This is a genomic window from Arthrobacter sp. FW306-05-C (genome assembly GCF_021801725.1).
Lineage (GTDB): Bacteria > Actinomycetota > Actinomycetes > Actinomycetales > Micrococcaceae > Arthrobacter.
This window is the reverse complement of the sequence record NZ_CP084556.1, coordinates 791,971-847,535: the sequence shown is the minus strand read 5'-3', so window position 1 is coordinate 847,535 and position 55,565 is coordinate 791,971. Positions and strand designations below refer to the sequence as shown.

Annotated in this window: 54 protein-coding genes, 1 tRNA gene and 2 riboswitches (2 of these 57 only partly in view); of the genes, 17 read left to right on the top strand and 38 right to left on the bottom strand. The window is 66.2% G+C overall.

The features are described 5' to 3' along the window. The 3 genes in view from iolD to iolC are tightly spaced (at most 32 nt apart) and all read right to left on the bottom strand, a layout consistent with a single transcriptional unit that may run on beyond the window. Positions 1-749 carry the 5' portion of a 3D-(3,5/4)-trihydroxycyclohexane-1,2-dione acylhydrolase (decyclizing) gene (iolD, locus tag LFT44_RS03995; RefSeq protein WP_236801216.1) on the bottom strand. 1,201 nt of this gene lie to the left of the window's left edge, so 749 of the gene's 1,950 nt are visible here — the first part of the coding sequence; it begins with the start codon at positions 747-749; the stop codon falls past the left edge of the window. 32 nt (positions 750-781) lie between these two features. Next, positions 782-1,717, bottom strand: coding sequence for a Cgl0159 family (beta/alpha)8-fold protein (locus LFT44_RS03990; RefSeq protein WP_236801215.1), 936 nt, complete (start codon positions 1,715-1,717; stop codon positions 782-784). Next, positions 1,714-2,739 carry a 5-dehydro-2-deoxygluconokinase gene (gene iolC / locus LFT44_RS03985; RefSeq protein ID WP_236801214.1) on the bottom strand — a complete coding sequence of 342 codons (1,026 nt, stop codon included), beginning with the start codon at positions 2,737-2,739 and terminating at the stop codon, positions 1,714-1,716. Before iolC ends, LFT44_RS03990 begins: the two co-directional genes overlap by 4 nt. A gap of 253 nt (positions 2,740-2,992) precedes the next feature. On the opposite strand from iolC, the gene LFT44_RS03980 reads away from it, so the two are divergent. Together LFT44_RS03980 and LFT44_RS03975 are read left to right on the top strand one after the other, a co-directional pair. Next, the gene (locus LFT44_RS03980) at positions 2,993-3,352 is read left to right on the top strand and encodes an ArsR/SmtB family transcription factor (RefSeq protein WP_236801213.1); all 360 of its coding nucleotides are present in this window, start codon (positions 2,993-2,995) and stop codon (positions 3,350-3,352) included. Beyond that, positions 3,352-3,834, top strand: a complete 483-nt coding sequence (locus LFT44_RS03975) for an SRPBCC family protein (RefSeq protein ID WP_236802793.1) — start codon at positions 3,352-3,354, stop codon at positions 3,832-3,834. Before LFT44_RS03980 ends, LFT44_RS03975 begins: the two co-directional genes overlap by 1 nt. A 22-nt stretch (positions 3,835-3,856) precedes the next feature. Here the strand turns inward: LFT44_RS03975 and LFT44_RS03970 are convergent, their stop codons facing one another. The 16 genes from LFT44_RS03970 to LFT44_RS03895 form a co-directional block, all read right to left on the bottom strand. Then, positions 3,857-4,633, bottom strand: coding sequence for a triose-phosphate isomerase family protein (locus LFT44_RS03970; RefSeq protein WP_236801212.1), 777 nt, complete (start codon positions 4,631-4,633; stop codon positions 3,857-3,859). Positions 4,634-4,661: 28 nt separating this feature from the next. Continuing rightward, positions 4,662-6,008, bottom strand: a complete 1,347-nt coding sequence (locus LFT44_RS03965) for an MFS transporter (protein WP_236801211.1) — start codon at positions 6,006-6,008, stop codon at positions 4,662-4,664. Between the two features lie 104 nt (positions 6,009-6,112). Next, positions 6,113-6,880, bottom strand: a complete 768-nt coding sequence (locus tag LFT44_RS03960; protein ID WP_236801210.1) for an SDR family NAD(P)-dependent oxidoreductase — start codon at positions 6,878-6,880, stop codon at positions 6,113-6,115. Positions 6,881-6,936: 56 nt separating this feature from the next. Beyond that, positions 6,937-7,890: a 3-hydroxyacyl-CoA dehydrogenase family protein gene (locus LFT44_RS03955; RefSeq protein WP_236801209.1), complete on the bottom strand. Its 954-nt coding sequence runs from the start codon at positions 7,888-7,890 to the stop codon at positions 6,937-6,939. Then, entirely contained in the window at positions 7,887-8,381 is a 495-nt protein-coding gene (locus tag LFT44_RS03950) for a ribose-5-phosphate isomerase (RefSeq protein ID WP_236801208.1), read from the bottom strand. The genes LFT44_RS03955 and LFT44_RS03950 overlap by 4 nt, the downstream gene beginning before the upstream one ends. A 10-nt stretch (positions 8,382-8,391) precedes the next feature. After that, positions 8,392-10,113 (bottom strand): dihydroxyacetone kinase subunit DhaL, encoded by a 1,722-nt coding sequence (gene dhaL / locus LFT44_RS03945; protein WP_236801207.1) that lies wholly within the window; start codon positions 10,111-10,113, stop codon positions 8,392-8,394. 44 nt (positions 10,114-10,157) lie between these two features. After that, positions 10,158-11,156, bottom strand: coding sequence for a sugar phosphate isomerase/epimerase family protein (locus LFT44_RS03940; protein WP_236801206.1), 999 nt, complete (start codon positions 11,154-11,156; stop codon positions 10,158-10,160). 132 nt (positions 11,157-11,288) lie between these two features. Next, positions 11,289-11,978: a GntR family transcriptional regulator gene (locus LFT44_RS03935; protein WP_236801205.1), complete on the bottom strand. Its 690-nt coding sequence runs from the start codon at positions 11,976-11,978 to the stop codon at positions 11,289-11,291. A 118-nt stretch (positions 11,979-12,096) separates the two neighbouring features. Then, the gene (locus tag LFT44_RS03930) at positions 12,097-12,873 is read right to left on the bottom strand and encodes an SDR family NAD(P)-dependent oxidoreductase (RefSeq protein WP_236801203.1); all 777 of its coding nucleotides are present in this window, start codon (positions 12,871-12,873) and stop codon (positions 12,097-12,099) included. A 9-nt stretch (positions 12,874-12,882) separates the two neighbouring features. Next, on the bottom strand, positions 12,883-14,232 hold the full coding sequence (locus tag LFT44_RS03925; protein WP_236801201.1) for an MFS transporter: 1,350 nt from the start codon (positions 14,230-14,232) through the stop codon (positions 12,883-12,885). A gap of 226 nt (positions 14,233-14,458) precedes the next feature. Beyond that, the gene (locus LFT44_RS03920; RefSeq protein ID WP_236801199.1) at positions 14,459-15,190 is read right to left on the bottom strand and encodes a FadR/GntR family transcriptional regulator; all 732 of its coding nucleotides are present in this window, start codon (positions 15,188-15,190) and stop codon (positions 14,459-14,461) included. A 192-nt stretch (positions 15,191-15,382) separates the two neighbouring features. Then, positions 15,383-16,285 (bottom strand): succinate--CoA ligase subunit alpha, encoded by a 903-nt coding sequence (gene sucD / locus LFT44_RS03915; RefSeq protein WP_236801197.1) that lies wholly within the window; start codon positions 16,283-16,285, stop codon positions 15,383-15,385. 11 nt (positions 16,286-16,296) lie between these two features. Continuing rightward, positions 16,297-17,466, bottom strand: a complete 1,170-nt coding sequence (sucC, locus tag LFT44_RS03910) for an ADP-forming succinate--CoA ligase subunit beta (protein WP_236801196.1) — start codon at positions 17,464-17,466, stop codon at positions 16,297-16,299. A gap of 224 nt (positions 17,467-17,690) precedes the next feature. Next, a complete protein-coding gene (locus LFT44_RS03905; RefSeq protein ID WP_236802792.1) occupies positions 17,691-18,368 on the bottom strand; it encodes a hypothetical protein in 678 nt (225 codons plus the stop codon). A gap of 115 nt (positions 18,369-18,483) precedes the next feature. Beyond that, on the bottom strand, positions 18,484-18,951 hold the full coding sequence (locus tag LFT44_RS03900; protein WP_236801195.1) for an NAD(P)H-dependent oxidoreductase: 468 nt from the start codon (positions 18,949-18,951) through the stop codon (positions 18,484-18,486). A gap of 29 nt (positions 18,952-18,980) precedes the next feature. After that, complete coding sequence (locus LFT44_RS03895; RefSeq protein WP_236802791.1) at positions 18,981-19,658, bottom strand: NADPH-dependent F420 reductase; 678 nt, start codon at positions 19,656-19,658, stop codon at positions 18,981-18,983. A 129-nt stretch (positions 19,659-19,787) separates the two neighbouring features. On the opposite strand from LFT44_RS03895, the gene LFT44_RS03890 reads away from it, so the two are divergent. Continuing rightward, positions 19,788-20,366: a TetR/AcrR family transcriptional regulator gene (locus tag LFT44_RS03890; protein ID WP_236801194.1), complete on the top strand. Its 579-nt coding sequence runs from the start codon at positions 19,788-19,790 to the stop codon at positions 20,364-20,366. Positions 20,367-20,415: 49 nt separating this feature from the next. Here LFT44_RS03890 and pcrA read toward each other — a convergent pair whose 3' ends face one another. After that, complete coding sequence (gene pcrA / locus LFT44_RS03885; RefSeq protein ID WP_442863781.1) at positions 20,416-22,962, bottom strand: DNA helicase PcrA; 2,547 nt, start codon at positions 22,960-22,962, stop codon at positions 20,416-20,418. 318 nt (positions 22,963-23,280) lie between these two features. Here pcrA and LFT44_RS03880 point away from each other — a divergent pair, with 318 nt between their 5' ends. Beyond that, complete coding sequence (locus LFT44_RS03880; RefSeq protein WP_442863780.1) at positions 23,281-24,573, top strand: HNH endonuclease; 1,293 nt, start codon at positions 23,281-23,283, stop codon at positions 24,571-24,573. Here LFT44_RS03880 and LFT44_RS03875 read toward each other — a convergent pair. Further along, a complete protein-coding gene (locus tag LFT44_RS03875; protein ID WP_236801192.1) occupies positions 24,506-25,336 on the bottom strand; it encodes an inositol monophosphatase family protein in 831 nt (276 codons plus the stop codon). The genes LFT44_RS03880 and LFT44_RS03875 overlap by 68 nt on opposite strands. A 32-nt stretch (positions 25,337-25,368) precedes the next feature. Here LFT44_RS03875 and LFT44_RS03870 point away from each other — a divergent pair, with 32 nt between their 5' ends. After that, the gene (locus tag LFT44_RS03870; protein ID WP_236801191.1) at positions 25,369-25,995 is read left to right on the top strand and encodes a hypothetical protein; all 627 of its coding nucleotides are present in this window, start codon (positions 25,369-25,371) and stop codon (positions 25,993-25,995) included. Here LFT44_RS03870 and LFT44_RS03865 read toward each other — a convergent pair. Next, a complete protein-coding gene (locus tag LFT44_RS03865; RefSeq protein WP_236801190.1) occupies positions 25,992-26,762 on the bottom strand; it encodes a DUF998 domain-containing protein in 771 nt (256 codons plus the stop codon). The two genes, LFT44_RS03870 and LFT44_RS03865, sit on opposite strands and share 4 nt — an antisense overlap. Positions 26,763-26,845: 83 nt before the next feature. Between LFT44_RS03865 and LFT44_RS03860 the strand changes: the two genes are divergently transcribed. The 3 genes from LFT44_RS03860 to LFT44_RS03850 all read left to right on the top strand — a co-directional run bounded on the left by LFT44_RS03860 (position 26,846) and on the right by LFT44_RS03850 (position 27,812). Continuing rightward, a tRNA-Arg gene (locus LFT44_RS03860) sits at positions 26,846-26,918 on the top strand. Position 26,919: 1 nt separating this feature from the next. Next, positions 26,920-27,396, top strand: coding sequence for a DUF6314 family protein (locus tag LFT44_RS03855; protein ID WP_442863765.1), 477 nt, complete (start codon positions 26,920-26,922; stop codon positions 27,394-27,396). Then, entirely contained in the window at positions 27,393-27,812 is a 420-nt protein-coding gene (locus LFT44_RS03850; RefSeq protein ID WP_236801189.1) for an NUDIX hydrolase, read from the top strand. The genes LFT44_RS03855 and LFT44_RS03850 overlap by 4 nt, the downstream gene beginning before the upstream one ends. Before the next feature lie 16 nt (positions 27,813-27,828). On the opposite strand, the gene LFT44_RS03845 is transcribed toward LFT44_RS03850, so the two are convergent. After that, the gene (locus LFT44_RS03845) at positions 27,829-29,742 is read right to left on the bottom strand and encodes an ABC transporter ATP-binding protein (RefSeq protein WP_236801188.1); all 1,914 of its coding nucleotides are present in this window, start codon (positions 29,740-29,742) and stop codon (positions 27,829-27,831) included. A 2-nt stretch (positions 29,743-29,744) separates the two neighbouring features. Continuing rightward, positions 29,745-31,406, bottom strand: coding sequence for an ABC-F family ATP-binding cassette domain-containing protein (locus LFT44_RS03840; protein WP_236801187.1), 1,662 nt, complete (start codon positions 31,404-31,406; stop codon positions 29,745-29,747). Between the two features lie 272 nt (positions 31,407-31,678). Here LFT44_RS03840 and LFT44_RS03835 point away from each other — a divergent pair, with 272 nt between their 5' ends. Together LFT44_RS03835 and LFT44_RS03830 are read left to right on the top strand one after the other, a co-directional pair. Beyond that, the gene (locus LFT44_RS03835; protein ID WP_236801186.1) at positions 31,679-32,410 is read left to right on the top strand and encodes a hypothetical protein; all 732 of its coding nucleotides are present in this window, start codon (positions 31,679-31,681) and stop codon (positions 32,408-32,410) included. Beyond that, entirely contained in the window at positions 32,407-33,144 is a 738-nt protein-coding gene (locus LFT44_RS03830) for a hypothetical protein (RefSeq protein ID WP_236801185.1), read from the top strand. The genes LFT44_RS03835 and LFT44_RS03830 overlap by 4 nt, the downstream gene beginning before the upstream one ends. A 295-nt stretch (positions 33,145-33,439) precedes the next feature. On the opposite strand, the gene LFT44_RS03825 is transcribed toward LFT44_RS03830, so the two are convergent. The 10 genes from LFT44_RS03825 to LFT44_RS03780 form a co-directional block, all read right to left on the bottom strand. Continuing rightward, positions 33,440-36,472, bottom strand: a complete 3,033-nt coding sequence (locus LFT44_RS03825; RefSeq protein WP_236801184.1) for an alpha-mannosidase — start codon at positions 36,470-36,472, stop codon at positions 33,440-33,442. Positions 36,473-36,581: 109 nt separating this feature from the next. Beyond that, positions 36,582-37,475, bottom strand: coding sequence for a formate dehydrogenase accessory sulfurtransferase FdhD (fdhD, locus tag LFT44_RS03820; protein WP_236801183.1), 894 nt, complete (start codon positions 37,473-37,475; stop codon positions 36,582-36,584). A gap of 163 nt (positions 37,476-37,638) precedes the next feature. Then, positions 37,639-39,117, bottom strand: coding sequence for a molybdopterin molybdotransferase MoeA (locus LFT44_RS03815; RefSeq protein ID WP_236801182.1), 1,479 nt, complete (start codon positions 39,115-39,117; stop codon positions 37,639-37,641). After that, positions 39,114-39,407: a DUF6457 domain-containing protein gene (locus tag LFT44_RS03810; protein ID WP_236801181.1), complete on the bottom strand. Its 294-nt coding sequence runs from the start codon at positions 39,405-39,407 to the stop codon at positions 39,114-39,116. Before LFT44_RS03810 ends, LFT44_RS03815 begins: the two co-directional genes overlap by 4 nt. After that, a complete protein-coding gene (mobA, locus tag LFT44_RS03805; protein WP_236801180.1) occupies positions 39,404-40,129 on the bottom strand; it encodes a molybdenum cofactor guanylyltransferase in 726 nt (241 codons plus the stop codon). Before mobA ends, LFT44_RS03810 begins: the two co-directional genes overlap by 4 nt. Positions 40,130-40,183: 54 nt before the next feature. Further along, the gene (locus LFT44_RS03800) at positions 40,184-40,684 is read right to left on the bottom strand and encodes an HNH endonuclease (RefSeq protein WP_236801179.1); all 501 of its coding nucleotides are present in this window, start codon (positions 40,682-40,684) and stop codon (positions 40,184-40,186) included. 264 nt (positions 40,685-40,948) lie between these two features. Next, positions 40,949-41,722: an NlpC/P60 family protein gene (locus LFT44_RS03795; protein WP_236801178.1), complete on the bottom strand. Its 774-nt coding sequence runs from the start codon at positions 41,720-41,722 to the stop codon at positions 40,949-40,951. A gap of 162 nt (positions 41,723-41,884) precedes the next feature. Next, positions 41,885-42,508 (bottom strand): C40 family peptidase, encoded by a 624-nt coding sequence (locus LFT44_RS03790; RefSeq protein WP_442863764.1) that lies wholly within the window; start codon positions 42,506-42,508, stop codon positions 41,885-41,887. A 124-nt stretch (positions 42,509-42,632) separates the two neighbouring features. Beyond that, positions 42,633-42,810: riboswitch (cyclic di-AMP (ydaO/yuaA leader) on the bottom strand. Between the two features lie 128 nt (positions 42,811-42,938). Next, positions 42,939-43,760, bottom strand: coding sequence for a M23 family metallopeptidase (locus LFT44_RS03785; RefSeq protein ID WP_236802787.1), 822 nt, complete (start codon positions 43,758-43,760; stop codon positions 42,939-42,941). 12 nt (positions 43,761-43,772) lie between these two features. Further along, positions 43,773-44,003, bottom strand: a riboswitch (cyclic di-AMP (ydaO/yuaA leader). A 119-nt stretch (positions 44,004-44,122) separates the two neighbouring features. Then, positions 44,123-44,824 (bottom strand): metal-dependent transcriptional regulator, encoded by a 702-nt coding sequence (locus LFT44_RS03780; RefSeq protein WP_236801176.1) that lies wholly within the window; start codon positions 44,822-44,824, stop codon positions 44,123-44,125. A 341-nt stretch (positions 44,825-45,165) separates the two neighbouring features. Here LFT44_RS03780 and serC point away from each other — a divergent pair, with 341 nt between their 5' ends. Next, entirely contained in the window at positions 45,166-46,296 is a 1,131-nt protein-coding gene (serC, locus tag LFT44_RS03775; RefSeq protein ID WP_236801175.1) for a phosphoserine transaminase, read from the top strand. Between the two features lie 135 nt (positions 46,297-46,431). Here the strand turns inward: serC and LFT44_RS03770 are convergent, their stop codons facing one another. Beyond that, positions 46,432-47,010 (bottom strand): DUF3027 domain-containing protein, encoded by a 579-nt coding sequence (locus tag LFT44_RS03770; RefSeq protein WP_236801174.1) that lies wholly within the window; start codon positions 47,008-47,010, stop codon positions 46,432-46,434. A gap of 6 nt (positions 47,011-47,016) precedes the next feature. Beyond that, complete coding sequence (locus LFT44_RS03765; protein ID WP_018762148.1) at positions 47,017-47,400, bottom strand: cold-shock protein; 384 nt, start codon at positions 47,398-47,400, stop codon at positions 47,017-47,019. A gap of 228 nt (positions 47,401-47,628) precedes the next feature. Here LFT44_RS03765 and LFT44_RS03760 point away from each other — a divergent pair, with 228 nt between their 5' ends. The 3 genes from LFT44_RS03760 to LFT44_RS03750 are packed head-to-tail and all read left to right on the top strand — an operon-like array spanning position 47,629 to position 52,007. Beyond that, positions 47,629-47,862 carry a hypothetical protein gene (locus LFT44_RS03760; RefSeq protein WP_236801173.1) on the top strand — a complete coding sequence of 78 codons (234 nt, stop codon included), beginning with the start codon at positions 47,629-47,631 and terminating at the stop codon, positions 47,860-47,862. Between the two features lie 10 nt (positions 47,863-47,872). Next, positions 47,873-50,347 carry a helicase-associated domain-containing protein gene (locus LFT44_RS03755; protein ID WP_236801172.1) on the top strand — a complete coding sequence of 825 codons (2,475 nt, stop codon included), beginning with the start codon at positions 47,873-47,875 and terminating at the stop codon, positions 50,345-50,347. A 13-nt stretch (positions 50,348-50,360) separates the two neighbouring features. Further along, positions 50,361-52,007, top strand: coding sequence for a DNA repair helicase XPB (locus LFT44_RS03750; RefSeq protein ID WP_236801171.1), 1,647 nt, complete (start codon positions 50,361-50,363; stop codon positions 52,005-52,007). Positions 52,008-52,025: 18 nt separating this feature from the next. Here the strand turns inward: LFT44_RS03750 and LFT44_RS03745 are convergent, their stop codons facing one another. Continuing rightward, on the bottom strand, positions 52,026-52,895 hold the full coding sequence (locus LFT44_RS03745; protein ID WP_236801170.1) for an FHA domain-containing protein: 870 nt from the start codon (positions 52,893-52,895) through the stop codon (positions 52,026-52,028). Positions 52,896-52,900: 5 nt separating this feature from the next. Next, entirely contained in the window at positions 52,901-53,158 is a 258-nt protein-coding gene (locus LFT44_RS03740; protein WP_236801167.1) for a hypothetical protein, read from the bottom strand. Positions 53,159-53,402: 244 nt separating this feature from the next. On the opposite strand from LFT44_RS03740, the gene LFT44_RS03735 reads away from it, so the two are divergent. The 3 genes from LFT44_RS03735 to LFT44_RS03725 all read left to right on the top strand — a co-directional run. Continuing rightward, a complete protein-coding gene (locus tag LFT44_RS03735) occupies positions 53,403-53,903 on the top strand; it encodes a DUF427 domain-containing protein (protein WP_236801166.1) in 501 nt (166 codons plus the stop codon). Between the two features lie 67 nt (positions 53,904-53,970). Next, positions 53,971-54,681, top strand: a complete 711-nt coding sequence (locus LFT44_RS03730; protein ID WP_142131055.1) for a response regulator transcription factor — start codon at positions 53,971-53,973, stop codon at positions 54,679-54,681. Positions 54,682-54,683: 2 nt separating this feature from the next. Beyond that, positions 54,684-55,565, top strand: partial view of a sensor histidine kinase gene (locus LFT44_RS03725; protein ID WP_236801165.1) — the 5' portion only. Its footprint extends 630 nt past the window's final position; the window shows 882 of its 1,512 coding nt (coding positions 1-882); the start codon lies at positions 54,684-54,686; the stop codon falls past the right edge of the window.

Sequence of the window (55,565 nt, the reverse complement as noted above, 5' to 3'; positions counted from 1 at the left end):
TCGTTTGCGTAGGCGTAGAGGACACCGCCGCCGGCAATGATCAGCGGGCGCTTGGCGGCCCGTATCGCCGCGGCGGCGCGGGCGATGTCGTCGTCCTCGGCGTCGGGGCGGCGGATCCGCCACTCCCGCTCGGCCAGGAACTCCTCGGGAACATCGAAGGCCTCGGCCTGGACGTCCTGCGGCAACGAAATCGTCACCGCTCCCGTCTCGGCCGGGTCGGTGAGGACACGCAGGCCGTGGTGGAACGCGGAGAACAACTGCTCCGGCCGGTTGACGCGGTCGAAGAACTTGGACAGCGGCCGGAACGCGTCATTGACCGTCAGGTCGTAAGCGTAGGGCTGTTCGAGCTGCTGCAGCACCGGGTCCGCGGCGCGGGTGGCAAAGGTGTCACTGGGCAGCAGCAGCACCGGCAGGCGGTTGGTGGTGGCCAGCGCGGCGCCGGTCAGCAGGTTGGAGGAGCCCGGGCCGATGGAGGTGCTGATCGCGTAGGTCTGGCGGCGGCGGGTGTGCCGGGCATACCCCACGGCCTGGTGGACCTGGGCCTGCTCGTTCCGGCCCTGGTAGTACGGCATGATGGCCGGATCCAGCTGCTGGTACTGCTTCAGCGCCTGGCCCACTCCGGCCACGTTGCCGTGCCCGAAAATCCCGAACGTCCCAGGAATGAGACGCTCACGGAACTCAACACCGCCCACCGAGTCAACGGTGTACTGCTTGGAAAGGTATTCGACGACGGCTTGCGCAACGGTCATCCTGCGCGTTCCTGCTGTGGATCCCATGGGAGTTACTCCGATGCTTCTGCGGTGTGGTGAAGGAGGGAAGCGGCCGTGGCGACGGCGCCCGCGACGTCCCCGTCGGCGGGGTAGAGCAGGGTCCGGCCAACCGTGAGGCCCTGCACGCCGGGCAGGGCAAGGGCTGCCTGCCAGGACGCAAAGACCTCGTCTTGGGACCCGTCCGGGTCTCCACCCAGCAGGACGGTGGGCATGGTGGTGGCGGCCATGACGCGTTCCATCTCAGCCACCACCGGAAGCTTCATCCAGGTATACGCGCTGGTGGAACCCAGGCCCTCTGCGATCGCGATGGACTTGATCACCGCATTGGTCGACAGGTCGTTGCGAACCCGGCCGTTCTCCCGGACGGACAGGAACGGTTCCACCATGGCAATCAGCTTCCGCTCGGCCAGGGAATCGATGGCCTTGGCGGTCGCCTCCAGGGTCACCACGGTGTCGGGGTCGCCCAGGCAGATGCGGGTGAGCATCTTCCCGCCGTCCGCGCCCAGGGCCTCAAGGGCGGCGGCGGTGTGCCCGGTGAACCGGTCATCGAACTCGTTGACCAGCCCGGCCAGGCCACCGCGGTTCATCGAACCGAACACCAGCTTGCCGTCCAGGGCACCCAGGAGCAGCAGGTCATCCATAATGTCCGGGGAGGCCAGGACACCATCGACGGCGGGGTTGGCCAGCGCCATCTGCAAACGGTCCAGCAACTGGCGGCGGTCAGCCATGGCCACCGGGTCGTTGCCGACCGCCAAGGCGCCGCGGGCAGGGTGGTCTGCGGCAACGATGAAGTTCTGCCGACCGGCCTTGAGGCCGGGGTGGCGGCGGCGGGACTTGGCAGCCCGGGCCACAGCATCCGGATCTTCCAGGCGGATGGTGCTTAGGTGCTCGTAGCGGCGCGGATCGTCGTTCAGGGCACTGTCAGGGGTTAGGGGCGTGAGCGTCACAGTGCTGCTCCTTCGGTGGCAAGCTGGGTAACAGTGCCCGGAGCAGTAGCAGGGACATCGCGGCCGCGTTCGGCCAGCAGCGAGGTGACTTCCTCCGGCGTCGGCATCGCATCAGCGCAGGACAACCGCGAGGCAACGATCGCCCCAGCGGCATTTGCGTAGTCCAGGACCTGGGCCAGCGGCCAGCCGGACAGCAGCCCGTGGACAAAGGCGCCGCCGAAGGAGTCGCCGGCACCCAGGCCGTTCAGCGTCTCCACCGGGACGGGGGCGGAGACCGCACGTTCGGTGCGGGTCTTGGCCATCACGCCTTCGGGGCCGAGCTTGACGACGGCGATCTCCACGCCGGCGGCCAGCAAACGGTCCGCCTGCTCATCAGGGGTTCCCTCACCCACGGCCACGGCGCATTCCTTGTCATTGCCGATGGCAACAGTCACGTGCGGCAGGACCTTAGCCACCTCGGCACGGGCCTCTTCCTCCGAGGCCCAGAACATCGGCCGGTAGTCCAGGTCCAGGATAGTGAACTGCCCCTCGGCCAGGCCGGTACGGGGACGGGCCTCATGGGCGGCAAGGTGCGCGCTGCGGCTGGGCTCCTGGCACAGACCCGTGACCGTGGACCAGAAAATCCCCGCCTGGCGGATGGCATCAAGGTCCAGCTCCTCGGCCCTGATCTGCAGGTCCGGAGCCGTGGGGAACCGGCCGTAGAAGTACAGCGGGAACTCGTCCGTTGCCGGTTTGATCGCGCAGAACGTCACGGCCGTGGGCCAGTCCTTGACGGGTGTGACAAAGGTGTCGTCGACGTTGAACTTGCGCAGCTCGCGGTGCAGGTATTCACCGAACGGGTCATCCCCGGTCCGGGTGATCACACCGGTCCGGCGGCCGTGGCGGGCGGCGGCAACAGCGACGTTCGACGGTGAACCGCCCAGGTACTTGCCGAAGGAATTGACATCCTCCAGGCCAACCCCGATGTCGTTCGGGTAGATATCAACGCTGATGCGCCCGATCGTAAGAAGCTCGTGGGTCACGGGAATCGTTGACCTTTCTGGTGTGGAACGTCGGCCCCTTGCGGGCGGGACTTCCGGGCTTGCCGGCGTGGTGTGGGCCACAGCCATTACTTTGCCCCAGATCTAATGTCCTGTCAAAGGTTTGTACTGACATACTTACGCGGCAGGCTCGCAAGGCTTTCCCCTCGACTCTTGCGCGGCTACTGCAGCGGACGTATCGTTAATCAACCGATAGGTTGATAAACAACCAGGTTGATTACTCGAAAGGCTGGACATGATCTCCGACGACGCGGCTTTGGACACGGCTTTCCTGGCCCTGGCCGATCCCGTCCGGCGCAGCATCATTGCCCGGCTGAGCAGGGGTCCCGCCACCGTCAACGAACTGGCGGAACCGTTCGAGATTTCCAAACAGGCAGTCTCGAAGCACATCCAGGTACTCGAGCAGGCGCAGCTGGTGACCCGAAGCAGGGATGCCCAGCGCCGGCCCGTGCACCTGAACCCCGCGCGGCTTGAGGCGCTTACCGCGTGGATTGACCAGTACCGGTTGGTCCGCGAAGGGCAGTTCCGCAACCTCGACGCGGTGCTGAAAGAACACGCTGCGGCAAGCGGCGGCCAATCCTCCAAGGAGTCATGATGAGCAATTCCCTGAAACTCAGCGTTCCTGAGGGCGTCCCCTTTATCGATTACGAGCGCGAGTTCGATTTCCCGGTGGCGGATGTGTTCCGCGCGCACAAAGAGCCGGACCTGATTGTCCAGTGGCTGGGCCCGCGGGGCATGAAAATGGAGATCGACCATTACGATTTCCGCACCGGCGGGAGTTACCGATACATCCACACCGGCCCTGACGGGGTGTCCTACGAGTTCCGCGGCATCTTCCACACGGTCCGCGAAAACGAGTTTGCCCTGCAGACCTTCGAGTTCGGCGGGTACCCGGACGTGGTGAGCCTGGAGTTCATGACCTTCGAGGACCTGGGCAACGGACGCACGCGGTTGCGGGGGCACTCGGTGTACCCCAGCCAGGAGGCGCGCGACGGCATGGCCCAATCGGGCATGGAAGGCGGCCTCAGCGAGGGCTATGAGCGGCTTGAGGAATTACTGGCGGGGGCGCGGGTCTGAGCCGCGGACTTAGTTGCGGGTCTTAGCGGGTCTTGGCAAGGGCGATGGCTTCGTCCAGGACACGGCCCAGGTTGGCGGCATCGTGGGCGAACCGGCCCAGGAAGAGTCCATCCGCGGCCGGCAGTTGGGGCAGCAGCCCGGGGCCGGCGCTGCCGCCGTAAATGAGGGGGCAGTCTGCGCCCAGCTCAGCACGGATCTGGGCCAGGACTGAGTTGACGTGCTGCGGCGGGGCGGGTTCCTGCGCGCCGATGGCCCACACCGGCTCGTAGGCCAGGACCAGCCGGCTGAGCAGGGCCGCATCCCCCGCGGTGGCGGAGCGGACCTGCGCCACGCAAAAGGCGGCGGCAGCTCCGGCGTCGAGCCTGTCCGGCTCACCGATGCAGAGCAGCGGGGTGAGGGAATGGCCGGCGGCGGCACGCACCTTGCGTGCCACCACGGCGTCATCCTCGGCAAAGAGTTTGCGGCGTTCCGCGTGGCCAATTTCCACGAGCGAGACGCCGAGTTCGGCGAGCATCCCCGGGCTGACTTCCCCGGTCAACGGCCCGTCCCCCCAGGCGCAGTTCTGCGCCCCAAGCAGCACGGGCGAGCCGGCCAGGACCCGGCCTGCGGGTTCCAGGACCGGAAAGGACGGGATGACGAAGACCCGGACGGGCTGATTCCCAGCCAGTCCTGGTCTCTCGTCCACAATGGAGCGCACCTCCGACAGCCAGCGCAGGCTTGCCTGGTAGCCCAGGTACATTTTGGTGCTGACACCGATGTAGAGGGTGCCGCTGCCTGCGTTGCTGCCGGAGGTGCTCATGGATTCCTTGCGTGGATGGTGGGCCCGCTCAGTCGAGCAGGTCGTCGGCCTTGTTCTTGAAGCGCCGGGTGGCGAACATCATCGCCGCCGCGACGAATGGCAGGACACCCAGGGCATAGACGCCCATGGAGCCGGTGGGCGATTGGGTCGCCTCGTTGACGGCAGTCCGGAGGATCGGCGCCACGAAGCCGCCCAGGTTGCCCAGGGAGTTGATCAGGCCGATGCCGGCGGCAGCAGCTGAACCCGCGAGGAACGCGGTGGGATAGGACCAGACCACGGGACCCACGGCCAGGAAGCTGCAGACAGCCAGGGTTATGAAGATCATGCCCAGCACCGGCTGGTGGTTGGTCCCCGCCCAGGCCGACCCGAAGATGCACAGGCCGGTGGAGATGAAAAGGATGGTGCCGAACTTCCGGCGCTTGGCTACGGTATCCGCGGCCTTGCCGATGAAGTAGCAGGAGAAGATGCCGAAGAACCACGGAACGGCAATCAACAGGCCGACGGCGAGCCCCACCTTCTGCCCGGTGAGGGAAGACACCTGCTGGGGCAGGAAGAACGTCACGCCATACACGGCGACCTGCAGGCAGAAGTAGATCACGGTGAAGTACCAGACGCGGCCGTTGCGCATGGCAGCGAGGATGCCGCGCGGACCGTGCTCATCCTTGATGTTGTCCTCAAGGGCCATGACTTCCTTCAGCGCGTACTTCTCATCGCTGCTGAGGAACTTCGCCTTTTCCGGACCATTGATCAGGAAGAAGAAGGCTGCGATGCCTGCCAGGACGGCCAGCATGCCTTCAACGAAGAACATGACCTGCCAGCCGCGCAGGCCGGGCACCTGGTCACCGATGTTGATCAGCCAGCCCGACAGCGGGTTGCCGATCATCTGCGAGAACGGCTGGGCCAGGTAGAAGATGGCGAACATCTGGACGCGCACCTTGTTGGGGAACCATTCGGCAAGGTACATGATCACGCCGGGGAACAGCCCGGCTTCGGTCACGCCCAGGAGGAAACGCAGGATCACGAAGGACGTCTCGCCCTGTACAAAGGCGAAGCAGGCGGAGACGATGCCCCAGGTGATGGCGATGCGGGCCAGCCAGATCTTGGCGCCGACCCTCTTGAGCAGCAGGTTGCTGGGAATCTCGAAGATCGCATAGCCAATGAAGAAGATGCCGGCGCCCAGGGCGAAGGCCGCGGCGGACACTCCCTTGTCAGCTCCCAGCGCCGCCTCGGCAAAGCCGACGTTGGTGCGGTCCAGGAACGAAACGACGTACAGGATGACCAGCATCGGCATGAGCCGGCGGGCTGCCTTGAAGATCGCGGACTTCAGGACCGGACGGGCCAGAAGCTCCTTGGATGTTGCGGTGGTTTCGGACACAACACTCTCCTTCGAGTGGTGATGTTGGTGGTACCAGGGGGCCGGCGGCCCGCTGGCTTAGTGGGTGGCGCCCGGCCTTTCAATTTGGCCGGGAAGGCGCGCCGTTAGTGCATGTAGAGTCCGCCGTCGACGTTCAGTGTCTGGCCGGAGATGTAGCCTGAGTCTTCGCCGATCAGGAAGGAGATGGCTGCCGCCACGTCGCGGGGGCTGCCCACCCGGTTCACCACCAGGTCCTTGACCAACTCATCCTTGCGTTCCTCACTGAGAGTGCCGCCCATGATGTCGGTGTCAATCGGGCCCGGTGAAATGGCGTTGACCGTGATGTCGTACTCCCCCAGTTCCCGGGCGGTGGCACGGGTCAGGCCGATGACGCCGGCCTTCGCCACCGAGTACGGGGTCTTGCTGAAGGTTCCGCCGCCGCGCTGGGCGGAGACCGAGGAGATGTTGACAATCCGTCCCAGCCGGTTCTTGACCATCGACTCGGCGGCCCGGCGGGTGGCGTAGTGGACACCGTTCAGGTTGATGTTGATGACGCGGTCCCACTCGGCGCCGTCGAGTTCGAGGTAGGGCACCGGGGAGCTGACGCCTGCGATGTTGGCCAGCGCCACCAGCTGCGGCAGTTCCGCTTCGATCTCGTCGATCGCGGCCCGGACCGATGCTTCGTCGGCAATGTTTGCGCCGGCGCCATGGGATTTGACGCCGTGCTTTTCCGCCAGTTCCTTGGCCACCGCTTTGCAGGCCGCGTCATCGAGGTCGATCACGCCGATGTTCCAGCCGCGCTCGGCCAGGTAGTCGGCGGTGGCACGGCCGATGCCGCGCTCGGAGACGGCGCCGGTGACGATCACCGTGCGGTCTGCGGGAAATGCTGTCATGAAGTGTTCCTTCTAAAGGGGTGGTTTTGGTCCCGGAAAGCGCTAGTCCGCAAAACTCAGGACAGCGGGGCCGGGCCCAGTTCCTCGATGAGCTTCTGCATGGCGACGTACGCCTTGTTCCGGTAGGCAACCAGGGCTGCGGTGCGGTCTGCGGGGACGTCAAGGAAGCCGGAGCCGGTCTTGGTGCCGAGCTGGCCGGCGTCGACCTTTTCCTGCAGGATCTTCGGGGTGGCGAACCGCTCCGGGAAGCCGGTCTGCAGCGACTTGTAGCAGAAGGCGTAGACATCCAGCCCTGCCATGTCGGCGATGGCGAAGGGGCCGAAGAAGGGCAGCCGGAAACCGAAGGTGGTACGAACCAGGGTGTCCACGTCCTCCGCGCTGGCGATGCCTTCCTCCACCACCTGCGCGGCCTCGTGGAAGAGGGCGTACTGGAGCCGGTTCAGCACGAAGCCGGTGACGTCCTTGACGGTGGCGGTTTCCTTGCCGGTCTCCCCCACGATGGTGCGCGCGGCCTGGACGGTGGCCTCGGAGGTTCCTTCGTGCGGGATGACTTCCACGCCGGGGATGAACGGTGCCGGGTTGGAGAAGTGGACGCCCAGGAACCGCTCCGGGTTTTCCACTACCTCGGCCAGTTTGGCGATGGAGATGGTGGAGGTGTTGGAACCGATGATGGCGTCGGGGCGCGCTGCGGCGCTGATCCGGCTCAGGGTGGCGTGCTTGATTTCGAGGACTTCGGGCACGGCCTCCTCGATGTACTCAGCGCCGGCCACTGCTTCCTCGATGTCCTTGGCGGCCCAGAGGTTTTCCTTGAGCAGGTCCGTGGCGTTGGCCGGGAAGAGGCCTGCGGCGACGAACTCGTCGGATTCCTTCAGCAGCCGCTCGTAGTTGCTCTGGGCGATCTCGGCGGAGACGTCGGCCAGCGCGACGCGGGCTCCTGCGAGTGCCAGGACCTGGGCGATACCGCCGCCCATGTAGCCTGAGCCAACGACGGCGATGTTACGGGTGCTCATTTGTCCTCAAGTCCTTCCGACGCGTCCTCGTAGGAGGAGATGGCGTCTACTTTTGCCGCGGATGCGGAGTTTTCGTCGAAGCGGTAGTCCAGCCACTCGCCCACAAGTTTCTTGGCGAGCTCCAAGCCGATGACGCGCTGGCCCATGGTCAGAACCTGGGCGTTGTTGGACAGTACGGAGCGTTCCACCGAGTAGCTGTCGTGGGCGGTGACCGCGCGGATGCCCGGTACTTTGTTGGCAGAAATAGCGACGCCCAGGCCGGTGCCGCAGATCAGGAGGGCGCGGTCCGCTTCGCCGGCGGCCACCTTGCGGGCGGCGGCGACGGCCAGGTGGGGGTACGCGGTGGCATCGTTGGATGCCACTCCCACATCCTCTACCGAGGCAACGCGGGGGTCCGCCTCCAGCAGTTCGCGCAGGGCGTTCTTGTATTCCACGCCGGCTTCGTCGTTGCCGACGACGATGCGCCAGCCTGGCTGGGTGTTCTCGGTCATGATGTTCTCCTTAGGAGCTTTCGATGGTGGCGGCGTAGTCGGCCACCCTGCGGGCGATGAGTCCGAAGGACACGGCTCCTGGGTCCGGGTGGCCCAGGCTCTTTTCCGCCAGCGGCCGGGCCCGGCCCTTTTTCGGGCTGAGCTCTGCAGTTGCGTCAGCGGCCTTTGCCGCCGCCTCCGCTGCTGTGCGAAGGCTGGCAGCCAGGCTGCCGCCGTCGTCAATTGCCTTGCTGAACGTTTCGGCGAACGGAAGCAGCGCGTCCACCATGGTCTTGTCCCCCGCTTCCGCCTTGCCCAGGGTGATGATGGCGTCGCGGAGGGCGTTGACGGCCGCCGCTGCGTCGGCGGCAGTGTAGGAGTCCTTGCTGCCAAGGGTCTTTCCGACGGCGGTGACGGCGGCGCCCCAGAGGGCCCCGGAGGTGCCTCCCGCGCGTTCTGCCCACTGCTCCCCCGCCGCCGCGAGGAGTTCCTCGAGCCCTGCGCCGGCAGCGTGGGACTTTTCGGCCGCGGCAACGGCGGCATCAACACCGCGGCGCATGCCAATGCCGTGGTCACCGTCCCCGGCGATGGCGTCCAGCTTGCCCAACGCCTCTTCGTGTTCGACGACGACGGCCTGGGCTTCCTTCAGCGCGTCCAGTGCCGTGGCGGCCAGGGCAGTTGACGCGGGGGTGGCAGCCAGCGTCGGCTCGGTTCCGGCCTCCTCAAGGGACTCCACGGACCGTGCACGCCGGGGAGCCAGGTTGCCCTTGCGGAAGGCGGGGGTGTCAGCCGGCGCGGACCAGAACTTTTCCAGTTCCCCGTCCAGCCAGAACAGCGTCAGGGACAGGCCGGACATGTCCAGGCTGGTCACCAGTTCACCGCATTCGGGCTCCACGATCTCCAGCCCGGCCTCGGTGAGCAGTGCCTCGATCTTGCCGAACAGCAGGAACAGTTCGTCGTACTTCACCGTGCCCAGGCCGTTGAGGATGGGCACCACACGCCGGCCCGCGGTTTCCGGCTTGTCCTTCAGCAGCCCGTCCACCAGCAGCTGCGCAAGCTCGCTGGCGCTGGGCAGGGGCTGCTCGGAGATCCCGGGTTCGCCGTGGATACCGAGCCCCACGGACATCATGCCCTCCGGCACCGTGAACAGGGGCTCACCTGCGCCGGGGAGGGTGCAGCCGGCGAAGGCAACTCCCAACGAGCGGGTGTGGTGGTTGGCCTTGATGGCGAGCCGCTCCACCTCGTCCAGGTCCAGGCCGGCCTCCGCTGCCGCCCCGGCCACCTTGAAGACCGTGAGGTCGCCGGCGATGCCTCGGCGCTTGCCGATCTCTTCCAGCGGAGCGCTGGCAATATCATCGGTGACCAGGACGGTCCGGGTTTCGATGCCCTCGGCGTTCAGCTTGTCCTGCGCCTGCCCGAAGTGGAGCACATCGCCGGCGTAGTTGCCGTAGCTGAGCAGGACGCCGCCGCCAGTCTGGGATGCCTTGGCAACGCGGTACACCTGCCCCGCTGAGGGGGAAGCGAACATGTTGCCGCAGGCACTCCCGGCAGCGAGCCCGGCGCCCACCAGACCGGCGAAGGCCGGGTAGTGGCCCGATCCGCCGCCGATGACCAGTGCCACCTGGCCATCGGGTGATTCGGTGGAGCGGACCACGCCGCCGTCAACGCGGGCCACGTACTGGCGGTTGGCGGCGACGAAACCGTCGAGGGCCTCGTCTGCGAACTGCGCTGGATCGTCAAATATCTTTGTCATGATTCCTCGTTGAACCGGTCGTCTCGGTTGGGATGCCTGCAGGCCTAGCGGGCAGGAACTGCCGCCGGGGTCTGGCGGCCCTGGGCCACCAGGCTGGTGCCCAGCTTGTAGCCCTCGCGCTTGGGCAGGACCTGGCGGCGCAGGTAGTCCTGGTTGGCCGCGGTGACGCTCAGGCCGTCGCCACCGTAGTGTTCGGTGCAAATGATGCCCTGGAAGCCGACGGAGATGGCGAACTGGAAGGCCTCGCGGTAGCTGATGAGGCCGGATTCCATGGGGGCAGGCATGGCCACGTACTGGTCCCGGGCCCGGTCCTCATCGCGGATGTAATTCTTGACGTGCCAGTAGTTGGAGTACGGCAGGGTCTTGTGCACCACTTCACGCCAGTCCTCGATGGGACGGTGAAGGCGGATCAGGTTGCCGAGGTCCGGGTTCAGGCCAACATTGGGCAGGTCGACGTCCTGAACCAACTGCACGGAGGAATCGGCCGTTCCCAGGTAGGTGTCCTCGTACATCTCCAGCGATACCAGGAGGCCGAGTTCTGCGGCGTGCTTGCCGACTTCGCGGATGCGGGTAACGGCGTTGTTCCACGTTTCCTTGTCCCCCACGGGGTCCTTGTGGCCTTCAACCGTCCAGAACCACAGCTGCTTCTGCTGTTCAGGGGTGATGGCCTGGTGCAGCCCGATCGAGACCACCTCGCAGCCGAGCTGCGCTGCGGCCTCCAGGGTGCGGTGGGTGTAGGCCAGGTTGTCTTCCCAGTTGGCCTCTTCGATCACGCTGCGGCGGATGGCGGAAATGGAAGGCAGTCCCAGGCCGGCTGCGGTGGCGGCGGACTTCAGCTCATCGAGGCGGGCGCTGGACAGGTCACCGGGGCGTACCCAGCTATCGGTGAGGTCGGCGTTGGTGAAGCCTGCGTCAGCGACTTCCTCGAAGACCTTCTGCCAGTCGCTGGCGGGCGCGTCCTGGACGGAGCTTCCATCGGGCTTGGTGCCCGGGAACTGCAGCAGGGCTGCGGCGATGGGCCAGTTTTCGGCGGTGTACGGCATTGTTCACTCCATATTTAGAATCGCATTTCCTATAGGATCTACGTTACTTGTCCGCCCTGTCAAGGGGCGCTTTGTTATGCCTGCTCAAGCGCAGGTTTAGGGAAAAGGGGGCAGCGCGGCGGCTGGATACTGCTAGCTGCGCACTTCACTGTCATGCTGTGAGCGCTGTTTGACGCCCTCGATGTGTTCGATCATTTTCTGCCGCGCAAGTTCCGCGTCACCGGCCACAAAGGCTTTGAGGATCTCGGTGTGCTCCGCAATTGCGTAATCGGCGTCGGTCACGCCCAGGCCCCCGAAGAAGCGGAAACGCTGCACCTGACCACCCAATGCGTTATAGGCGGACAGCAGGAACTGATTGTCAGCGAACTCGGCTATCAGGCGGTGGAAACGTTCGTCGGCTTCCCAGTAGGCCCGGAACTCGTTGAAGGACGGTCCCCGCGGGGCTGCCTTCAGGTCCTCGATGGCCTGTTCCAGCTGCTTGGTCAGTTGCGGATCCCCGTGCTTGCAGGCCATGAAGGCGTTCGCCGGCTCGATGACCAGCCGGGCGTCCATCAGGTCTGCCAGCTCTTCGGGGGAGAACAGCGGCGCCACGCGGTAACCGCGCAGGGCCATCCTCCGGACCATTCCCGTAGCTTCCAGGCGGGCCAGGGCTTCACGGACCGGCGTCGGGGAAACGTCCAGTTCCCTGGCCATCCCGTCAATGCTGACGGGAGTGCCGGCCTCCAGCCGCCCGTCCATCAGGGCAACGAGAAGCGCCTCATAAACGTGGTCGGCGAGGACCTGCCTGCTGACGCCGCCGGAGGCCTGGTGCTTGGTTGCCATGTAGAAATCCTATAGCCGCAGAACGCGCGGTAGCGCGAGTGTGAAGGGCGCTGCCGGACCCGCCATGGTGCCGTGCGGACGGTTGCCGCACGGCACCATGCTGGACAGAAGCGTGGTGTCAGGAAACCTGCAGGCCGCCGTTGATGTCGTAGGTGGCGGCCGTGATGTAGCCGGCGTCCTCGCCAAGCAGGAACGCGATCAGTGCGGCCACTTCCTCGCGTGTTCCCACACGGCCCATCATGATTCCCTCGGACATCTGGGCCTTGCGCTCGTCGGTCAGCGTGCCGCCCATGATGTCGGTGTCGATCGGACCCGGCGCGATGGCGTTCACGGTGATGTTGTGCTCGCCCATTTCACGGGCCAGTGCGCGGGTGAACCCGAGGATGCCGGCCTTGGAGGCGCTGTACGCCACCTTGGAGTAGGTGCCGCCGCCGCGCTGGGCGGAAATCGAGGAGATGCTGACGATCCTGCCCAGTTCCCGCTCGATCATGCCCTTGAGCACCCGCTGCGACACCACGAAGGTGCCGCGCATGTTGATGGCGAAGACCTTGTCCCATTCCGCCACCGTGGTTTCCATGAACGGAGTGGGTGAGCTGATGCCGGCGAGGTTGACCAGTCCAACGATCGGCGGAAGCGCCTGCTCAATCTCGGTGATGGCGCGGTCCACCGATGCTTCGTCCGAGACGTCCGCGCCCACGCCGATGGCCTTGACGGCCCGGTTGGCACCGATTTCCGCGGCGGCGGCCTGGGCGTCTTCGGCGTTGATGTCGAGGATTGCGATGGACCAGCCCTCGCTGGCCAGGCGGTCGGCGGTTGCACGGCCAATGCCGCGGGCGGATGCGGCGCCGGTGAGGACTGCGGTGCGTTCTGCGGGGAATGCGTGCTGAGTTGTCATTGGTATTTCCTAGTGGGTTTCGGCGGCAGGAAGGGTGGCACCGGGGGCGGAGACGCCTTCGGGCCGCTTGCGTGCGTAAAGGTAGGTGGCGGCTGCGGTTATGGCGAGGCAGGCGGCCAGGAAGACCAGGCCTGACTGGCTGTTCCCGGTGGCATCCTTGAGGATGCCCACAATGTAGGGCGCCACGAAGCCGCCCAGGTTGCCGAGCGAGTTGACCATGGCCAACCCTGCAGCAGCAGCGGCGCCGGTGAGGGCCCCGGACGGCATGGCCAGGAACGGGGCGATTGCCGAGTAGATGCCCATGGCCGCAAGGGTCAGGAACACCATGGCGAGCACCGCGTTGACCGGCAGCAGGAAGCCGGCACCCAGGAGGCCGACGGCGGCGAGCACCATGCTGATGCTGGCGTGCCAGACGCGGTTGCCGGTACGGTCCGAGCGCTTGCTCCAGAAGTAGACGAACACGGCTGCGATGGCATACGGGATGAAGACGATGAACCCGACCTGGGTTGAGTCGAAGGTTCCGAGGGCCTTGACGATAGTGGGCAGCCAGAGGCCCAGCCCGTAGATCCCGCAGACCAGACCGAAGTACAGCGCGGAGTAGGCGATGGTGCGGGGGTCTTTCAGGCCTGCAAGGAAGTTGTGGTTTCCTGCCTTCTGCTTGTGCGCCAGTTCCTCAGACATGGTGGTGGAAAGCCATTCGCGTTCCTCCGGCTTGAGCCACTTGGCGTGTTCGGGCCGGTCCGTCATGACGAAGGGCGTGATGATGCCCAGGATGATGGCGGGGATGCCTTCAAGGATGTAGAGCCACTGCCAGCCGTGGAGTCCGGCGACGCCTTCAAGGTTCAGGAGCATGCCGGACACGGGAGCGCCCAGGGCGTTGGAGATGGGCTGGGCCAGGATGAAGATGCCCAGCACGGTGACGCGCTGTGCTGCCGGGAACCAGAGGGTCAGGTAGAAGAGGATGGCGGGGAAGAAGCCGGCTTCGGCGGCGCCAAGCAGGAAGCGGATGATGTAGAAGGTGGCTTCGCCGTTCACCAGGAACATGGCCGTGGCGAAGATGCCCCAGCTGATCAGGATGCGGGCAATCCATTTGCGGGCGCCGAAGCGGTACATGCCGCCGTTGCTCGGAATTTCCAGCAGGGCGTAGCCCAGGAAGAAGATGCCTGCACCCAGACCGTAGGCGGCCTCGGTCAAGCCGATGTCCCCTTGCATGCCGAGCTTGGCAAAGCCCACGTTGTTCCGGTCGAGGTAGGCAATGAAGTAGAGCAGGACGATCAGGGGCATGAGCCTCCGGCGAACCTTGCGGAGGGTGGTCTCGCCCAGTTCGCTGAGCGCGGGGGCGGCGGCACGGGAGGTCATCGCGTACCTCCCGCTTTTGTTTGGGGGCCCTTGAAAAGGGAATGCGCGCGCATGAAGACTCCTTTGGCTGGCGGCATTTTGTGGGGGATGGTGATATCAGATGTCTGATGTCTGACTGAGATTGTAGTCACACGGGAACGCGACCGTCAACACAGGGTCTTTCCGGAGCGCCATCGGGCGGCTCATGCAACGCCGCTGCCCCTGGGCAGGTGCGGCCAGGGGGCTTTCAGCCGGCGGTGGCTCCAGTGCGGCTGGACATGGCAAGGAACTGCTCGTAGTCCTCGAAGGTCTGGGTGATGTGGGCGTCCATGGTGGAACGGGCAGTGGCAGGATCGCCGGCGGCAATGGCAGCCAGAACCATCTTGTGGTGGTGGATGGCGTGGCGCTGCACATCCGGGAACGCCGAGGTCTCCCGCCGCATGGCATACAGCAGTGTGGACAACTGGCCCAGCAGGGCCGGCACGAAGGGGTTGCCGGAAGCGCGCAGGACTGTGTCGTGGAAGGCGATGTCCGCCACGGTGAGGGCATCCACGTCCCCAGTTTGGTGCGCCGCTTCCATCCGGTCCACGCTTTCCTGCAGCGCGGCGAGGTCGGCGGGCCTGTGCCGGGAGGCGGCCAGTTCAGCAGCTCCGGTCTCCACCATGCGGCGGACTTCCAGCAGCCGCAGTGCTACCTGGTCGGAGGTCACTCCCCTGGAGGCCGCCTGCATAATGGCGTCCATGCCGGTCCATCGTTCCGGAGGATTGACGAATGTGCCGAGCCCGCGTTTTACGTAGACCACGTTTTGGGCCTTCAGGACGTTCATGGCTTCACGCGCCGTCAGCCTGCTGACCCCGGAATCCTTGGCGATATCTGCCTCGGGCGGCAGGGCGTCTCCAGCCTTAATCTCTCCGCTGAGGATGTGCTCAAGGACTTTGTCCACGACGGCGTCGACCAGGGTGCGTCGCTTTTCTGCCATCGTCTTTCCCCTGCCTGGGCACGCATGGCGCCCCTGAATTTGCCTTCCTCAACATTACTCGACGCGCCCGTTCACCCGCCGCCCGCCGTCGTCGTTCCATGCGGACGCTTGTTAAACAGCAAACGCGGGGCCTCCCCGTGCCGGTCCCCGGGGAGGGACCGGGCCTGGGGTGGCCCCGCGCCGTGCGTACTGCTAGAGGGCTGAGTAGACCTCGCGGAGCAGCTTGGCGGTCTCGGAAGGCGTCTTGCCAACCTTCACGCCGGCAGCTTCGAGGGCTTCCTTCTTGGCCTGGGCGGTACCGGCCGAGCCGGAGACGATGGCGCCTGCGTGGCCCATGGTCTTGCCTTCGGGAGCGGTGAAGCCGGCCACGTAGCCGACGACCGGCTTGGTGACGTTGGCCTTGATGAAGTCGGCCGCGCGCTCTTCAGCGTCGCCGCCGATCTCGCCGATCATGACGATGGCCTTGGTCTCGGGGTCAGCCTCGAACGCGGCCAGGGCGTCGATGTGGGTGGTGCCGATGATGGGGTCGCCGCCGATGCCGATGGCGGTGGAGAAGCCCAGGTCGCGCAGTTCGTACATCATCTGGTAGGTCAGGGTGCCGGACTTGGAGACCAGGCCGATGGGGCCCTTGCCGGTGATGTTGGCGGGGGTGATGCCAACCAGCGCTTCGCCGGGAGTGATGATGCCGGGGCAGTTCGGGCCGATGATGCGGGTGACCTGGTTGCCATCGGCGTCCACCTTGGACTGGGCCAGGGCCCAGAATTCGGCGGAGTCCTGGACGGGCACGCCTTCGGTGATGACCACGACCAGGCCGATGCCGGCCTCGATGGCTTCGACGACGGCGTTCTTGGTGAATGCCGGCGGCACGAAGACGATGGAGACGTCGGCGCCGGTTTCAGCCATGGCTTCCTTGACGGTGCCGTAGACGTTGATTTCCTTGTCACCGTGCAGGACCGTGGTACCGGCCTTGCGGGCGTTGACGCCGCCAACGATGTTGGTGCCGGCCTTGAGCATCAGGGCGGTGTGCTTGGTGCCTTCGCCGCCGGTGATGCCCTGGACGATGACCTTGGAGTCCTTGTTCAGATAAATAGACATGGTGCGTCCCTTTACTTCGCTGCGTTGGCGAGCTCGGCGGCCTTGTCGGCGCCCTCGTCCATGGTGGCGGCCAGGGTAACCAGCGGGTGGTTGGCCTCGGTGAGGATGCGGCGGCCTTCCTCGACGTTGTTGCCGTCGAGGCGGACTACCAGCGGCTTGTTGGCGGAGCTGCCCAGCTCGGCCAGTGCGCCGACGATGCCCTTGGCGACGGCGTCACAGGCGGTGATGCCGCCGAAGACGTTGACGAACACGGACTTGACCTGCTCGTCACCCAGGATGACGTCCAGGCCTGCGGCCATGACCTCTGCCGAGGCTCCGCCGCCGATGTCCAGGAAGTTGGCGGGCTTGACGTTGCCGTGGTTCTCGCCGGCGTAGGCGACGACGTCGAGGGTGGACATGACCAGGCCGGCGCCGTTGCCGATGATGCCTACTTCGCCGTCCAGCTTGACGTAGTTGAGGTCCTGCGCCTTTGCCTTGGCCTCAAGCGGGTCAGCTGCGTCCTTGTCCTCAAGCTGTGCGTGCTTGGGGTGGCGGAAGTCAGCGTTCTCGTCCAGGGAGACCTTGCCGTCAAGGGCCAGGATGTCGCCGTTGCCGGTCTTGACCAGCGGGTTGACCTCTACCAGGGTGGCGTCTTCCTTCTTGAAGACGTCCCAGAGCTTGAGGATGACGCCGGCTACCTGGCCGCGCAGTTCCTCGGCGAAACCGGCAGCTGCGACGATTTCGTCGGCCTTGGCCTGGTCGATGCCCACGGCGGGGTCGATGGCGATCTTGGCCAGCGCTTCGGGGCGTTCGACGGCGAGCTGTTCGATTTCCATACCGCCTTCAACCGAGCACATGGCCAGGTAGTTGCGGTTGGCCCGGTCCAGCAGGACGGAGAAGTAGTATTCCTCGGCGATGTCCGCACCCTGGGCAATCATCACCTTTTTGACGGTGTGGCCCTTGATGTCCATGCCCAGGATGTTGGAGGCGTGCTCAAATGCCTCGTCGGCGGACTTTGCGACCTTGACGCCGCCGGCCTTGCCGCGGCCGCCTACCTTGACCTGTGCCTTGACAACGGTAACGCCGCCGATCTTCTCGGCAGCTGCCTTTGCTTCTTCTGGGGTGTACGCCACGATGCCGGCAAGCACGGGTACACCGTGCGCCTCGAACATATCGCGCGCCTGGTATTCAAACAGGTCCACGGTTTAGTGTCCTTCTACGTCGAAGTAGTTTCGGTACAGTCGGACACCATCGAAAAGACGATGACCGCGCTGCGGATTGCACGCACCGGCGGCCTGTCTGGAAACGAGCCACGCGGCGTAATGCTCCATGGGGAACTCTAGTCCTTTGGAGGGACCGGGCCGTCCCAGACTACCTCTTATGTGAGTAAGCACACTATTCTATGGAACGTAGAAAAACCGCGGATTTACGGGGTTTTTGGGGCATCCGGCTGCGCATCGGGACTGCCTTTGACCGGTCCCCGGATGAGTTCGTAACGTTCGGTTGAAACGAAGAATCCGACGCCGGCGGAGACGTTTCCGCATGCCACGCCCCCGTTGTAGGCCGAGCAGCGCAGCCCGTTGCGTTCGAGGTTCTGCCCGTCCGCGAGCACGGGCAGCTGCGCCAAGGGCCCGGCTTTGGTTCCCTTGGGTCCATAGGCTGCTTCCATGGATGTGACGCCGGACCGGCACTCCCCGTAGCGGGCACTGTCCGGGGTCACCAGCGCCACTCCGCCCAGGTAGCCAAGGTGGGTTCCGGCGCAGTCGTCCTTGATGTCGCCTGGTTGCGGCGCCGGGTAGGTGGCCAGCTCGCAGTGCGCCACGGGAACAATGGGCAGCTTGTTGTTGGCGGAGTCGGTGTAGCGGTTCTGCTCATAGGGCAGGTTCAGGTGCTCCCCACGTGCAGAGGTGAGTGAGCAGGCGACGGTCCGATCCGCAGTGATGAAGGACAGGACGTCGGTGCCGCTGGAGAACGCCTTCGCGTCAACCAGCGGCGCCTTCTCCAACTGTTCCACGGGCTTCAGCGGGGCCGGCGGGACGTAGCCGGGGTCCTTCGTGGTCACGCTGCAGCCTGTGGCAGTGATTAGGAAAAGGGCGGCGAGCATCCCCCATACAGTCCGTCGCATGGCCTCAATTATGCCCCGCCACCCCTCGACCGGAGGCGCCCCGGAGTCTTCCGTCGACCGCGTTGCAGGGCTGGGGCTTCGCGTGCCTAGCCTCCTAGGCTGCAGGCACGGGCGAAAGCAGGTTCCGGAAGCGCTGGGCGTGTGCCGCCAGTTCCGCGGGTGTCGCCCGGGAAGCCCCGTGCAAAATGAGGGGTTCGGCCATTTCGAGGCCACAAAGGTGCGCGGTCGCCTCCAAGGGACGCAGCAACTCCGACATGGTGAAACGGTTATGCCCCGTCGGCGCATAGGAGGATTCGGGCCCACCGGTTGAGGTGACCAACTGCAGTCGCTTGCCATGCAAGGCATCACCGCCGGCACCGTAGGCGAATCCATGCGTCAGCACTTGGTCCATCCACTCCTTTAGTAGGCCGGGAACGGAATACCAGTGCCAAGGGAACAGCAGCACGACGAGGTCGTGCTGCTGAAGGAGTTCCTGCTCCCGCCCGGCGTCCATTTGCCGGTCCGGATATGTGGATGCGAGGTCCGGATGGGCGACGACAACGAGAGTGCGGTAGGTGGTCATTGGAGGGCGGCGCTCCTCTCAGTGTTGGGTCAGCGGACGATCTTGAAGTTGAACGCGGGTGTTCCGAGGGCGCCCCAAAGGCGGAGCCAGACGGGCAGGAGCATTTCGGTGCCACGCGCCGTAGTGATGTCGCCGAGGTCGATGACATCCTGGTGGCCAAAGTCCTTCAGCAGGCCACTGACGATGGCCTTGGCCTCGGCATCGTTGCCGGATACGAAAACCGTGCCGGGATCGGCCAACTGTTCCGGCCGGGCCATGAGGTCCGCGTTCATGGTGTTGAGCGCCTTCACCACATGCGCTGCCGGAAAAGCGCGCTGGATCTGCTCACCCAACGAGTCAGTGTCCTTGACGAACAGGGTCGGGGGCATGCCGTTGCTGAAGTCGAGGGGGTTGGCGATGTCGAGGATGATTTTGCCGTCGAGATTTTCCCGCCCGGTTTGGCCGAGCACCTCGAGTGACGCGCCGCCGTTGGTGGCGTTGACGATGAGTTCCGCCCCCATGGCGGCGTCTGCGAAGCCGGCAACCCTGATGGCGGGACGCTGATTGGCCCAGGCGGCGAAGGGCGGCGTTCCCATCGCGTCGGCCTCGCTCCTGGCCAGCGTTGCCTCCGGATCGCGGGTGCCCATGGTTACGGCGTGACCGAGCTCAGCAAGGCGTGCGGCGATGGTCCGGCCGACCATGCCTGTTCCAAGTACTGCTGCCTTCATCATCTTCTCCTGCTTCTTGTCGGGTAGTGCCCAAATGAATGTGACGGATCGTTCTCAAGCTTGTGACGGATCGTTCCGTCAGTCAAACTGAAGCAAGTAGACATCCCGAAATCTGAAAGGAGTGGTTTCATGGCGCGCAGGACGGGCGAGGAGAACCGCCGCAACATTCTCGCCGTGGCTACGCGCCTGTTTTACACGCGGGGCATCAGGGCCGTGGGGATGGATACGGTCATTAAGGATTGCGGAGTTGGCAACGCGACTGTCTACCGCCAGTTCCCCACCAAGGACGCCCTCGCCACCGCCTACGTCGAAGGCCGCGCGGACGCCTGGTTTGAACGCATGCGCGGGGCTGCCGGAGAACACGCGGATCCACGTGCCAAGCTCATCGCCGTCTTCGAAGTACTCGCCACGGACTGCGCCGGCAGCAGCTACCGGGGATGCCCCATGCTGAATACCAACACTGAGTTTCCCGAAGGAGAGCACCCTGCCCACTTGGTGGCAGTGACCCACAAGCAACAGGTCCGCGACTGGTTCTGCTCCCTGGCCGTTGAAGGCGGGGCGGAGGACCCCGACCGGATCGCCGAAGAACTCCTCATCGTCCTCAACGGAGCCTACGCCACGGCAGCCGTCCTCGACGGTGGAACGTACGGAACGCGCGCCGTAGACATGGCCCGAAGGCTCATCGCCGACGCCTGCCCGGGTACATAGCGCGTGCCGGGCACGCCGCGTATGGGCGCGGCACGGGCAGGAATGTCTCCTAGGCGTCCAGCTTGGTCAGCGGCGCGTACCGGAGCAGCAGCCGCTTCTCGCCGACGTCGAACTTGACCTTGGCTACGGTCTTGTCCCCGGCCCCTTCAAGCGCCAGGACGGTCCCGTTGCCGAAGCTGGTGTGGTTGACCTTGTCCCCCACGCTGACGGCGATGATTTCCTTCTGCGGCTGCACCCGGTTCTTGGCGATGAAAGCCGGAACATCGGCGTTGAAGCCGGCCGATGAATCAGCCGCTGCGCCGCGGGCCGTTCCGGCTCCCCAGAAGGACCCGCTGTAACGGCCGGATCCGATGGAGCCACCGCCCCACCCGCCGGCCTGCCTGCTGGTTCCCTCGCGTTTCCATTCCAGGAGCTCGGCGGGGATTTCCTCCAGGAATTGGCTGGCCGGGTTGTACTGGCTCTGGCCCCACATGCTGCGGACCTCGGACCGGGTGACGTACAGCCGCTTGCGGGCACGCGTGAGGCCGACGTAGGCCAGCCGGCGCTCCTCCGCCAGTTCCTTGGGGTCCGTGGCGGAGCGCTGGTGCGGGAAGAGCCCGTGCTCCATGCCTGTGAGGAAGACCACCGGGAATTCCAGGCCCTTGGCGGTGTGCAGGGTCATGAGCGTCACCACGCCCAGGCGCTTGGCCTCGGCCACGGCTTCGTCAATGTCTGCGCCGGGGGCATCCGGAATCTGGTCGGCGTCCGCCACCAGGGAGACCTGTTCCAGGAACGCGGCCAGCGACCCTTCCGGGTTTTCCTGTTCGTACTCGCGCACCACGGCCACGAGTTCGGCCAGGTTCTCCACACGGGACTCGTCCTGCGGATCCGTGCTGGACCTGAGGGCGGCAAGGTAGCCGGTCTGTTCCAGGACGGCTTCGAGTGCTGCGGCAGCCCCGGACCCGGCGGCTACCTCGGCAAGGTCGTCCAGCATTTTCACGAAGCCAAGGACGGCGTTGACGGAACGGGTGGCCATTGCCGGCGCCTGATCCGCCCGGCGCGCCGCGGCCATGAAGGATGTCCGCTCCCGCTCGGCCAGGGCTGCGATGGCTCCTTCGGCGCGGTCGCCTATGCCGCGCTTTGGCTCGTTCAGCACCCGGCGGAGGTTGACGTCGTCGTCCGGGTTCACCAGGACCCGCAGGTAAGCAAGGGCGTCCTTGATTTCCTTGCGTTCGTAGAAGCGCGTGCCGCCCACCACCTTGTAGGGCAGACCCACGCGCACCAACACGTCCTCGATGGAGCGGGACTGGGCGTTGGTGCGGTAGAAGATGGCGACGTCACCGGGGCGGAGGTTCTCCTCGTCCTGGAGCCGGTCGATCTCCTTGGCAATGAACTGCGCTTCGTCATGCTCGTTCTCGCCGACGTACCCGATGATCTTGTGGCCTTCACCCTCGGCAGTCCACAACCGCTTTTCGGGCCGGTTGGGGTTGCGCGAGATCACGGAGTTGGCGGCGCTAAGGATGTTCTGGGTGGAGCGGTAGTTCTGCTCCAGCTTGATGGTGCGGGCTTCCGGGTAGTCCTTTTCGAACTCCACGATGTTGCGGATGTCCGCGCCGCGGAACGCGTAGATGGACTGGTCCGAGTCGCCCACCACGGTGAGTTCCGAAGCTCCGGGGCCCTCGCCCACGATCTCCCGCACAAGCGCGTACTGGGCGTGGTTGGTGTCCTGGTACTCGTCCACCAGGACGTGGCGGAACCGGCGGCGGTAAGACTCAGCCAGCGCCGGGAAGGCGCGGAACATGTAGACGGTCTCGGCGATGAGGTCGTCGAAGTCCATGGCATTGGCCTGTCGGAGGCGCTGGGTGTAGCCCTTGTAGACGTCTGCCACCGCGTGTTCGAAGGGGTCGTTGTAGTTGGCTGCCGAGGCAAAGGAATCAGCGTCGACCAGCTCGTTCTTCAGCGCGGAAATCTTGTGCTGGATGGCCTTGGGCGCGAACTTCTTGGGGTCCAGGTCCAGCCCCTTGGACACCTGGGTGACCAGCCGCAGCGAGTCGGCGGAGTCGTAGATGGAAAAGTTCGACTTCAACCCGACGTTGGCAGCTTCCTGCCGGAGGATCCGGACGCAGGACGAGTGGAACGTGGAGATCCACATGATCTTTGCGCGCCCGCCCACCAGGGCCTCGATGCGTTCCCGCATCTCCGCGGCGGCTTTGTTCGTAAACGTAATGGCCAGGATCTCGCCGTGATGGGCACGTCCCGTGGCGATCAGGTAAGCGATCCGGTTACTGAGGACACGTGTCTTGCCCGATCCGGCACCGGCGACGATCAGCAACGCCGAGCCGCCGTGCTTGACCGCTTCCTCCTGCTGTGGGTTCAGTCCCTCCAGCAACTGGGCGGCATCCAGGCGGCGGCCATGGTGGCCGCCGGCATCGTGCCGGTTCCCGCGGTCCTGGTTGGCCTGCTGCCAGCCGCCGGCCTGGTGCTGCCCATCCATGCCGGTACCCGGCACTCCGCCCGGTCCGGCCGCGGTGGCAACGCCCTCCGGCCCCGTCCTGGTGCGGGCGGTGGCGGCAGGAGCGGCCTTGAACGGTCCGTCAGAGTACGGGTCAAACAACATATTCATGGTGCCTACAAGTCTAGGCGGTGGGACCGACAACGCCTTCCAGCCTGTGGATTACACGCCTCTATCCACATAGGCAGAAAGGTAAGTGCCCATGTCAGACCCTGGTGGAAGACTCTTTATATGGGAGCGGTTTTGGGGACGGCGGCAGTGCTAGGGGCGGAGCCTCATGGACTCCTGGCTGCTGGTGCGCTTCAGTCCCCCGCAGTCGATCAAACTGCCAGGGAAGCCGATCCATTGCCGCCTGCTGCGCCTTCCATTGGTGATGTCCTCAGCCTGTTGGCCCGTGTTCCGTTGGCTACTGACGACGCGGGAATGATGGACCAGATGCGCCGTCTGGAGGACCTGAAGTGCGTGGCGGGTGCCCGGCAGGCGGGGCTTGCTGTGGCTTTCGACGCCGATCAGCGGCGTGGGCAGGCCGCGGGCGGGGTCCCGGCCGGTGAGCAGGGTGCCGGGGTGGCGGCGCAGATCGCGCTGGCCCGGCGCGAGTCGCCGGCGAAGGGTTCCCGGCTGCTGGGAATGGCCAAAACCCTCACCGGCATGCCGCACACCTCCGCTGCGTTTCGAAGTGGTTTGTTGAGTGAGTGGCGGGCCACGCTGATCGTGAAGGAAACCATTTGCCTCTCGCCGGAGGACCGGGCCGGGGTGGATGAGGAACTCGCCGCCGACACCGGCGCCCTGGATGGCATGGGCGACAAAGCCATCACCGCCGCCGTCCGGGCCGCTGCCTACCGGCGGGACCCCGCCTCGGTCGCGAGGCGGGCAGCCCGGGCCGTGGCCGAGCGGTGTGTGAGCCTGCGCCCGGCCCCGGACACCATGACGTACCTGACCGCGCTGCTCCCCGTCTCACAGGGGGTAGCCGCCTACGCGGCACTGGCCCGGGATGCCGACACGCTGCGTTCGGCCGGGGATGAGAGGTCGCGGGGACAGGTCATGGCAGACACCCTCGTCGAGAGGATCACCGGGATCCCGGGCGGGATCAGCGGGGTGGAGGTCCAGCTCGTCATGACAGACCGCACCCTCCTCCAAGCCGGTGCCGAACCCGCACGGCTGCCCGGGTACGGCACCATCCCGGCGGCATGGGCAAGGGAACTCGCCCTCACCGGCGGATCATCGAAAGCTGAAGCACCGACACCGAACCCGGCAGCCCTTGAAGAACTCAGCCTCTGGATCCGCCGGCTCTACACCGCCCCCGGCACAGGTGAATTGGTGGCGATGGACTCCAAAGCCCGGTTGTTCCCGGCGGGGCTGAAGCGTTTCCTCCAAATTCGGGACGACACCTGCCGGACCCCGTACTGCGACGCCCCGATCAGGCACCACGACCACATCAGGCCTTGGCACAGCGGCGGCCCCACAACCACCGGCAACGGCCAGGGACTCTGCGAAGCCTGCAACCACGCCAAGGAAACACCTGGCTGGACCGCCAAACCCGTCCCCGGCCCTCGCCACACCGTGGCAACCACCACCCCAACCGGCCACACCTACCACTCCACCGCACCACCACTCCCCGGCGCAGCCGGCGGCAGCGCGCTGGTGACGCCTAGGCCACCGAGCCTGACTCGAGGGCGGCACGCAACTCACGCACCGCCGTCGCTCCTCCTGCTATGAACCACTCGAGCCCGTTCACCCGGACGGTGTCCACGGCACCGCCGGCAGCAAGGACAATTGCCTTGCCGGGCAGCCAGTCCCACTCCGGGCAACTGTGCTGGAACCAGCACCCCAGCTGCCCGTCCGCCACCCGGCCCAAGTCGCAGGAGCCGGAGCCGAGCATTCGGAGCGACGCCGCGGAGGTGGCCGCAGCGTGCCACGGCATGGCACACATGGGGTCCATCAGCCAGGTGGGGTGGATGTAGGTGGCCGCACCGAGTTCGGCAACACCGGTGGTGTTGCGCCTGCCACCGCCAGCAGAAAACGAGGTCAGTGCTTCGCCATTCAAGGTGGCAGGCCGGTCAAGTCCGCCCAGCCACAACTTGTCCTCCTCAGGCTGGAAAACCGCGCCCAGCAGCACGCCGCGGCGGTCCTTGAGGGCAAGGGCTGAACACCAGTAGGTGGAACCGTGCAGGAAGTTGTAAGTGCCGTCCACGGGGTCGATTACCCAGGTACGCCCGCTGGTGCCCTGGACGGAAGCCCCTTCCTCGCCAAGAATGCCGTCATCCGGCCGGCAGCGCCGCAACTGCTCCAGAACGTAGGCCTCGGCAGCATGGTCAGCCTCAGTGACCACGTCGGAGACGGACGTTTTTTGTTCCGACTCCAGTCCAGCCATGCGCATGAGGAGGGCCAGCTGTCCGGCTTCCCGGACCAGCGCTGCCGCCAATTCGTAGTCATCCAATGAGGGGTCAAGAACAGCTGCGCTGTGTCGGCCAGTGGTCATAGGTTCAGTTTATGGGGCGGGATAATGGTGCCATGGCCAAAACCCCTGCCCAGCGGATCAAGAAGCACGGCGCCAACGCTGCCGTCCCGCAGCATCACCTGCCACCGGTGGTCAATCCCACCACTTCGCGTACTCCGCAGAAAGCGCAAGGCAACAGCAACCTGATCGTCATTGCGGGTGTGGTGGCCAGCCTGTTCCTGTTTTGGTACCTGCACCTGCTGACCCTGAGCCAGATGACGCAGCTCTCCCAAGATATGGCCATGCCGGACTCACTGGTGGGCGGGTTCGATGCCGCCTACATCGGCCGGCTGCAGGGAGTCATGAACGGCGACGCCCTGGGCCAGCTGAGCTACGTCCACAAGACCGCCGGGACGCTCTTCCCGCTGATTTTCGGCTTCACGTGGCTGCTGCTCATCGGCACCAACGTGGCGAAGAAAGCCTTGCGGTGGGCCCTCTGGGCTCTCCCCATGCTGTTCGTCGTGGTCCGGTTGTGGGGCAACGTGGCCATTGACGCCATGATGGGCACGCCGGGTCCCGACGCCGGCCAGGTTGCCTTGGCGTCCGGCCTCACCGTTGCAGGCTGGGTGCTTTTGGTGCTGAGCCTCCTGGCCGGGGCCGCGGCCGTGTTTCTCAACAGCCGCGAACGGAAAGAGCGCTAAACAGCAGCCGTCTTTGCGGCCGCCGCCGCCCGTCGTTCCTTCCGGTGCCGGTGCACGCGCTGCGCGATGACCAAGCCCGCGGCGGCCATGCCCACCGTTACCGGATACCCCATCAGCCGCTCCAGCGTGCCGGGTTCGGGGACCTCCATGTGCGTGAGGCCCCCGGTCGCCGTAGCTGCCAGCGACACGCCCCCGCACACCAAGAGGAACCACGCCATCGGGGTCTTACCCAGCCACAGGATTCCCAGCACCACCAGGGCGGCTCCGCCGGTTATGAAATAGGCGATGGCACCGGTGTAGTGCCACGGCGAGCCCGCGTCCTCAGGGACCAGCCCCACCAGCACGGTTCCGGCCCCGGCGGCTCCGGTGAGCAGTCGGACCGCCGCCGCTGCAAGCCATGGCTTCCGGCGCCGCCAGTCCACCCCGGTACCGGGCCGGGCCGCCACGCGCAGCAGCCCCGAGGTCAGCAGCACCGCCCCGAGCAACAGCCCGAGGCCCTGGAGCACGAACGAGCCGTTCATCAGCCAGTTCAAGGGCGAGCAGACATCCCGGCCGGAATAGATGCCGCAGTGGAGCGCGCCCAGGTCGCTGATGTACCCGGTCCGCAGATCGTACGGACGGGGCCCTGCCCAGGCCACAGCCACCACTGCCTCCGCAAGGAAATATTGCAGGACGCTCAAAACAGCCCACGCCCCGATGTAATGCCGGGTGGACGCAACGTTCGGGATGAATGCAACGGCAGGAGCGGCAGTTGGGGCTGGACTCATGCCTTGAGCGTAGTACGCCCCCGCACCTTGTATGCTTGTAACCGTGTCCGGACGGACCGGCCCTGCCGAATCACCGGATGCGCGCCCTCGTAGCTCAGTGGATAGAGCACGGCTCTCCTAAAGCCGGTGTCGTTGGTTCGATTCCAATCGAGGGCACTTGAACTCTCCTTCCCCGGAGCCCAGCCTCCGCGCCTACCTCCTGGGCAGCCAACAAACGCAGTATGGGCAGCCAGGCCGCTGGCAAGTGGAACGGGACCTGCTGGACAGGTCGGACGGCACCCGCGGAACCTTTTCCGGCGTCGTCCTTTTCACGCCAACGGACGACGGCGGCCTGCACCTTCATGAGGAAGGCACCATGCGCTGGCCTGCTTTCACCGGCCCCGCCTCGCGGGAGTACGTCCTGAGGCCCGGAGCCCGGGCGGACGCGCTGGACGTGTTCTTCCCCGACGGCCGGCCGTTCCACCGCATGAGCTTCACCCCTGACGCCAGCCTGGACTCACACTGGTGCGATCCCGACACCTACCGGGTGACCTACACCTGCCAGGGCCCCGACGCGTTCAGCTACAGCTGGGATGTCACGGGCCCTCGCAAGGACCTGCTGCTGGTCTCCCGCCTGGAAAGGATCCCCGGGTGAAGGACCGGATCGTGGTGTCCGCCGTTTGTGTCTTCGACGACGCCGGACGGCTCCTGACCGTACGGAAACGGGGAACGGCCATGTTCATGCACCCCGGCGGCAAACCGGAACCAGGTGAAACTGCCGTCCAGGCCGCCGCCCGCGAGCTCGCCGAAGAAGTGGGAATCGTCCTGCACCCGCAGGAACTTGAGCTCATGGGGGTCTGGCTCGCCGACGCCGCGAACGAGGCCGCCACGGACATCGAAGCCACCGTGTTCCTGGCCCCGGGCACCTGGCAGGCCACCCCCGCTGCCGAAATCGCGGAAATCCGCTGGCTGGACATCACCACACCCGCCGAGGGCCCGGACTTCCCGCAGGACCTGGCGCCGCTGCTGACGGACCACATCCTGCCCCTGCTGGCATCGAGGGCCGTCTAGCAGGGCTGCCACAGGCCTAGAACTCCGGGACAGCCTCTTCCGCCACAGCGGTGGCCTCGGCAAACTGGGTCCGGTACAGCTCGGCGTAGCGGCCGTCGGCTGCCAACAGTTCCGTATGGGTACCGCGTTCCACGATTTGGCCGCCCTCCACCACCAGGATGGCGTCGGCCGCGCGGACCGTGGAGAGCCGGTGTGCAATCACGACGGCGGTCCGTCCTTCAAGTGCCGCGCCCAGGGCCGCCTGCACGGCGGCTTCGTTCGTGGAGTCCAGTGCCGCGGTGGCCTCATCGAGGATGACGACACGGGGCTGGGCGATCAGGAGCCGTGCGATGGTCAGCCGCTGGCGTTCACCGCCGGAAAGCCGGTAGCCGCGCTCCCCCACCACAGTTTCCAGCCCGTCCGGCAGGGACCTGATCATGGTCTCCAGCCGGGCCTGCCGCAGGACGTCCCACATGTCCTCATCGGTGGCGTCGGGCCGTGCCAGACGGAGGTTGGAGGCGATGGTCTCGTGGAACAAGTGGCCGTCCTGGGTGACCATGCCCAGCGTGTCCCGCAGCGAATCGAAGGTGGCGTCCCGGACGTCCAGCCCGGTCCCGGGCACGGTGCCGCCAAGACGCACGGCGCCCGAGTCGACGTCGTAAAGCCGTGACAGAAGCTGGGCAATGGTGGACTTGCCTGCACCCGAGGAGCCCACCAGGGCCACTGTCTGTCCCGGTTCCACCCGGAAGCTGACGCCGTGCAGCACTTCCTCGCCGCCACGGGTGTCGAGGGTGGAGACCTCCTCCAGCGAGGCAAGGGAGACCTTGTCCGCCGAGGGGTAGGCGAACCGGACGTTGTCGAACTCCACGGACACGGGCCCGGCAGGAACCGGCACGGCGTCCCGCTTCTGCTGGATAAGCGGTTTCAGGTCCAGGATCTCAAAGACCCGTTCAAAGCTGACCAGCGCACTCATGACTTCCACGCGTGCGTTGGACAGCGCCGTGAGCGGGGCATAAAGGCGGGTCAGCAGCAGCGCCAGGACCACCACGTCCCCGGGTGCGAGCTGCCCGCCCAGCGCGAGCCAGCCGCCCAGGCCATAGACCAGCGCCAAGGCGAGCGCGGACACCAGGGTCAGGGCCGTGACGAACGTGAACTGCAGCATTGCCATGCGCACGCCGATGTCGCGGACGCGGCCCGCGCGGGCAGCGAACTCCCGGGATTCCTCGTCCGGGCGGCCGAACAGCTTGACCAGAGTAGCGCCGGGCGCGGAGAACCGCTCTGTCATCTGGGTGCCCATGGCGGCGTTGTGCGCAGCGGCTTCGCGGCGCAGGTCCGCCAGTTTGGAGCCCATGCGCCGGGCCGGGATCAGGAAGATCGGCAGCAGGACCATGGCGAGCACGGTGACCAGCCAGGACTTGTTGAGCATCACCACCAGGGTCAGAATCAACGCCACGGAATTGCTCACGACGCCGGAGAGGGTTCCGGCGAATGCCGACTGCGCCCCGATGACGTCGTTGTTGAGGCGGCTGACCAGTGCTCCAGTCCGGGTGCGGGTGAAGAAGGCGATGGGCATGCGCTGCACGTGGTCGAAGACCCGGGTGCGCAGGTCCACGATGACGCCTTCGCCAATGGTCGAGGACAGCCAGCGGGTCAGCAGCCCCACGCCCGCTTCGGCCACGGCCACGATGGCGATCAGCACCGCCAGCCAGATCACGGTACCGGCATCGGTCTTGGCGATGATGGCGTCAACCACCTGGCCGGCGAGCACCGGGGTGGCCACCGCCAGGAAGGCCGCAGCGATGGAGGAGAGCACGAAGGCGATGAGCTTGCCCTTGTGGGGAGCGGCGAAGGCCAGCACCCGCTTCAGGGTTTCCTTGGAGAACGGCTTGGAGCCGCTTTTGGCGGTGCTGATGTTGTAGAGCGAGCTCCAGGCCACGCGGTCCATGCTCATGGTTATTTCTCCTGGCTTGCAGTGTGGTGGAGCTCCTGGACCGTGCCGTTGTCCAGGTGCCACCGGTAGTCGAGTCGTACATTTTCGAGCAGCCGGCGGTCGTGGGTGACCAGCAGCAGCGCTCCGTCGTAGCTTTCAAGGGCCTCTTCCAGCTGCTCGATGGCGGGCAGGTCAAGGTGGTTTGTGGGTTCGTCCAGCACCAGCAAGTTCACGCCGCGCGCCTGCAGCAGCGCCAGTGCTGCCCGCGTCCGCTCCCCCGGCGACAGGGAATCGACGCTCCGCGCGGTGTGGTCCGCCTTGAGGCCGAACTTGGCCAGGAGCGTGCGGACATCGGCGCCCGTCCAGTCGGCCAGGACCGCTTCGACAGCGTCCCCCAGCGGCAGCCGGCCGTCAAGGAGTCCGCGGGCCTGGTCAATTTCGCCGACGGCGACGGAGGCACCCATGGAGGCGTCGCCGTCGTCCGGTGCCTGGGTTCCCAGCAGGAGGCGCAGGAGGGTTGACTTGCCGGCCCCGTTGGGACCAGTGATGCCCACGCGCTCCCCGCCGTTGAGCTGAAGGTTGACCGGGCCCAGCGTGAAATCACCTTGGCGTGCCACTGCATTGCGGAGGGTGGCGACGACGGCGCTGGACCGGGGTGCCTGGCCGATGCTGAACTGCAGCTGCCATTCCTTCCGGGGCTCCTCCACCACGTCCAGGCGCGCGATGCGCGACTCCATCTGCCGGACCTTCTGTGCCTGCTTCTCCGACGACTCGGTACTGGCAGCGCGCCGGATCTTGTCGTTGTCCGGGTTCTTCTTCATCGCGTTCCGGACGCCCTGCGAGCTCCACTCGCGCTGCGTGCGTGCACGGGACACCAGGTCGGCCTTAGTGGAGGCAAACTCCTCGTACTTCTCGCGGGCGTGCCGCCGCGTCACCGCGCGTTCCTCAAGGAAGGCGTCGTAGCCGCCGTCGTAAACTGCCACGGTATTTTGCGCCAGGTCCAGCTCCACCACGCGGGTGACGCAGCGGGCCAGGAACTCGCGGTCATGGCTGACCAGCACCACGCCCCCGCGCAGCCCAGTGACGAAGTTTTCCAGGGTGGCCAGGCCGGCGAGGTCAAGGTCGTTGGTGGGCTCGTCCAGCAGCACCACATCGAAACGGCTCAACAGGAGGGCGGCCAGGGCCACGCGTGCCGCCTGCCCGCCGGAAAGGCCCGTCATCAGCGCATCGGCGCCGGCATCCAGGCCCAGGTCCGCAAGCACCGCCGGGATGCGGTCGTCCAAATCCGCGGCCCCGGAGGCCATCCACCGGTCAAAGGCACGGGAATAGGCATCATCCGCTCCCGGAGCGCCTGAGCCCAAAGCTTCCGCCGTGGATTCCATCTCTACGGTCGCTTCGGAGCAGCCTGTCCGGCGGGCGATGTAGGCGGCCACCGTTTCGCCGGGGATCCGCTCATGTTCCTGTGGAAGCCAGCCAACAAACGCATCAGAGGGGGCAAGGCTCACGGAACCATCCTGTGGCTGGTCGACTCCCGCAAGGAGGCGCAGCAGCGTCGATTTTCCAGCACCGTTCGCGCCCACCACACCTACCACGTCGCCGGGGGCCACCGTCAGCGAGAGCCCGGAAAAGAGCACGCGGTGCCCATGGCCTCCCGAGACATCCTTGGCAACAAGGGTTGCAGTCATCGATTCGTCCTTTCGCCGCTGCCCGGACAGCCATTGACGGCCGGCAGAGGCGGCGAAAACAGGGCCGCGGCACCGCTGGGGCTGCTGGACATAGAAGAACCCGCTGGTCCGGACTTGGGGGGTGTACGGACCAACGGGCTCGACCATCAACTATAGACGAATCCGGACTCGGGGCAAAATCGGCCATACGGCGCCTGGCGATGCCAGCAGGACGTTTGCCCGGGGCGGCACGGTAAAATCGTCCAGACCACCCATTCTGCAGAGAGTCCTCCATGACCCTTTCCGCCAAGGCGTTCCAGCGCTGGCTGCAAAGCATCGCACCCGATGCCAGCACCGCTGACGTCTGCCGGGTCTCGGGGATCAAGCGCACCACCCTCGCCCAGCAGCTGGTCCGGGGCAAGGTCTCCGTGAGCACCGTGGTCAGCGTCAGCCGCGCCTACAACATCAACCCTGTTGCGGCGCTGGCCGGTTTCGACGCTTACAGCGTCCTTTCCGGCCCGCCGCGCCCACCCACGCGCAGCGAACTGGTAAGCCAGATTTCCACCGCAGACCTCATGCGCGCGCTCCTGGAACGGCCGGCCATGGAGCCCGCACGGGGAGCGTCCACCCCCGCCCTGGGTCCCACTCCGCACCCCACCTCGGTGAAGAACTGGGTTGATGCAATTGACGACGGCGAGGTCCGGCACCGCGTTTCGGCTTCAACCGGGGTGGCCCCGCAAAACTACTCTGCCCAGTTGACGGCAAACCGGCTGTCGCCTGAGCTCGCCGTGGCCACGGCACTGGCGGCCGGGGTAGGACCGGCCGGCGGCCTGGTGGCCACGGGGATCATCACCGAAGAGGAGGCGGGCTGGCCGCCCGGGGCGCGGCAGGCAGCCCTGGACAGCCTCACCGACGGGGAGCTCACCGCGCTGGCCGGGGAACGGCTTCAGGCATTAGGGAAAGTGCTGCGCCGGCAGGAGCAGGACCAAGCACAGACAGAAAAGATATGGGAGAACCTGGGATGATCGAGACGCTTCAGTGGACCACGCTGGCGGTTTGCGCCCTCGTCTCGGTGGCCCGCATCCCCAGCACCCTCCGCGGCGAGAACCGCTCTCTGTTCGGCATCTTCGCGTCGATGACGCTGGCCATCCTGCTAAGCATCAAGGGCCCTTACCTCGTGATCGACCAAGCACTGGGTGGCATCAACCTGGCCAACCTGCTGCTGCGGTTCGTGATCTTCGGCGTCATCTTCTTCATGGGCATCCGCATTTCCAGGGGGTTCAGCGCCGACAGCGCCCACCGGCACATCACAGGAAAGACCGGCATGCTGGTCCTGCTTGTTGTCTCTGTGGTCATGGTCGCACTGTTTTTCTCCATGGACACCGCCGGCTCCTCGGCGGGCCTCCAGGCCATCTCTGCCAAGGACGACCGCAACTTTGCGCTTGTTGAGTATTACGGCGCGGCAGGCCGGGCCTACCCGGCGTACGTCGCCCTGGCGCTGCTGCCGGCTCTGGTGCGCGCGGCACAGGACCGACTTCCGGTACTGGTCCGCATCGCCGCAGGGCTGTTGGCGCTGGGTGGAGTAGCGGTTGCCCTCACGCTGCTCTTCCCGGTGATTCCGCCCGAACTCGGCCAGATCGAGTTCGTGATCAACTACACGGCCATCCTGTGTTTCGTCGTTGGGCTGGCCTTGATCTGGGCTGCACGCGTGGTCAACGGGCGCGGAGCGGGACGCCAAAAGACATCTACCGAAACGTAACCTTCGCTGGCTTTCACAAAATCATTAGAATGTGAAACAATCATGAATGTGTGAAGGCGGGGCTGCTTGGCGTTTACGAACGGGGATAAATTCTGAAATGCCGGCCGCCCCGGGGGCCTTTACACACGTTGGGGGGATGAGTGGTGGCGGATCGTTGGGGACCGCCCCCACTCAGCCTGTTTAACGGCTCTTTAGCGGAAGCTTACCGGCCCTCGGCTCCTAGAGCTTTCGGGCAGGTACAAGGACTTCCCTGCTGCTGAAATCCCCGCACCTACGCAAAGGCCTTCCGGGGCCGCTACTTCCGGGCAAACCGCAATGTCACCAACTGGAACGGCCGCAGCTTGAGCTCCGCCCCGCTGTCCCATGGTGCCACCCCGGGAGCTTCAGTGCCGCGTTCCAGGAGGTCCGTTGCAAGAACGTTCCGCACCGGGAAGTTCGCCGTGATGCTCCCCGCCGAGCGCTGTCCCAACGACTCGTAGAGGCGGACCACTACGTCCCCCGAACCGTCCTGCGCCAGCTTCACGGCCTCGATCACCAAAGCGGGATTGCTGACGGTGAAGAGCGGCTCCACCGGGGAGGCGCCGGTGACCAGCCGCGGCGCCAGATTGGTCCGGTAACCTTCCTGGACTGCGTCCGCGATATCGGCACCCGGCCGGATGGACACCGTCAGCTCGTGGTGGCCACGGTCAGCACCCGGGTCGGGAAACTTCGGCGCCCGCAGCAGGGAGAGGCGAACCGTAGTGGTGGTGCCGCCGTCGGATTCCCTGACACTCCTGCCTACGTCGTGGCCGTACGTGGATGAGTTGGAGACCGCCACGCCATAGCCGGGTTCGCCCACGTGGATCCACCGGTGGGCGCAGATCTCGAACTTCGCCGCCTCCCAGGACGTGTTGGTATGGGTGGGCCGGAAGACGTGGCCGAACTGCGTTTCGGCAGCGGACCGGTCCGCACGCACATCCAGGGCGAAACCAAGTTTCAGCAGCTTCTCGCGCTCCTGCCAGTCCACGGTCGTGGTGATTTCCAGTGATGGACTGCCCGGCGCCAGCGTGATGCGCTGGGTCAGCTTCGAGGTGCCGGCCGTCCGCTCCACGACCACCACCGCACTGCCGCCTTCGCTGGCAAGGCGGACCGACTCTGCCTGGACCAGTGGCGTGACGTTGCGCCGATAGAACTCGTCGATGTCCCAGGCATCCCACTCGTTGGGCGTGTCCCGGTGCAGTTCCAGCAGATTGCCGCGCTGGCCGGGAGCGATCGCTTCGCGGCCGCTGCCATGGTCCCGCAGGGAGGACAGAAGCCCATCGGAATCCACCACCGCCCGGATGATCCCGTTGTCCAGGATGAAGCCGCCGTCCTCCGGCATGGCCTGTGCCGGTACCTGGGGAGCCGCGGGTTCAGCTGCGGCCAGCGCGGGAACCCCATCCCTCGCATGCGGGGCTGCGTTGAGCAGGAATTGCCGGTCCCCGGAACCCAGCACCGCGGCAGCAGCCTGGCCGATCAGTGCCTCGAGGGCAGTTTCAATGGCTTGATAATTCCGCTCCGCGTCCTGGTGGACCCAGGCGATGGCACTCCCGGGAAGGATGTCGTGGAACTGCTGCAGCAGCACCAGCTGCCACAGCCGCTTAAGCTCAGCGGCCGGGTAGTCGTAAGAACCCGCGCCCCGGACAGCGGCCGTGGCGCACCACAGTTCCGCTTCCCGCAGCAGGTGCTCGCTGCGCCGGTTGCCCTTCTTTGTGCGGGCCTGGCTGGTGTAGGTACCGCGATGCAGTTCCAGGTACATCTCCCCCACCCACACGGGCAGCGCCTGGTACTCTGCCTCGGCCTGCCGGAAGAAACTCTCGGCGGAGCCAATCCTGACCTTGGGTGATCCCTCCAAGTCCGCGGTACGGGCGGCGGCGGCGAGCATCTCCCGGGTGGGGCCGCCGCCGCCGTCGCCGTAACCGAACGGCACCAACGACACGGAGCCGCGGCCGTGGTCCCGGTAGTTGCGCTCGGCGTGCGCCAGGTCGCGGCCGCTGAGGTCCGAGTTGTAGGTGTCTACGGGCGGGAAGTGGGTGAACAGCCGGGTGCCGTCGATCCCCTCCCAGTTGAAGGTGTGGTGCGGCATCCTGTTGGTCTGGTTCCAGGAGATTTTTTGGGTCAGGAACCAGCTGCTGCCGGCAGCCTTGACGATCTGGGGCAGCGCAGCGCTGTATCCGAACGAGTCCGGCAGCCACGCTTCCCGGCACTCGACGCCGAACTCAGCCAGGAAGAAGCCCTTGCCCTCCACGAACTGCCGCGCCATCGCTTCGCCGCCAGGCATGTTGGTGTCCGACTCGACCCACATGCCGCCCACCGGGACGAACTGTCCGGCCCGCACTTTTTCCCGGATCCGGCTGAACAGCTCCGGGTACAGCTCCTTGATCCAGGCCAGCTGCTGGGCGGACGAACAGGAGAAGACAAAGTTAGGGTCTTCGTCCATCAGGGCCACCACGTTAGAGAATGTCCTGGCACATTTGCGGATGGTTTCCCGGACCGGCCACAGCCATGCGGAGTCAATGTGGGCATGGCCCGTGGCAACCAACTGGTGAGCCGACGCGTAAGCCGGCCTGCCGAGGACTCCAGCGAGCGCCTGACGTCCCGCCGCAGCGGTGCCGGCAACATCATCGGGGTCCATCACGTCCATCATGTGTTCGAGGGCCCGGAGGATTTCATGGCGCCGGGGAAGCTCCAGCGGGAGCTGTTCCATAAGCCCGGACAGCGTCCAAATGTCCTGCTGGAGTTCCCACACGCATTGGTTGAGCTCAGCGATGGCGATGCTCCCGAGCCTGTACTGCGGCGCTCCCCCGGCGGTTGCCTTGTCGCCCAGCGGGGTGGCGGCGAAGGTCCAGCCCTGTGCCATGTCCGGGTTCGCGGCCGCTTCCACGTAGAAGTCCACCGCCATTCCGCTGCCCAGCAGCTTCAGGGGGATGTACTGGTTGCGGGGAGAGATGGCCTTGATGATGGTGCCGTCGGGCCGCCACGCTATGCCTTCGCACTGGAAGCCGGGCGCTTCGGTGGTGAACCCCAGGTCCACCACCACCTCCACTGCGGTGTCCGGGCCGCCGCCCCAGGAATCAGGCACCTCGCCTTGCAGCCGCAGCCAGGTGGTACCCCACGGCCGGCCCCAGGCGGCGCCGTGCTCCTGCGGATGGAACTCCTGCCGCATCGCGTCGAGCGCGGGGACCGGTTCGGCCGGAACTTCCCAGCTGCTCAGGGCAAGCGGAACCGACCTGCTGTAGACGGCGGGGGCAATGCGCTCGCGCACGAACCTTGCCAGGCGGACTTCCGTGATCCTGCGGTCGTCATGCAAAATATGTCCTCTTTAGGCTTGAGACTGGATCATCGCGTCCATTCGATGGACAAAATCTACCCGCTGGCGGCACTGCAACCAACCCCTTGTGCAGTTATCCGCCGGACCCCTATGCACCGGGCCCCTGTGCAGCGGGCAGGGCCGGTTCGGGCCGCAGGATCCGCGCGTCCCCGGCGTAGACGTTGAAGCTGGTACCCCGGCTGAACCCGGCCACGGTCAGTCCGTTGGCCTCGGCCAGTTCCACAGCCAGGCTCGAAGGGGCGCTGACGGCGGACAGGACGGGGATCCCTGCAAGGGCAGCTTTCTGCACCAGTTCGAAGGATGCCCGTCCGGACACCTGGAGGACCGTCCCGGTCAGCGGCAGGAGGCCTTCGCGCAATGCCCAGCCCACCACTTTGTCCACTGCGTTGTGCCGCCCAACGTCTTCGCGGAGGCACAGAAGCCGCGGCCCGCCGTCGTCCTCAATCTTGAACAGGCCCGCCGCGTGCACGCCCCCGGTATCGTCAAAGACGCGCTGGGATTTCCGCAGCAGCGCGGGCAGGGACGCCAGGACGTTTGCGTCCACCATCAGCGGGTCCGCCTGCGGGCTGAAGTGGGACGATTTCCGCACTGCTTCGATGGAATCCGTGCCGCAGATGCCGCAGGAGCTTGAGGTGTAGACCTTGCGCCCGGTATCGGGAAGCGGGACGTCCGGCCTCAGCTGGGCCTCCACCACATTGAACGTCTGGACCCCGTTTTCATCCTCACCGGCGCAGAAACGCAGTGATACCAACTGTTCGGGCGCCCAGATGACTCCCTCGGACACCAGGAAGCCTGCCACCAGGTCAAAGTCGTCCCCTGGCGTGCGCATGGTGACCGAGTAGGAGAGCCTGCCCAACCGGATTTCGAGCGGTTCCTCGACGGCCAGGACGTCTTCGCGGTGTCGGACCGGGTACTCCAGGGCGGCCGGCGAACCGTCCAGGACATACTTGTGCACCTTGCGGCGCTGGGTTACGCGTCCCATGTTCCACCCTGCCTGTTCATTACTCCATCATGGCACCATCGCGGCCCGCCCCAATCCAAGACCCACAGCCCAGAAGCCCACAGTCCAGAGGCCGGCAGTCTATAGGCCACGATCCAACGGCCCAGCGCACGAACGCGGGCCTTGGGGTTCCGGCCCTCTAGTTTCAGCCCAGGAGCGCGCTCCAGTCCACGGGCCCGTTCGATGCCGGTTTACCCTTGGCCTGGCTGCCCCGTGCATTGCTTCTCGGCTTGGCTTTGGCCGCCCCTTCCTTGGGCGGCGGAATGGGTGGCCCCCAAGGCAGCGCGAAAGCGGGCACCGGCTCGCCCAGCTGCACGCCGTGCGGCGGCACCACCAGCACGCCGTCGGCGGCTGCCAGGCCGCGCATCATGCCGGGGCCTGTGTGCTGCGCAGGGGAAGCCATCCCATACAGCAGCCGGAACGGCATCAGGCGGGTGCGTCCGGGATCGGCGTCGATCATGGTGCCGCACGGTACTTCCTGCACGGCGGGCATAGCGCGGTGCCCCAAGGCGGCGAACAATGGTGCACCGACGGTGGACAGGGCCATCATGGCCGCGAGCGGGTTGCCGGGAAGTCCAAGGACAAAGCGTCCGTCCGGCAGTTCGGCCAGGACGGCAGGGTGGCCGGGCCGCATTGCTACGCCGTCGATGATGAGCCGCCCGCCGAGTTCGGCAACGGCCCGCCGGAGGTGGTCCGTGCCTGAGCGCCCAGTGCCCCCGGTGGTAATGACGACGTCGGCCGGCAGGTCGGGCGCGTCCGGCACCTCCGGCAGCACGTCTTCGAGCGCCGCAAGCCATTCGGCGTACGAGTCGCCGATCCGCTGCTGTCCTGCGTGGATACCTCCGAGCATGGCGACGACGACCGGCAGTTGCGGGCCGAACGTGTCGCGAACCTGGCCGGGAGCCGGGGTACCACGTTCCACCACCTCGGATCCGGTCAGCACCAGCCGCACCACCGGCTTTCCCTGGACCTGCACTTCGTCGTAGCCTGCCAGTGCCGCCAGGGCCAGGTGTGCCGGGTTGAGTTCCACCCCGGCCTTGACCAGGACGTCCCCTTCAAGGGCTTCCTCCCCGGCCTTCCTGATGTGTTCGCCCGCGCGGGGTTCGCCCGGCCTGGCCTTGCCTCCGACCATCACCACCGGGCCCTCATCGTCCCGGCCGAGGACTGCACTCTCGGTACGTAGGACCGCCTTGGCACCCGCGGGAATCAGGCCGCCGGTGGCAATGGGACTGGCTTGGTGCGGCGCCAGCCGGGTGCCCGGCTCCACCGGGATCCATGGACCGCTTCCGTTGACCGCCCAGCCGTCCATGGCCGAGGACGCATAGTGCGGCATGTTTTGGAGGGCCACGATGTCCTGGTCAAGTTTCCGGCCCAAGGCGATCTGCAGGGCCACGGGGCTGGGAGGAATCGGGGTGGCCGCATCGTAGGCGGCCTGCCTGGCCTCTTCCCACGTGTGTGCCAGGTGATGGTGGTGGGCATGCCCGGGTTCGGTTTCGCCCGGCTCCGTGTCGCCGGATTCAGCCCCAGCCGTACCACTTTCTTCCGCGGCGGTTTCTCCCGGTCCGGCATTCTCCGGCCCGGAACCGGGCGGTGCCATCGGATCGCTCTGGGCTTCTGCTGTCATTCGCCGGGAGTCCCGGCGGCTTCAGCCTCGTAGTCAGCTGCCAGGGTGCGGGCAACGGCCAGCGCCGCGTCCATGGAGGCTGCGTCCAGCTCCCTGCCGGGAGCGGCAGCCAGGCCTGCGGCGAAGCCGGCAATGAAGGTGGTAAGCGGTGCGGCCGGCCGGACAACGGCATGGGCGGCAACGCCGGCGAGTGCCAGCACCGCGTTGATGTCTACCTGGACGTCCTCGAGCTTGTACGCCTGGAGGAGGGCCCTGCACCATTCCTCCAGCGTTTCGTCCTGGCTTTTCACGACTTGCCTCCCACGTTAGTTCCGCCCGCGCTCCGGTCCTTGCATTCACGCTGGCTCCTGGCGGCAACCCCCAGCGCGGCAGCATCGTCCCAGGTATCCACGTCGGAGGTGGACCCGGCGGGGACTGTGACAAGCTGCACGTCCAGACTAGCAAGGAGAGCCCGGACGGAGCCGTTGACCAACGCGTCGCGTGCGGCCAACTCCGCGCAGGCTTGTTTTAACCCGGGCGTGCTGTAAAAGGCCGCCAGCGGCTGGACCTTCCCGTCGCCGGCCAGGGCCATCACGCCGCCTCCTCCGCCTCCCCCGGGGCGTGCTGCAGATGCGGCAAGAGCCTTCCGCAACACGGCCACCGCTTCGGAGGCCAACGGCATATCGCAGGCCAGCACTAGGGTGAAGGGGGCCGCTCCGCCATTTTCGCCCAAGGTGTTCAAACCAGCCGCGATGGCAGCGGCAGGCCCTGCGAACGGCGGCTCTTCCCGACAGGTGAGCACGTCGGCCGGCCAGGCTGCCGGGGATACAGGGCGGGGTGTTGTGCTTTGGGATGGCAGGAAGGCGCTGTCGCCGACGACGACAGTGCGGCGGGCGCCGGCTGCGGCGTCCAGGGCCCGTTCCAAGAGCGTTTGGCCTTGGAAGACAAGGGACTGTTTGGGTACCCCGCCCAGCCGCGAGGACCGGCCCCCGGCCAAAATCAGGGCATCAAAAACCAGGCTGTTCTCTTGCACTCCCCCAGCCTAGCCATCAGGCGGGGCAGCGATCACTCCCGTCGAAAGCGGAGGTCAGGCGGCGCGTTCGGGCAGGAGGAACGGATCCCACGCGGGCGTGGGCTTTTCCAGTTCCTTGATCTGCCAGATGGTGCCGCGCGGAGGCTCCGGCACAAAGCGCAGGCTCCAGCCCATCTCGGTCGGGGTGTGGTCGCCCTTGACGTTGTTGCAGCGAAGACAGGCTGCCACCAGGTTCTCCCACGAGTCAGCCCCGCCCCGGGACTTGGGGTGCACATGGTCGATGGTATGCGCTGCCTTGCCGCAGTATGCGCATTTATGGCCGTCGCGTCTGAGTACGCCCCTGCGGCTGACAGCCGTGGAGTGGTTGTATCGGGGCCGGATGTACCGGTTGAGGAGGATCACGGACGGGCGGCCCAGGACGTCCGTGGGTCCCACGACAGGGTCATCCCCTTCGGCCACGACGCTCGCCTTGCCCGTGAGCACAAGCACCAGCGCCCGGCGGAAAGTAATGACCGCCAGCGGTTCATATCCAGCATTCAGAACGAGAGTGCGCATGCACTTACCTCTTCACGGCCGCACCCGTCAGGGGCACGAGGGCCGGCTGCCCTCGGCATGTCCGGGCTATGGATCGACATCACAAGAGTAAACAGAGAAGTGCAAAATCAGGTAATCGCCGCCCGGATTCCCTGCGGGGAACGTTCCCCAGCAGGGCAGGCATCAGTCCCCTGCGGGGAACTTCTTAAACGCCAAGGACCCCCGCTGCGAGGGCGGGGGTCCTTGGACAAGCACTGGCTGTTGCCAGTGCCGGACATGCGGTGCTTACCTGACGTGGATGAAAACCGGCCCGGAGCCCACGTTTGCGCTGAAGACCACGGTGTCGTTGCCGTTGAAGCCGCCATGCACGGCCATGCCGTTTCCGGCGTAAACAGCGATGTGTGCCATTCCTCCGCCACCATCGGCGTAGTAGATCAGGTCGCCGGGCTGTGCCTGGGAAGCAGGCACCGTGTCCCCCAGGGACAGGTAGCCGGCGGGCCAGTCGTGGAAGTGGATGCCGACGGCGGCCAGGGCGTTGGTCACCAGCATGGTGCAGTCCTGGTGGACGCCAAGCTGGGCGTAGGCGGCGGAGAGGATTGCAGCACCCTTGCCGCTGGCAGAAGCCTGGGCTGCGGGAGCGGCCGGGGCAGCGGCGGTGGCGACCTTGGCGGTGACCTTGGGAGCGGCAACGGGCTGGGCGGCGGGAGCAGGGGCAGCTTCCTCCACCTGAACCTGGGGCTCGGGCTCGACGACGGGGGCCGGCGTGGTGGTCACAGCTGGCTTCTCGAAGCTGATCGCAATGGTGGAAGCGGCGGAAATCGGGGCGTCGACGGCGGATTCAACTTCCAGCGCGGAGGCGGGAGCAGAGTCGCGCTTGACGTTGGCATCGGCGGCGTTGGCCGCAATGCCACTGGTCAGGACCAGGCCGGAAGCGGCGGCGATGACCGCAGCCTGGCGGCCCATGCCGCCGGCGTTGTCGCTGACAGCCTTGGCAATGACAGCGATCGAGTTGGTCTTGGTGACCTCGGCGCGGTGCCGTGCGGTAGCACGAGTCGTCATCAGTTCTCTCTTTCGTTTTCCTTGCAACCGCAGGTAGGCAGGCAAAGTGTGTTGGACGCGCCGGCATCTTGGGGGTACGCCGGCGCGTCCCGAACGGGGATGTGGTTTCTAGCGAAGAAGCTTTGGGCAAAGAAATAGCCCTTGGAGCACGGAGCCCAAGAACTATTTGTTGAGGTGGTAGTACGACGAGGTACCGGTGGCTGCAGGCGAGTGGAGCAGCGTGCCCTGTGAGGGGTTGAGTGCGCTGATCATCATGCCGTTGCCGACGTAGATGCCAACGTGGGCGCCGCCGTTCTGGACAACCAGGTCACCCGGCTGCGGCGCGGAGGTGGGGGTCATGATGCTCCACGCGTTGGTGCGGGGAATGCTGATGCCTGCCTGGGCGTAAACCCACTGCACGAACCCGGAGCAGTCCCAGCCGGTGACGGGGCTGGTGCCGCCCCACACGTACGAGTGGCCGATGCCGGTGTAGGCGATGGCTGCGATGCCCGAGGTCGCCGCCGAGGAGATGGTCTGGGCGGTCTTGGCGGCCGGCGCGGCGTCCTGGCCGGCAGCAGCAGCAGCGGTGGCCGTGTCGGTGGACTGGGTACGCACCGGCTGCACCTTGGGAGCAGCGGTGGTTTTGACCACGGGACGTTCAAAGGAAACCGTGGCGGTGGGGGCAGCGGTGACGGCGAGGGCCGTTTGGGCCGAACCGGACTCAGTGGAAGCTGAGACACCGGCAGTGGTATCAGCAGCAGTGGCCGGCAGGCCCATGCTCAGGATCAGGCCCGAGGCGGCTGCCACAACGGCAGCCTGGCGGCCTACGGTCCCGGCATTTGCACTCACGGCCTTGGAAACGGCATCCAAGGGGTTGGTGCGAACCGTTTGCGCACGGTGGCGCGCAGAATTATGGCGTGAAGACACGAAGGTAGCCTCTCCCAATGCCTGCGAGGTGAGCTGTCGGATTCGGATGGGAGTCACCCGGCCACGCTGCTTCCTGGGAAGCTTGTGACTTAACCCCAAGGCCTTCTGGATAAAGGCCGAAATTGGTTCCCCCGCCCCTGCCAGACGATGAAATGCGAACGGACCTTGAGCGGTGGCAGAGTTAGGCAATCCACTCAAGAGCGTCAACTTCGGAAAAGTTGACGCGAGTTAGACGGTACAGCAGTTTTGTTTCAATGTCACATTCAGGTCACGGCTAGTCACGGCGATCTGAGAGTGCGCAATCATTCGGTTACAACCAGCCCATGGGATCGACCACTTCGCCATTGACCTGGACTTCGAAGTGCAGGTGGCAGCCGGTGGATGCACCAGTGGTGCCGCTCAGCGCCACCACGTCCCCGCGGGAGACGGTCTGGCCCACCTTCACATTGAAGGACGACAGGTGGTTGTACGTGGTTTCCAGCCCGTTCCCGTGGTCGATGACCACTCGGTTTCCGCCGCCGAACTGATGCCAGCCCGCGAAGGTCACGGTACCCGTGGCGGCCGCCAGGACGGATGTCCCACACTGCGCCACGAAGTCCTGGCCCCGGTGGAAGTCGCCCGAGCCTCCAGTAATCGGGCTGACCCGGTAACCGAAGGGGGAAGCGGTGGCAAGGGATGCCAGCGGTGCGGCCAGGGTGCCGGCTGACGCGGCACGCGTCACGGAGCCGGCCGACTGGGCACTCAGCAGTTGCTTTAGCTTCCCGTCCGGGTCCGCCTGGGTCACCACGGCGGACCGGCTGAAGTCGATCTGGGCACCGATGTCGGCCGAGATCTCGGGCTGCGGCGTGACAGAGGAGGCTGCAAGCGGGGCGCTGCCGGCGGCATCAGTGGCCATAACGGGACTTGTGGCGGGCACGGTCACGGTCAGCACCAGGCCGGTGGCTGCCAGGGCAATGCCGGCCTTCTGGCCGATGCCGCTGGCAGCGGCAAACTCCGTCATCTGGCGGAACGGACCCCGGCGGCGGCGGGCGTCGCGATGGAGGTCGCGGGGGCGCTCCGCTGCGACAACTTCGACAACCCGCGGCGCCGAAGGGGGGCCGGCAGCACGGCGGCGTCCCCGGGGGGTTTGCATGGTCAAGAAGGGTTCCTCTCTGGAAAAGCCTGCGGAGTTAGCTGTCGGATTCGGGTCAGAGAGATCAAAGACCCGGCCCGCCAAGGGCAAGCTTCTGCGCAGGGGTATTCCCGGAAGAATCCTTCACTGGAGAGGCTTGCTGCTGACGGACTTCACGCCAAGGCAGTCCCCCGCTGCCGCTTGTGGTTCCCCCGCCTCTGCCAGTAACGACTCGTGCACCCGATCCGCTGGCAGAGCTCGGCTCCGGATCAGGTAACGCTTAAGTTTCAAACGACTGGTTCTACTATAGGGGCTTAAGACCCTAGGTAACAATTCCGTTATCTTTGGCTGGAAGGGCAGGTCCGGGGTATGGAAGTTTCGCTTCAGCCCTGCTTGACGGCCACAAAGACGTGTGCGGCAACCTCCGGCGGAAGCTCCAGCGCTCCTTCAATCCCGGCCACCCGCACCGAGATGTAGTCGCCCACGCGCTCCAGGGCCACTGCAGCGCCGGGCCGGATTCCGCCTTCGTCCAACTGCGACAGCAGCTCCGGCTCCACCTGGATCGGCTCCGCGAGGCGGCTGATGGTCACGCCGGAAGCAGGCACGTAGCTCTTCATCGCCTCCACCAGGCTGATGGCGCCGTCACCGAAGCCGGGGGCCGGCCGGCCGCCCAGCGCGGCAAGGCCCGGGATGGGGTTGCCGTACGGGGATTCGGTGGGGTGGTCCAGTATCTCGTAGATGCGGCGCTCCACCCGCTCACTCATCACATGTTCCCAGCGGCAGGCTTCATCGTGGACGTAGGCCCAGTCCAGCCCGATGACGTCCGCCAGCAGGCGTTCGGCCAGCCGGTGCTTGCGCATCACCTCCGTGGCGCGCTTGCGCCCGGTGTCAGTGAGCTCCAAATGCCTGTCACCAGAGACAACAACGAGTCCATCGCGCTCCATCCTGCCGATGGTCTGGGAGACGGTGGGGCCGGAGTGGCGCAAGCGCTCGGCAATACGGGCCCGGAGGGCAACGATGTTTTCTTCCTCAAGCTCCAGGATGGTCCTGAGGTACATCTCCGTAGTGTCGATCAGATCCGTCATCCAGCTCAGCTCCTCGAGCGCAGTACCTTGCGTTGTCCCACCGTATCGCCTCTTCCCGCGAGGTAGTCCGGGGGAAAGCTTAGCCTATTTTGACTTTGTCCGAATAGCTGCGGCCCCAAGGGGAGCCGCAACAGGTGCACGCGGAAGGGTTGCACACGCGGGACACTTGCACGCCCGCCGCGTTGTCTCAGTGTCTGGACTTTGCCGCTGCCGGTTGCCGCCCAGCGCCGCTGTTCAGGCAGAATGGAAAAGGCCTATGGCACAGCCGCCGCCCGGCTGCCGGCCACCACAACCCGCCCGTGCGGACCAAAGCGTTCGTCCCCGCCGAAATTGGAGCACCTGTGAGCGACACCAGCATCACGATTCCCGCCGACCTCCTGCCCAAGGACGGACGGTTCGGTGCCGGTCCGTCAAAGGTCCGGCAGGAACAGATCGATGCCCTCGCCGCAGCGTCCAAAACCATCCTCGGCACCTCTCACCGCCAAGCCCCGGTCAAGAACTTGGTGGGGTCCGTCCGTGAAGGGCTGAGCCAGTTCTTCCGCGCCCCGGAAGGCTACGAGGTTGTCCTTGGCATTGGCGGCTCCACTGCTTTCTGGGATATCGCGAGCTTCGGCCTGGTGGAGAAGAAGGCCCAGCACCTCTCCTTTGGCGAGTTCGGGTCCAAGTTCGCTGCGGCCACCAACAAGGCACCTTTCCTGGAAGCCTCCTCGATCATCAAGTCCGAGCCCGGCACCCGACCAATGGCACAGGCCGAGGCCGGGGTGGACGTTTATGCCTGGCCTCAGAATGAGACCTCCACCGGTGTGGCGGCCCCGGTCCAGCGGGTTTCCGGAGTCGACGAGGGATCGCTTGTCCTGGTGGACGCCACCTCGGCTGCCGGCGGCCTGGATGTGGACGTTGCCCAGAGCGACGTCTACTACTTCGCGCCCCAGAAGAACTTCGCCTCTGACGGCGGCCTCTGGCTTGGCCTGTTCTCCCCCGCCGCTCTTGACCGGGCCGCCCGCATCAAGGCCAGCGGCCGCTGGATCCCGGACTTCCTGGACCTCCAGACTGCCATTGACAACTCCCGCCTGAACCAGACCTACAACACGCCCTCGCTGTCCACGCTGGTGACCCTGGATGCCCAGGTGCAGTGGCTGAATTCCAACGGCGGCCTGGATTTCGCGGCTGCACGTACCGCCGATTCAGCCGGACGCATCTACAGCTGGGCCGAGGCTTCCGATTTCGCCACCCCGTTCGTTGCCAAGCCGGAGGAACGCTCCAACGTCATCGCCACCATCGACTTCGACGAGTCGGTGGACGCCGCCGCAGTGGCCAAGATCCTGCGCGCCAACGGCATCGTGGACACCGAGCCCTACCGGAAGCTGGGCCGCAACCAGCTGCGCATCGCCACCTTCGTGGCCATCGAGCCCAGCGACGTCTCGGCCCTGCTTGCCAGCATTGACTACGTGGTGGGCGAGCTGCGCAAGTAGGCACAGTGGACCATTAGGCCCTGTCCCTACGCTGGCACGCTTGACGTACGACGGCGCCGCCCGGGTTTATCCCGGACGGCGCCGTTTTCGTTGTGGCTGGCAAAGGGCGGGGCCGGCCTCGCGGTAAAGGTGCGGCTAGGCTCCTGCCTGCGCTCCGTCGTCGTCCGCCAATTCCACTGCCGGCGCTGAGTCCCCTTCTGCAGCGTGGCCGGTGCCGGCCTCGGCGGGTTCCGCCGTCAAGGGACCACCGTTCTCCTGGCCGTCTGTTTCCTGGGCCTCTGCTTCGTGGCCACCCGCTTCAGGCTCCTGCGGCTGTTCGTCCTCGGGACGGACACGCTCGGCCCACGGTACCCACTCCGGGGCGAGGATGGAATCCTCGGACGGCAGCAGGCCCAGTTCGTTGACCGTGACCACCTTGGAGCGCGAGTTGCGGGTCAGTACCGCGTACCACTGCCAGCCTGCGTAGCCGGGCAGCCGGGACTCGAACAGGTGCGTCACCAGCCGGTCGCCCTCGCTCTTGGCCGCAAGGTGCGCGCCGATGGTGGCAGCCGGCGTGATGCTTTCCACTGCGGTCCGGGCGGCATCAACAGCCGCGGCCAGGAAAGCGTCAGGCTTGCCCGTACGCCAGACGGGCACGCCTGCCTTGCGCTTGGGCGGGGTCTTGGCAGCCTGCTCCTGCACTGGCGCGCCCGGCTGTTCAGATTGGGGATTCATGGGCGCTTAAACGTCCAGCTCGTCGGCAACCTTGCGCAGGGCGGCAGCAATGGCCTTGCCCTTGTTGCCGTCCGGGTACTTGCCCTTGGAGAGGGTGCCGGACAGATTGTCCAGGACAGTCACCAGATCCTGCACCAGCGGGGCGAGGTCCTTGGCGCTGGGACGCTTCGCCTTGGCAATGGACGGGGTCTTGTCCAGCACCCGCAGGCCCAGTGCCTGCGCTCCCTTGCGGCCGTCCGCCACACCGAACTCCACCCGGGTGCCCGCTTTCAGCTCCGTTACCCCTTCGGGCAGCGACGACTTGGGCAGGAAGACCTCCTGGCCGTCTTCGCCCGCGAGGAACCCAAAGCCCTTGTCCTTGTCATACCACTTGACCTTGCCGGTAGGCACGTAATCAACCTTCTTCGTTCTGCTGTCATGAGACACGGCCGCCTGCCACCGCATCCGCATTGTTGTGCGGGTTCAAGGTATGGCAAGCGCAAACCGTGTTGGTCTGTATCCTTCAAGGTTATCCTGCCGGATGCCCTCATTACGCTTTCCCCAGCACTGTTCCGCCGCAGGCGCAAGGGCGCCGGGAGTGTTTAACCCCACCAATGCAGCCGCTGTAGCGTTACGTCCATGACTCCTTCGCGTTACCGGCGGCCGCTGATGGTCCTCGCCGCTGTTATTGCCGTGCTGTCCCTCATAGCCGTAGGGATGGTCATGGCGCTTGCCTTCACCGGGTCGGTGGCCCCCACGTGGGTCACCTACTCCGCGCTGTACGGCCTCCCGGTGGCCTTCATCCTGATGCTGGTAGTGGTCCTGGACGGCGTCGCCGCCCGTCGGCGGGCGGGAAAGGCTGAGCGGCGGTAACGTTGGAGTGATGTCCCTTATTCGCGCGCTTGGCATGGAACTGGAGGCACGCAGCGACGATTCGCTGCGGGCGTTGTTCGCCGCGCGGCCGGACCTCATCTCCCCCTCCGTTCCGGATTTCGCGGCGTTGGCGGCGCGCGCCACTTCCCGTGTCAGCGTCCAGCGCGCCCTCGAGCGGCTCAACCGCCCGCAGATGCAGGTCCTGGAGACCCTGCACCTCTGCACCAACACGGACACCGGGCACAGCGCCTCGGCGGAAGGCCTGCACCAGCTGATCCGCGGTTCCTCGCCGGCAGTCGTTGAGCAGATCATCGGCACCCTGCAGGAGCTTGCCCTGGTGCACCCCGCCGCTCCCCCGCACGGCACCCCTGCCGCGGCCGACCAGCAATTCTTCCTGCCGGTGGGCTCGCTCAAGGACGTGGTGGGCATCTACCCGGCAGGGCTGGGGCGGAGCTACACGGAGCTGGTCCGCCTTCAGCCGGCCTTCGCGCAACGGGCGGTGCAGCTGGTCGCCGAGCTGCACCGCAGCGGGTTCGCGATCCACGGCGCCACCACGCCGATGGAGGCGGCTCTGGCGCTTCAGCACTGGACATCGTCCCCCGAAGCCCTGCAGGACATCCTGGCCAAGGCCCCGGAGCGGACGACGGCGCTGCTTGCCAAGTTCCGGAACTGGGCCATGGGTGCCGTCCCCCAGGCGCAACGGAAAGCCTCGGTCGCCACGGAGGGGGCCGACGTCGGGCCCGTGGACTGGCTCCTTGCACGCGGGCTGCTGGTGCCGCTGGACGCGGCGCACGTTGAGCTGCCGCACAGCGTGGGACTGGCACTGCGCGGCGGCGCAATCATCAATGACTTCACCCTTTCACCGCCGGTTGCCGAACTTGGCCGCACCACCGCGGCGCTGCGCAGGAATGCGGCCCTGAGTGCTATTTCCGAAACCCTTCGGCTGGTCTCCGAACTGTTGCATGCGGTTAAGACGCAGCCGCTGGCCACCCTGCGAAGCGGGGGCGTGGGCGTCCGCGAGCTGCGGCGGCTGTCCGACCAGCTGCGCATTGACCAGGGCGCGGTGGGCCGGCTGCTGGAGCTGTGCGGCCTGGCCGGCCTGATCCGCCTCGACGTCGATTCGTCATCGTGGGTGCAGCCGCCGGAGCTGGAGTGGCTGGTCCTGCCCCGGCAGGAACAATGGCTGTGGCTGGTGAACGCCTGGCTGGCCAGCGAGCGCGTGCCCTCCATGGTGGGCCAACCCGTTAATTCAGCGCCTGGAGCGGCGGCCGCCCGCTCGGCCTCCGGCACCACGATCGCCGCCTTGTCCGCGGGTGCCCAGCGCCCGGATGCCCCGGTGGTCCGCAAACGCATCCTGGAAATCCTGCTTGAGCTGACGCGGGAAGCCGAGGACGGCGACGGTGGCGCGCCCGTCCTTGATGCCGCCGCGGTGCTGCAGCGCGCCGAATGGTCCCAGCCGCGGATGGCCCGGCGGTTCAGTTCCCTGATCCGGGGCGTCCTTGCCGAGGCTGAAATGCTGGGCCTGGTGGGCTCCGGGGCCCTGAGCCAGCTGGGGAGCGCCTTCGCGGAGGACGACCCCGATGCCGCCCTTGCCATTCTGGGCGAACATCTGCCCGCCGCCCTGAACCACGTGCTGCTGCAGGCTGACCTGACCGCTGTTGCTCCCGGTTACCTCTCCCCTGCACTGACGGAACAGCTCCAGGGAATGGCCGACGCCGAGGGGCAGGGTCCTGCCACCATTTACCGGTTCTCCGCGGAGTCGATCAAACGCGCACTGGACGGCGGCTACGACGCCGCCAGCCTGCTGGCGTTCCTTCGGGAGCACTCGGCCACGGCGGTTCCCCAGCCGCTGCAGTACCTGGTGGAGGACACCGCGTCGCGGCACGGCAGGCTGCACGTAGGCCAGGCTGCGAGCTTCATCCACAGTGAGGATGAAACCGCGCTTACGGACCTGCTGGCGGGACCGAAGGCTGCCCAGTTGGGCCTCGTCAGGCTGGCCCCCACGGTTGTCGCGTCCTCCGCGCCGCCCCGCGAGCTTGCCGCCGTGCTCCGCAGCCTGGGCCTCTCGCCGTCGGTGGACGGCGCCGAACCCGCAGCGCACCTCCGCCGGTCCGCTGCACCCCAGGAGAGCCTGCGCCCGGTGTACACCGCCCCGCGGATGGCGCCCGCGGCTGAGGAAGTGGAAGCGCAGCTGGACGTGCTGCGGCAAGCCGGCACCGCCGTCGGGCACCACCCCGGAGCAGCGAGCGGCAGCGAGGTTGCCACGCAGCTGGGGCTTGAGGCGCTGCAAAGGGCCATTCGGCTCAAGCAGCGGATCAACATGAACGTGGTGGACAACCTGGGGAATGCCAGCCTGGAAGTTGTTGTTCCGCTATCAGTAAGCGGGGGCAGGGTCCGCGTGTTCGATCCGGCCAAGGACACCGAACGGGTCCTGTCCGTCCACCGCATCATCGACATCGAGGCCGCAGAGGAACTGCGCCAGTAAAGGATTCCCCCGCGTGACCGACGGACCCCTGATCGTCCAAAGCGACAAGACCATCCTCCTCGAGGTGGACCACGAGCTGGCCACCGAAGCCCGGCACGCCATTGCGCCCTTCGCCGAGCTGGAACGTGCGCCCGAGCACATGCACAGCTACCGGCTTACCCCGCTGGGCCTGTGGAACGCCCGTGCCGCCGGGCTGGACGCCGAAAAGGTACTGGACGCGCTGCTGAAATACTCCCGCTTCCCTGTGCCGCATTCACTGCTGATCGATGTCGAAGAAACCATGTCCCGGTACGGCCGGCTGCGCCTGGAAAAGGACCCCCGCCACGGGCTGGTCATGCGGACCGATGACTATCCCGTCCTGGAGGAAGTGATCCGGGCCAAGAAGATCGCCCCGCTGCTGGGACCCAGGATCGACGGCGAGACGGTAGTGGTGCACGCCTCGCAGCGGGGGCAGCTCAAGCAGCTGCTGCTGAAGCTCGGCTGGCCCGCGGAGGACTTGGCCGGTTATGTGGACGGCACCCCGCACCTGATTTCGCTCAATGAAGACGGGTGGCAGCTCCGGCCGTATCAGCGCCTGGCCAGCGAGAACTTCTGGGCGGGCGGCAGCGGGGTAGTCGTGCTGCCCTGTGGCGCCGGCAAAACCCTGGTGGGCGCCGCGGCCATGGCCACCGGTTCCACCACAACACTGATCCTGGTCACCAACACCGTCGCCGCCCGGCAGTGGAAGGACGAACTGCTCCGGCGCACCTCCCTTACCGAGGAAGAGGTGGGTGAATACTCCGGCGCCCTCAAGGAGGTGCGGCCGGTAACCATCGCCACCTACCAGGTGCTCACCACCAAGCGGGGCGGCATCTATCCCCATCTGGAACTGGTGGACGGCCATGACTGGGGACTGATCATCTATGACGAGGTCCACCTCCTTCCGGCACCGATCTTCCGGATGACCGCAGACCTGCAGGCGCGTCGGCGGCTTGGGCTGACTGCCACCCTGGTCCGGGAGGACGGCCGCGAAGGCGAGGTTTTCAGCCTGATCGGTCCCAAACGGTACGACGCGCCGTGGAAGGACATCGAGTCCCAGGGCTACATCGCACCCGCGGACTGCGTTGAGGTCCGGGTGGACCTGCCCAAGGACGAACGCGTCGCCTACGCCATGGCCGATGACGCCGACAAGTACCGGCTCTGCGCCACCTCCGAATCCAAGACCCGGGTGGTGGAGGAACTGGTGGCCCGGCACACGGGTGAACAGCTGCTGGTGATCGGCCAGTACATCGACCAGCTGGATGAGCTCGGCGAGCGCCTGGAGGCGCCCGTCATCAAGGGCGACACGTCGGTCAAGGTACGGCAGAAGCTCTTTGATTTGTTCCGCGCGGGAGAACTGCAAACCCTGGTGGTGTCCAAGGTGGCCAACTTCTCCATCGACCTGCCTGAGGCTTCGGTGGCCATCCAGGTCTCGGGCTCCTTTGGATCCCGGCAGGAGGAGGCCCAACGGCTGGGCCGGCTGCTGCGGCCCAAGAAAGACGGCCGGGCGGCGCGCTTCTACTCCCTCGTGGCACGCGACACCCTGGACCAGGACTTCGCCGCCAAGCGCCAGAGGTTCCTGGCAGAGCAGGGGTATGCGTACCGGATCATGGACGCCAAGGACGTTGCCGCAGCCGACTGATCCGCCGCGGGCGCCCTCCTAGCGGATGTATTCCGAGCTGTCCCGCTCCATGGTTCCTGTCCGCGGGTCCAGCTGGGGGCGTTCGTAGGCAAGTTCCCCGCCGCTGCGCCCGCCAAAGGGACGTCCGTGGTCAGCGAATTCCTCCCGGAAAAATGCCAGGCACCACTGCCCCATTTGCATCCTGGCACCTGTCCGCAGCACGGAGGGCCCGTTGCGGCGGACACTGCCGCTGACGTCCGCATGCGGTACCAGCACGTATTCGTCCTGGTCGTCGTGCACAATTTCGGCGTGGAGTGCCTCCAAACCCTCCAGCTGGACATCGGATCCATCGCCGCTGCCGATGGTCGTGACATCTCCCGTGAGGGCTACCTCCCGCGGAATCTGCCCCGTCCACGTGGCGGCGTCCTGGACGAAGATCAGGCGCGGCCGTCCACCACCCCTGGCGTAATGGGTGGTGGTAATGCGGCGGACAATGTTCCGCTGGACCGTGGGGACCAATGGCAAAGGTGTGGACGGCGGCAGCAGCGGTACCCCCTTGGACCCACGCCTGCCCTGCCTGACCAGCGGGAGCAGGGAGCCGAGTTTGCCCAGCTTGATGTGGGGTGAGCGCGTCACCAGCCGTTGCGAAGCAGGGCTGTCCACCTTGCCCAGGCTGACGATGTTGCCGTCGGGGCCGGCCAGGGTGACGGTCAGCCCCTTGCGGGCGAGCATCTCAGCCAGCGGCTTGACCTCATCCAGCGACGGCAGGCCGCTGCCGGTCAACGGCCCCAGCCCCTCAAGGGACACCGTCACTTCCGTTCCCGCTGCCCTGGCCCTGCCCGATGTGACCGCACCGGATTCGTCGGTGTACGAAAAGTCCAGATCAACGTCCAGACGGTTCTCCGCCATTTTGGTCAGCCGCGGTTCGCGTCCGGCCCGGAAACGTCCCGGTCGCTGGTGGTGACCCGCAGGCTGCCATTGAGCTTCCAGGTGGCACGCGGCGCGTCGGGGCCAATATCCCGCGGAACTTCGACGGTCATGTCGATGAACTGGTAATTGATGGCTGCACCCTTGCCAGTGAGATAGGACCACATCTCCTCGGCAAGGTCTGCCCAGTCCCGGATCGTGCGGTCGCCTGCGGCTGCGTTTTCGGTGGCGCTCAAGTCAGTCATGATGATCTATCCCCTTCATTGGGTCAGGAACTATCCAATAACTACCGGTGTTGGCGCGGCTCCCGCCGGCGGATGCATGCACTCCGGGGGAACCGTTGGAACGCTGGTGCGCCGGGCGCAGGTGCCCGGCAAGCATCACTGTATTCCGGCGCCACAGGCTGCGGAAGACGGCAGGGGCTGAACGTTCTTTCCACAAATTGGGTTCCCTGATGCAGAAAGGGGCTGCTGGACTCAGACTGTAAGTATGACTACAAGAATCGTTCGTGCCACCCCCGGCCCCGGGCAGGAATCGGTGTGGGACTACCCCCGCCCGCCCCGGATCGAAGCCAGCAGCGAGCGCATCCGCATTGTCCTGGGCGGGGAGCTGATCCTCGACACCACGGATTCACTGCGGGTCCTGGAGACCAGCCACCCGCCCGTGTACTACGTCCTCGAGTCGGCATTTGCCGCCGGCGCGCTGGAGCCGTCCTCGGGCAGCAGCTTCTGCGAGTTCAAGGGCGCTGCGAAGTACCTGACCGTCTGCGGCGGCGGGAAGGAAGCGGACAGCGCCGCGTGGTCCTACCCCGAGCCGGCGCCAGGTTTTGAGGCGCTGGCCGGCAGGGTTGCCGTCTACCCGGGCCGGATGGACTACTGCGAGGTGGACGGTGAGCGGGTCACTGCACAGCCGGGCCGCTTCTACGGCGGCTGGATCACCAGCCGGGTTGTGGGCCCTTTCAAGGGGGAACCGGGAACCATGGGCTGGTAAGGCCAAGCCCATCATGCTCACAACGAATATCCAGACAACTCCCAGAGACTGGGAGCATGATGGGAGCATGAACAAGAACGGTCCAGAAGCCAGGCTGCTCGTCGTTGATGATGAACCCAACATCCGCGAGCTCCTTTCCACGTCACTGCGGTTCGCCGGCTTTGAAGTGGTCTCCGCAGCAAACGGGCGCGATGCCCTGGCCGCGGCCGACACCCACGCCCCTGACCTGGCCGTGCTTGACGTCATGCTCCCCGACATGGACGGATTTACTGTCACCCGCCGGCTCCGCGCCTCCGGGAAGCACTTTCCCGTCCTCTTCCTGACGGCAAAGGACGACACCGAGGACAAAGTCACCGGACTGACCGTGGGCGGGGACGACTACGTCACCAAGCCCTTCAGCCTGGATGAAGTGGTGGCGCGCATCCGGGCGGTGCTCCGCCGGACCCAGCCCCTGCTGGACGACGACGCCGTGATCCGCGTGGACGACCTGGAACTCGACGACGACGCCCACGAAGTACGGCGCGGCGGCACGGTCATCGAGCTCTCCCCCACGGAGTTCAAGCTGCTGCGCTACCTCATGCTCAATCCCAACCGGGTGCTGTCCAAGTCGCAGATCCTGGACCACGTCTGGGAGTACAACTTCAATGGCGATGCGTCCATTGTTGAGTCCTACATCTCCTACCTCCGGCGGAAGGTGGACATCGACCCCGACGCACCGGCCCTGATCCAGACCAAGCGCGGCGTGGGCTACGTGCTGCGGACGGCCGAAAAGCGCTGACCTTGCTCAAACGGTGGAAGTCGGCCTCGCTCAGGTCGCAGCTGGTGGCCATGATCATGGCCCTCCTGATCGTGGCCCTGACGGTGACCGGAGCCGTGACGCTGACCCTCCTCCACACCTACCTCCAGGGCCAGGTGGACGACAAACTCAACGCCGCCGTCGACTCTGCCCGGAAACAACGCTCGTTCACCCAACTGCAGGCACCCAGCCCAATCCCCACTGACTACTCCCTGATGCTTTTCACCCCGGGTGAGCAGCCGTACACCTTCGGCGGGGACCCGGACGACCATCCGGACATCGGCAACATTTCGGTGGAACAGGCCCAGGCGCTCCAGCTGGCTCCCTTCCAGGTCCGCGGGACGGACGGCGAAAACTGGCGGGTGGTGGCGGTGACCGTCCAGAACGGACCCACCACGTCCGTGGTGGTGATCGGGCTGCCCCTGGAGAGCGTCGACGACGTCCTCAAGCATGCCACCCTGGTGGTCACCGGCGTCGGCCTGCTGACCCTGCTGCTCGCCTCGCTCATAGCCAGCTGGACCGTCTCGCGCGCCTTCCGGCCGCTGGCCAGGGTGGAGAAGACAGCCGCCGCCATTGCCGCCGGCGACCTCTCCCGGCGTGTGGAAGTCGAAAACCCTGCCACCGAGCTGGGCCGGCTGAGCAGTTCCCTGAACGCCATGCTGGCACACATCGAGACCGCCTTCGCGGCGCGGACCGCCTCGGAGGCCAGGATGCGCCGCTTTGCCGCTGACGCGTCCCACGAGCTGCGCACTCCCCTGGTGACCATCCGTGGATTCTCCGAGCTGTACCGCCACGGTGCCCTGGCGACGGACGAGGACGTGGCCACGGCCATGGGCCGCATCGAAAGCGAAGCCAAGCGCATGGGT

Excerpts from the sequence above, each read along its gene's own strand:
- LFT44_RS03975 (WP_236802793.1), top strand. The coding sequence starts at position 3,352 with ATGAGCAATTCCCTGAAACTCAGCGTTCCTGAGGGCGTCCCCTTTATC.
- LFT44_RS03865 (WP_236801190.1), bottom strand. The coding sequence starts at position 26,762 with ATGAGTCCAGCCCCAACTGCCGCTCCTGCCGTTGCATTCATCCCGAAC.
- LFT44_RS03795 (WP_236801178.1), bottom strand. The coding sequence starts at position 41,722 with ATGACGACTCGTGCTACCGCACGGCACCGCGCCGAGGTCACCAAGACC.
- LFT44_RS03840 (WP_236801187.1), bottom strand. The coding sequence starts at position 31,406 with ATGACTGCAACCCTTGTTGCCAAGGATGTCTCGGGAGGCCATGGGCAC.
- LFT44_RS03960 (WP_236801210.1), bottom strand. The coding sequence starts at position 6,880 with ATGACAGCATTTCCCGCAGACCGCACGGTGATCGTCACCGGCGCCGTC.
- LFT44_RS03905 (WP_236802792.1), bottom strand. The coding sequence starts at position 18,368 with ATGCTCGCCGCCCTTTTCCTAATCACTGCCACAGGCTGCAGCGTGACC.
- LFT44_RS03770 (WP_236801174.1), bottom strand. The coding sequence starts at position 47,010 with ATGAATCCCCAATCTGAACAGCCGGGCGCGCCAGTGCAGGAGCAGGCT.
- sucD (WP_236801197.1), bottom strand. The coding sequence starts at position 16,285 with ATGTCTATTTATCTGAACAAGGACTCCAAGGTCATCGTCCAGGGCATC.
- LFT44_RS03955 (WP_236801209.1), bottom strand. The coding sequence starts at position 7,890 with ATGAGCACCCGTAACATCGCCGTCGTTGGCTCAGGCTACATGGGCGGC.
- LFT44_RS03870 (WP_236801191.1), top strand. The coding sequence starts at position 25,369 with ATGGCCAAAACCCCTGCCCAGCGGATCAAGAAGCACGGCGCCAACGCT.
- LFT44_RS03925 (WP_236801201.1), bottom strand. The coding sequence starts at position 14,232 with ATGACCTCCCGTGCCGCCGCCCCCGCGCTCAGCGAACTGGGCGAGACC.
- LFT44_RS03935 (WP_236801205.1), bottom strand. The coding sequence starts at position 11,978 with ATGGCAACCAAGCACCAGGCCTCCGGCGGCGTCAGCAGGCAGGTCCTC.
- LFT44_RS03760 (WP_236801173.1), top strand. The coding sequence starts at position 47,629 with ATGACTCCTTCGCGTTACCGGCGGCCGCTGATGGTCCTCGCCGCTGTT.
- pcrA (WP_442863781.1), bottom strand. The coding sequence starts at position 22,962 with ATGTTGTTTGACCCGTACTCTGACGGACCGTTCAAGGCCGCTCCTGCC.
- LFT44_RS03800 (WP_236801179.1), bottom strand. The coding sequence starts at position 40,684 with ATGCGCACTCTCGTTCTGAATGCTGGATATGAACCGCTGGCGGTCATT.
- LFT44_RS03730 (WP_142131055.1), top strand. The coding sequence starts at position 53,971 with ATGAACAAGAACGGTCCAGAAGCCAGGCTGCTCGTCGTTGATGATGAA.
- LFT44_RS03745 (WP_236801170.1), bottom strand. The coding sequence starts at position 52,895 with ATGGCGGAGAACCGTCTGGACGTTGATCTGGACTTTTCGTACACCGAC.
- LFT44_RS03950 (WP_236801208.1), bottom strand. The coding sequence starts at position 8,381 with ATGACCGAGAACACCCAGCCAGGCTGGCGCATCGTCGTCGGCAACGAC.
- LFT44_RS03830 (WP_236801185.1), top strand. The coding sequence starts at position 32,407 with ATGATCGAGACGCTTCAGTGGACCACGCTGGCGGTTTGCGCCCTCGTC.
- LFT44_RS03875 (WP_236801192.1), bottom strand. The coding sequence starts at position 25,336 with ATGACCACTGGCCGACACAGCGCAGCTGTTCTTGACCCCTCATTGGAT.
- LFT44_RS03980 (WP_236801213.1), top strand. The coding sequence starts at position 2,993 with ATGATCTCCGACGACGCGGCTTTGGACACGGCTTTCCTGGCCCTGGCC.
- LFT44_RS03940 (WP_236801206.1), bottom strand. The coding sequence starts at position 11,156 with ATGCCGTACACCGCCGAAAACTGGCCCATCGCCGCAGCCCTGCTGCAG.
- LFT44_RS03970 (WP_236801212.1), bottom strand. The coding sequence starts at position 4,633 with ATGAGCACCTCCGGCAGCAACGCAGGCAGCGGCACCCTCTACATCGGT.
- fdhD (WP_236801183.1), bottom strand. The coding sequence starts at position 37,475 with ATGGGACGCGTAACCCAGCGCCGCAAGGTGCACAAGTATGTCCTGGAC.
- LFT44_RS03780 (WP_236801176.1), bottom strand. The coding sequence starts at position 44,824 with ATGACGGATCTGATCGACACTACGGAGATGTACCTCAGGACCATCCTG.
- LFT44_RS03930 (WP_236801203.1), bottom strand. The coding sequence starts at position 12,873 with ATGACAACTCAGCACGCATTCCCCGCAGAACGCACCGCAGTCCTCACC.
- LFT44_RS03835 (WP_236801186.1), top strand. The coding sequence starts at position 31,679 with ATGACCCTTTCCGCCAAGGCGTTCCAGCGCTGGCTGCAAAGCATCGCA.
- LFT44_RS03890 (WP_236801194.1), top strand. The coding sequence starts at position 19,788 with ATGGCGCGCAGGACGGGCGAGGAGAACCGCCGCAACATTCTCGCCGTG.
- LFT44_RS03785 (WP_236802787.1), bottom strand. The coding sequence starts at position 43,760 with ATGCAAACCCCCCGGGGACGCCGCCGTGCTGCCGGCCCCCCTTCGGCG.
- LFT44_RS03895 (WP_236802791.1), bottom strand. The coding sequence starts at position 19,658 with ATGAAGGCAGCAGTACTTGGAACAGGCATGGTCGGCCGGACCATCGCC.
- LFT44_RS03900 (WP_236801195.1), bottom strand. The coding sequence starts at position 18,951 with ATGACCACCTACCGCACTCTCGTTGTCGTCGCCCATCCGGACCTCGCA.
- dhaL (WP_236801207.1), bottom strand. The coding sequence starts at position 10,113 with ATGACAAAGATATTTGACGATCCAGCGCAGTTCGCAGACGAGGCCCTC.
- LFT44_RS03880 (WP_442863780.1), top strand. The coding sequence starts at position 23,281 with ATGATGGACCAGATGCGCCGTCTGGAGGACCTGAAGTGCGTGGCGGGT.
- LFT44_RS03740 (WP_236801167.1), bottom strand. The coding sequence starts at position 53,158 with ATGACTGACTTGAGCGCCACCGAAAACGCAGCCGCAGGCGACCGCACG.
- LFT44_RS03755 (WP_236801172.1), top strand. The coding sequence starts at position 47,873 with ATGTCCCTTATTCGCGCGCTTGGCATGGAACTGGAGGCACGCAGCGAC.
- LFT44_RS03920 (WP_236801199.1), bottom strand. The coding sequence starts at position 15,190 with ATGGCAGAAAAGCGACGCACCCTGGTCGACGCCGTCGTGGACAAAGTC.
- LFT44_RS03815 (WP_236801182.1), bottom strand. The coding sequence starts at position 39,117 with ATGACAGCAGAAGCCCAGAGCGATCCGATGGCACCGCCCGGTTCCGGG.
- LFT44_RS03735 (WP_236801166.1), top strand. The coding sequence starts at position 53,403 with ATGACTACAAGAATCGTTCGTGCCACCCCCGGCCCCGGGCAGGAATCG.
- LFT44_RS03845 (WP_236801188.1), bottom strand. The coding sequence starts at position 29,742 with ATGAGCATGGACCGCGTGGCCTGGAGCTCGCTCTACAACATCAGCACC.